The sequence below is a fragment of the Cellulosimicrobium sp. GQ32 genome (assembly GCF_059758455.1).
Genome location: NZ_JCAXEP010000001.1, coordinates 806,286 through 860,642 on the forward strand (window position 1 = coordinate 806,286; position 54,357 = coordinate 860,642).

Genomic DNA, 54,357 nt, shown 5'->3' on the forward strand with positions numbered 1-54,357 from the left:
GACGCCGCCCCCGTGGACGGGGCCGTCGCCCGCCTCGCGCACGGCGACTTCACCTGGGTCGTCGTGACGAGCGTCAACGCGATCGACGAGCTCGTCGCGAGCGCCGCCCGCCAGGGTGTCGCCCTGGGCGACGCCGCCCGCCAGGCCCGCTGGGCCGCCGTCGGGCCCGCGACCCGCCGCGCCCTGGAGGCCGTCGGCATCCAGGTCGACCTCGAGCCGACCGAGAACTCGGCCCGCGGCCTCGTCGCCGCCTTCGCGGCCCTCGCCTCGACCGACCACACCTCTACCTCGCCGGACCAGGCCTCTATCTCGCGAGGTAGAGGGCTGGTACTCCTGCCGCAGGGGGACCTCGCCGCGTCGACGATGCACGACGGCCTGCACGACCTCGGGTACGTCCCGCACGTCGTCACCGTCTACCGCACCGTCACGCACGCCCTCGCGCCGGAGGTCGTCGCGGCCTGGCGCGCGGGCGAGGTGGACGCCGTCGTGCTGACCTCGGGGAGCGTCGCGCGCGAGGTGGCACGGCAGCTCGGCCCGCGCGACGACGTCGTGGGCGTCGCGATCGGCGACCCGACCGCCCGGGCCGCGCGCGACGTCGGGCTGCGGCTCGATGCCGTCGCGGAGCGCCCGACCGACGCCGCGCTGGCCGCCGCGCTCGTCGGCGCGCTCGCCGCCACCACCCGCACCACCGCCGGCTCCGCCGCCCTGCCCGACGACCCGGCCGCTCCCCCGGCCGCCGGCACGACCGGCGTCGACCCGACCTCTGAAGGAGACCCCTCGTGACCCACCAGCTCCCCGTCGGGCACCACCGACCGCGCCGCCTGCGCACGAGCCCGCGCGTGCGCAGGCTCGTCACCGAGACGCGCGTGCACGCGTCGGACCTCGTGCTCCCCCTGTTCGTCAAGGAGGGCCTCGACGCGCCGCGCCCCATCTCGTCGATGCCGGGCGTCGTGCAGCACACCGAGGCGACGCTCGCGGACGCCGTGCGCGACGCGGCGCGCGCGGGCGTCGGCGGCGTCATGCTGTTCGGCATCCCCGCCGAGCGCGACGCGACCGGCACGCAGGCGGACGCCGAGGACGGCATCCTGCAGCGCGGCATCCGGGTCGCGGTCGAGGCGGCGCGCGAGCACGCCGGTGGCGGGCCGGTCGTCATGGCCGACACGTGCCTCGACGAGTTCACCGACCACGGGCACTGCGGCGTGCTGACGACCGGGCGCGACGGGTCCGTCGTCGTCGACAACGACGCGACGCTCGACCGCTACGCGTCGATGGCCGTCGCGCAGGCCCGCGCGGGCGCGGACGTCGTCGCGCCGTCCGGGATGATGGACGGCCAGGTCGGCGTGATCCGGGAGGCGCTGGACGCGGCGGGGTTCGACGACGTGGGCATCCTCGCCTACTCCGCGAAGTACGCGAGCGCGTTCTACGGGCCCTTCCGCGAGGCCGTGGACTCGGCGCTCCAGGGCGACCGCCGCACGTACCAGATGGACGCGGGCAACGCGCGCGAGGGCCTGCGCGAGGCGGACCTCGACCTCGCCGAGGGCGCCGACATGGTGATGGTCAAGCCCGCGGGGTCGTACCTGGACGTGCTCGCCGCGGTCGCGGAGATGTCGCCGGTGCCCGTCGCGGCGTACCAGGTGTCGGGCGAGTACGCGATGATCGAGGCCGCCGCCGCGAACGGCTGGATCGACCGGCGCGCCGCCGTCACGGAGTCGGTGCTCGGCATCAAGCGCGCCGGCGCGGACGTGATCCTCACCTACTGGGCGACGGAGCTCGCGGGCTGGCTGGACGAGAACGACGGAAGGACGCGGGCATGACGGACACCGGAGGCTTCGGGACGGCGGAGGCCGTGCAGGCGGAGAATGCGGCGCTGTTCGGCGCGACGGGCGCGGGCGGGGCGGACAACCACGCCGCGTTCGTGCGCGCGCAGGGCGTGCTGCCGGGCGGCGTGAGCTCGCCGGTCCGCGCGTACGGGTCCGTCGGCGGCGACCCGCGGTTCCTGGCCTCGGCCCGGGGCCCGTACGTCACCGACGTCGCGGGGCGCGAGTACGTGGACCTCGTGTGCTCGTGGGGCCCGGCGCTGCTCGGTCACGCGCACCCGGACGTCGTGGGGGCGGTCCAGGAGGCCGCAGCCCGGGGGCTGTCGTTCGGAGCGCCGACGCTCGGCGAGGTCGAGCTCGCGGAGGAGATCCGCCGTCGGGTCCCCGCCGCGGAGCGCGTACGCCTCGTGTCGACGGGCACGGAGGCGACCATGACCGCGATCCGGCTCGCGCGCGGCGTGACCGGGCGCGACGTCGTCGTGAAGTTCGCCGGCTGCTACCACGGGCACGTCGACGCGCTGCTCGCGGAGGCGGGCTCCGGCGTCGCGACGCTCGCCCTGCCGGGCTCGGCGGGCGTCACCGAGGCGACGGCGGCCGAGACGCTCGTGCTCCCGTACAACGACCTCGCCGCGGTGGAGGCGGCGTTCGCGGAGCGCGGCTCCGAGATCGCGGCCGTCATCACGGAGGCGTCGCCCGCCAACATGGGGGTGGTCCCGCCCGCGGAGGGCTTCAACGAGGGCCTGCGCCGCATCACGGCCGCGCACGGCGCGCTGCTCGTCCTCGACGAGGTGCTCACGGGCTTCCGGGTCGGGCCGAGCGGCTGGTGGGGCCTCGAGAACGCCGTCCTGCGCGGCCAGGGCGCGGACGGCTACACGCCCGACCTGTTCACGTTCGGCAAGGTCGTGGGCGGCGGGATGCCCGTCGCCGCCGTGGGTGGCCCGGCGACCGTCATGGACCAGCTCGCGCCGCTCGGGCCCGTCTACCAGGCGGGCACGCTGTCGGGGAACCCGGTCGCGGTCGCGGCGGGCCTCGCGACGCTGCGCCTCGCCGACGACGCGGTGTACGCGCGCGTGGACGAGGTCGCGGGCGTGCTGTCGTCGGCCGTCGGCTCCGCGCTCGACGCGGCGGGCGTCCCGCACCGCGTGCAGCGGGCGGGCTCGCTCTTCTCGGTGTTCTTCGGCGACCTCGCCGCGAGCGCCGGGGTGCGCGACTACGCGCAGGCCCAGGCGCAGGAGACGTTCCGGTACCGGGCGTTCTTCCACGCGATGCTCGACGCGGGCGTGAACCTCCCGCCCTCGGTGTTCGAGGCGTGGTTCGTCTCCGCGGCCCACGACGACGCCGCGGTGACCCGCATCCTCGACACCCTCCCCGCCGCCGCCCGCGCCGCCGCGGAGGCCACCCCGGCCTAACCCGCGGCCCGGCCCCGCCCCCGGCCCCGGCCCCGGAGGGCGCCGAACACGACGTTGGTGTCGTTATCCGCCGGACAACGACACCAACGTCGTGTTCGACAGCACGAAATCGCGTGCGTCAGTAGGTCGCGGCCTTGCCCGCCTGCCTGCCGAGCGAGCGGATCTGGACGCCGAACGCGATGAGCATGACGCCCCAGAGGATCGCGAAGATCGCGAGGATCCAGACGATCGACACGAGGCCGGCGTTGACGTTGAACAGCACGAGCAGACCGAAGACGAGGCCCAGGAGGCCGGCGAAGACGCCCCAGCCCCAGCCGCTGCCCGGGACCTTGCGCAGGTCGAGGCTCGCGACGGTCTGGAACAGGCCGTAGACGACGGCCCAGAAACCGACGATCCACGTGAGCACGATCGCGGTCTTGCCCGGCCACACCAGCAGCACGATGCCGACGGCGAGGCTGAGGACGCCCATGGTCACGAGGAACGCGGTGCCGCTGCCCGTGCCGCGGCGCCGGATGCCCTCGATGATCTCGACGATGCCGTCGACGACCGCGAAGATGCCGATCACCCAGATGATCACGGCTGCGGTCTTGTCCGGCCACGCGAGCGCGATGATGCCGAAGAGGATGGCGAGCACCCCGCGGAGCACTGGCCAGTACCAGACCTGCTTCGCGGTGCTGGAGAAGGCGGTGAGGATCGGGTCCTGCGTCGTCATGGTCACTCCCCGTGCTAGGTGACGGGCCGGCTCACCGGCGGCCTGGGGCCTGTGTCGCCTCCCGCTTCGCCTCCATGGAACACCCGGAAATCCCGCGTGTCGCGGCGAAGCGCGCGTTTCGCCCGCTCGTGCCGAACGGTCACGCCCGCGCGGGGCGGGGCGCGAGGGCCGGCGCGGGTGCGCGCCGCCGTCGTCCCGACCAGACCACGAGGGCGGCGAGCGCCAGCACCGCCATGAACGCGAGGACGGGTCCGGCGAAGAACGGGCCGATCCGCTTGTCGGCCACGACGGCGAAGGTCGGCGCGTAGGCGACGTCCGCCGCGGCCTGCTCGAAGGCGAAGTCGGAGACGATCTCCGTCCCCGGGTCGGTGAAGACCTGCTCGTGCGACGTGACGAAGCTGCCGGCGGCGAGGAGCGCGGCGAGCTCGTCCGAGCTCACCGACGCCGGGTCGACGCGCCCCGCGAACCGCACCGTGGGCTCCTGCGCGGCGGCGGTCGCGTCGGTGCGGTCGACCCGGTGGTCGGCCAGCACGTACGTGCGCGTGCTCTGGGTGTCGTCGGCGACGGCGGACATGCGCATGGGGTAGACGAGCGAGCCGCTCGCGAACGAGACGCGCAGGGGCTGCAGCGTCCCGTCGAACGCGGCCGCCTCCTCCGGTGCGAGCCGGGCGGCGACGAACGACCAGCCCTCGCTCACGTAGGGCGCGAGCGCGGTCCGGATCGACTCGGGAAGCTGGAAGCCTCGCTCCGTGAGCCACGCCCCGAGCTCGCCCGGGTCCGTCGCCGCGAGCGTCGTGACGTCGAGCGGGCCGAGCCGGACCTCGTCGAGCACCGCGACGCCCCCGGCGCCCGCCCCGTCGGCGCCCGCGGCGCCGAACCCCAGCTCGGGCCACCACCGGTAGTCGGAGACGACGGCGCGGGGCTGCGTGAGGTCGTCGAGCTCGCGGAACACCTGCGGGTCGGCGAGCGCGACCTCGGCCGGCGCGGGGGTCGGCAGCAGCAGCCCGACCTCCGGCGCGTTCGACAGCGCGTCGAGCTCCAGCAGCATCGTCTCCGTCGTGCCGTCCCACTGGAGCACCGCCGTCTCCTGCGAGACCGACGTGTCGTACGCGGGTCCGTCGACGAGCCCGCCGCACGCGCACGCGACGGCGGGCGGTGCCGCGACCACCGCCCCGCCCGCCAGCGCGAGCGCGACGACCGTCGCGCGGACCGCCCGTCCTGCCCCGGTTCCCCTGCCCATGCTTGGGAGGCTAGGGGCGCGCCAGCGGCCTCGCGCGCCGAGTTCCGAATCGTGATGGGGCCGTGACAGCACCGTGACCGGGGCTGCTCCGACCGGGCCGCGGGCCGCCGTCGGGCGGCGCCGCGCAGCCCGTCAGGCGACCGCCGCGCTCACGCCGAGGTGCACCAGGACGCCGAGCACGACGGCCCAGGCCGTCACTGCGACGACCCCCCACGCGAAGACGCGGGCGCGGGGCGCGCCGAACCCGACCATCGCTGCTGCGGTGACGTGGCTCGGCAGCAGCAGGGGCCCGAGGAGGCTCACGCCCGGCACGCCGTACCGGTCGAACACCTGGCGCATCCGCTGTCGCTTGGGCGACTGCTGCGCGGCACGTCCGCGCGTGACGCCCGAGCGTGCAGCCCCGATGAGCCAGACGACCAGAGCGAGGGCGATCGCGTTGCCCACCACGGCGGCGAGGATCGCGACGACGGGGTTCACCCCGGCGACGACCCCCAGGATCGCCGCCCCCTCGGCCTCGACGTACGGGATCGCGCCCGCGAGGAGGACTCCGACCCAGCGCAGCAGCGGCGGAAGGCCCTGGGTGAGCTCCTGGAGCCCGGTGACGATGTCGGTCATGGCACGCCTCTCGTAGTGGGTGCCTCCAGCCTCTCGGCGCCGCGGGGCCGGCGACAGTGCGTCCGCTCATCGCGGGAGATGGACCCGTCACCACGCGGCCGTGACAGGTGTCACGACCGCCGTCGTCGGGCGAGGACGAGCGGCGTACCCTTGGGGGGTATCCATCGGTTACCCTGGTGGGGTATGAGGCGACGATCGAACCGCCGTCGCGGCACCGCGCCTGGACGAGGAGGAGAGCATGACCGACACCACCGAGGCCCCGGCCGTCGAGCACGAGCACGCGGCCCACACCGGTCCGCACGGCTACGCGTCCGACAAGGAGGCGTACCTCAAGCGCATGCGCCGCATCGAGGGCCAGGTGCGCGGAATCGCCCGCATGATCGACGAGGACGTCTACTGCATCGACATCCTCACGCAGGTCTCCGCCGTCACGAAGGCGCTCCAGGCCGTGAGCATCGGCCTCGTCGAGGACCACCTCGGCCACTGCGTCGTCGACGCGGCCCGCCAGTCCGAGCAGGAGGGCGCGGCCAAGGTCAAGGAGGCCGCCGACGCCATCGCCCGCCTCGTCCGCAGCTGACCCACCCCACCACCGAGGAGCACCATGAGCACCGTCACCACCCTGGGCGTCACCGGCATGACCTGCGGCAACTGCGTCGCGCACGTCACCAAGGACCTCGAGGCCGTCGCCGGCGTCGAGAACGTGAGCGTCGAGCTGCGCGTGGGCGGCGCGTCCGAGGTCACGGTCTTCTCCGACGACCCGCTCGACGAGGCCGCGCTGCGCGAGGCCGTGGACGAGGCGGGCTACGAGGTCGCCTCGCTCGAGGTCCAGGAGGACGCGCTGGCCGCCCAGTACGCCGAGCAGGCCGCCGAGAAGCAGGAGGCGCACTCGTGCGCGTGCGGCTGCGGCACCGCGCCGAGCACGTCCACGGGCGACGCCGCCGCTCCGGCGACGAAGACCTACGACCTCCAGGTACCTCCCCGCGCCTGACCGGTCGCCCCCGGCGCCCGCTCCCCCGGACCGCCGTGGTGACCTCCCCCCGAGCACCCGTCGAGGAGTCACCCGCATGACCGCCCAGCCCACGCCCGCCCCGACGACCGCCACCCCGCCGGGCGACGTCGACGGCCGACCGTTCGCCGAGGTCGACCTCGCGATCGAGGGCATGACCTGCGCGTCGTGCGTCGCGCGCGTCGAGAAGCGGCTGAACCGCGTCGACGGCGTCACCGCCACCGTCAACCTCCCGCTCGAGAGCGCGCACGTCGTCCTCACGTCCGACGTCACCGACGCGGACCTCGTCGCCGCGGTCGAGAAGGCCGGCTACACCGCCCGCGTCACCACCCGCCACGACCACGCCCCCACCGACCAGGGTTCTCCCTCGCGGGACCACGGCTCTACCTCGCGGGACCACGGCTCTACCTCGCGGGACCACGGCTCTACCTCGCAGGACCACGGCTCTACCTCGCGGGACCACGGCTCTACCTCGGCCGACCGAGGCGAGACGGCCGCAGGACTGACCGAGCAGCCGTCGACCCCGCAGGCCACGCGCGAGGGTGAGACGGTCGCCGGACCCGACCCGGGTCCGCGCGACCGAGGCGCCGTGCTGATGCAGCGCCTGCGCGTCGCGGCGGTGCTGACGGTCCCGGTGGTCGCGGTCTCGATGATCCCCGCGCTCCAGTTCACGGGCTGGCAGTGGGTCGTCGCGGCGCTCGCGCTGCCGGTCGTCACGTGGGGCGCGTGGCCGTTCCACACGGCGGCGTTCCGCGCGGCGCGGCACGGGGCGTCGACGATGGACACGCTGGTCTCGCTCGGCGTGGTCGCGGCGACGCTGTGGTCGCTGTGGGCGCTGCTGCTCGGCGGCGCGGGCGAGCTCGGGATGCGGATGCAGCCGACGCTGATCCCGTCCCGCGACGTGATGGGCCCGCCGGAGCTGTACTTCGAGGTCGCGGCCGTCGTCACGACGTTCCTGCTCGCCGGCCGGTACGCGGAGCACCGGTCGAAGCGGCGCGCGGGCGACGCGCTGCGGTCGCTGCTCGAGCTGGGCGCGAAGGACGCGGAGCGGGTCGTGCTCGGGCCGGACGGCTCGCCCCGCACAGGCCCCGACGGCGCGCGGGTGACCGAGCGCGTCCCGGTCGCGGACCTCGCGGTGGGCGACGTCTTCGTCGTGCGGCCGGGCCAGAAGGTCGCGACGGACGGCGTGGTGCTGGAGGGGTCGAGCGCGGTCGACACGTCGCTGCTCACGGGCGAGCCGGTGCCGGTGGACGTCGGCCCGGGCGACGACGTGACGGGAGCGACGGTCAACGCGGCGGGCGCGCTGCTGGTGCGTGCGACGCGCGTGGGCGAGGAGACGACGCTCGCGCAGATCGGGCGGCTCGTCACGCAGGCGCAGACGGGCAAGGCGCCGGTGCAGCGGCTCGCGGACCGGATCTCGGCGGTGTTCGTGCCGGTCGTGCTCGCGCTCGCGATCGCGACGCTCGTGGGCTGGCTCCTCGCCGGGGCGGGCACGCAGCTCGCGTTCACGGCCGCCGTCGCGGTGCTCATCATCGCGTGCCCGTGCGCCCTGGGTCTGGCGACGCCGACGGCCCTGCTCGTCGGCACGGGCCGCGGCGCGCAGCTCGGCGTGCTCATCAAGGGCCCGGAGATCCTGGAGTCGACGCGGCGCGTGGACACGGTCGTGCTCGACAAGACCGGCACGGTCACCCGGGGCGCGATGGCGCTCGAGGCGGTCGTGACGCCGTCGGGCAGCGTGCCGCTCGACGCGCTGACCGCGGACGGTCGCGCCCCGGCGCGACGAGACGCTGACACGTCGCGCCAGGACGACGCGCGCGACGCCCTGCGGCACGCCGGTGCGGTCGAGGCGCTCAGCGAGCACCCGATCGCCCGGGCGATCACGACGGCCGCCCGCGACGTGGCCGCAGTCCCGTCGCCCGGCGGCGGGGACGTCCCGGTGGGGGCCGACGGCGTCGCGATCGGCTCGCTCCAGGCGTTCGACTTCCGCAGCGCCCCGGGCGGCGGGGTCGAGGCGGTCGTCCGCACCGCGCACTCCGGCCTCTCGCTCGGCGAGGGCGGGGGCCTCACCGCGCGGCGCGTGCTCGTCGGGCAGCCGTCGTGGCTCGCGCGCGAGGGTGTCGCGAGCGTCCCCGCGCTCGACGACGCGTTCGCCGCCGCCGAGGCGACGGGGGCGAGCACCGTCGTCGTCGCGTGGGACGGCCGGGCGCGCGCGGTGCTCGTGCTGCGCGACCCCGTGAAGCCGACGTCGGCCGAGGCCGTCGCCGAGCTGAAGGGCCTCGGCCTGCGGCCCTACCTGCTCACGGGCGACGGCGAGGGCGCGGCCCGCGAGGCGGCGCGCGCCGTCGGGATCGCGGAGTCGCACGTGGTCGCGCGCGTGCTCCCCGACCAGAAGGTCGACGTCGTCGCCCGGCTCCAGCGCGACGGGCGCGTCGTCGCGATGGTCGGGGACGGCGTGAACGACGCGGCCGCGCTCGCGACGGCGGACCTCGGGCTCGCGATGGGGACCGGGACGGACGTCGCGATCGAGGCGAGCGACCTCACGCTCGTGCGCGGCGACCTGCGCAGCGCCGCGACGGCGATCCGGCTCTCGCGCCGGACCCTGCGCGTCATCCAGCAGAACCTGTTCTGGGCGTTCGCGTACAACGTCGCGGCGATCCCGCTCGCGGCGGCGGGCCTGCTCAACCCGATGATCGCCGGTGCGGCGATGGCCGCGAGCTCGGTCCTCGTCGTCGGCAACTCGCTCCGCCTGCGCCGCGCCACCTGACGCCACGACCCGCCCCACACGCACGACCCCACCCGCCGCCGAACACGACATGAGGGTCGCTATCCCGGGGATAACGACCTTCATGTCGTGTTCGGCGCCTTGCGAGGGCGGCGCCTCGCGGGGGTTGGCTCAGCGGAAGCGGCGGCCCTCGTCGCGGCGGTAGGCGCCGACCGCCAGGGCGGCGAAGACGACCGTCCAGCCCAGGAGGACGAACCAGGCGCCCCCGTACGCCGGCTCGCCCGTGAGCGCCTGGACGAGCAGGTCGCGGCCGGCGCGGGTCGGCGTGGCCATCGAGATCGCGTCCAGCCAGTCCGGGAAGAGGAACGGCGGGAGGAACAGGCCGCCGGCGAAAGCGAGCGGGAAGAGGATCACCTGCACCACCGGCAGCGCGGCCTTCGCGGACAGCGAGTACCCGATCGCCATGCCCAGCAGCACGAACGGCACGGACACGAGCAGCACCGTCCCGACGCCCGCGAGGAGCTGGCCCCACGTGACGCTCGCGTCGGTGAACAACCAGCCGATGAGGATGAGCGGCACGAGGCCGAACAGCGAGAAGATCCCGCCGTTGAGCACGCGCGCCGCCATGCGCGGCGCCGGGCCGGCGGGCAGCGAGCGCACGAACGGGTCGAACGGGAGCTGCCGGTCCTCCGCGACACCGAGCCCGTAGGTGAACAGGCTCGCCGAGCAGATCGCGAACAGGCCGAGCGAGGCGACGGCCGTGGTCGCGGCCACGGGGTTCTGCGCGACCTCCTTCTGCGGCACGACGAAGAAGAACATCGCGAGCGCGGGGAACAGCAGGTTGCCCAGCACGGCGACGGGCACGCGCACCGTCTCGAGGAACTGGTACTTGAGGTGCAGCCAGGTGAGGCGCAGCGGCCCGGGGAGGGCGGTGGCGCGGCCGCCGGGGGTCGTCGTGGTGGTCATCGGGCCCGTGCCTCCGTCGTCGGTACCGCGTCGCGCGCGACCATCTGCTCGAACGCCTCCTCGAGGCTCGCGCCCCGGATCTCGAGGTCGTGGAAGTCGACGCCCGAGGTGACGAGCTCGCGCACGAGCGCGTCGGCGTCGGGCGTGTAGAGTTCCTGGCGGCCGTCGCCGAGGCGGTCGGACCGCACGACGCCTGGCCGGTCGGCGAGGTCCGAGGGCGAACCGACCACGACCCGCCGCAGCGACACGCGGCGCAGGATCGCGTCGAGCGAGTCGTCGGCCTTGACCACGCCCTGGTCGATGACGACGACGCGCTGCGCGAGCGCCTGCACCTCCTCCAGGTAGTGGCTCGTCAGCAGCACGGTGCCGCCGTCCGCGTGGTAGGCGCGGATCGCGTCCCACAACGCCTGGCGGGCGCTCACGTCGAGCCCGGTCGTCGGCTCGTCGAGCAGGACGACGCGGGGCCGGCCCACGAGCGACAGCGCCACGGCGAGGCGGCGCTTCTGGCCGCCGGACATCGCGCCCGTCTGGCGGCCCGCGAGCTCGGTGAGGCCGAACTGGTCCAGCAGCGCCGCCGTCGGGACCGGGTCCGGGTAGTGGCCGGCGACGAAGTCGACGACCTCGCGCACCTTGAGCGTGGCGGGCAGGCCCGTCTCCTGAGGCGTGAGGCCGAGCCCGGCGCGGCTGCGCGCGTCGCGCGGGTCGCCGCCCAGCAGGCGGACCGTCCCGGCGTCGGGCCGGCGCTGCCCGCTGACCAGGGACAGCAGCGTCGACTTCCCGGCGCCGTTGGGGCCGAGCAGGCCGACGAGCTCGCCCGGCCCCACGGTCAGGGACACGTCGTCGAGCGCGACGACCGTACCGAAGCGGCGCGTCACGTGGTCGACGGCGACGACCGGTCGGGCGTGGTCGGTGCCCGACGGCGCGGGGCCAGGTCGGGCGGTCGGGACGTGCCCGACGTGCGGGGCGTGCTCGGTGCTCATCCTGCGGCTCCCTTCAGGAGGGTGTTCAGGGCGGTCGTGTAGTCCTCGAAGGCGACACGACCGCGGGCGGTGAGAGCGAGGTAGGTGGCCGGGGTGCGGCCCTCGTGGGTCTTGGTGACGGACACGTAGCCGGCGTCCTCGAGCTTGCGCAGGTGGGTGGAGAGGTTCCCGGCGGTCATGTCGAGGAGCTTCTTGAGCTTGGGGAAGGACAGCTCGTCCCCGGTCGGGAGGGTGGCGAGCGTCGCGACGACGCGCAGCCGCGCCGGGGCGTGGATGACGGGGTCGAGCTCGGTGTCAGGCATCGGCCGCGCCCTCCGTCGACGCCTCGACGGGCGCGGCTCGGGTGCCGAGGCGCCGCCGTCGGACGCGCAGGACGTGCTCGATCGCGGCCATGACGAGGAACCCGCCGCCGCCCGCGAGCGCCATGACGAGGTACGTGAGCGGGAGCCCCGCGAACGTCGCGACGGCGGCCGTGAGCAGGATCCACACCCCGAGCACGAACAGACCCCGGTCGCCGAACGCCGCCGCTCCACCGAGGTACAGCAGGCCCACGACGACGCACGCGAACGCGTTGCTCGCGAGGGACATGACCTCCTCCGACGCTCCCGCGCGGGCGAGCCCGCCGAGCACGAACCCGTAGCAGACGAAGCCGAGCATCCACGACCAGCCGTACATGGCCCCGGTGCGGGCGCTGACGCCACGCGTCCCCGCGGTGCGCGTGACGCTGTGGACGATCGTGAACGCGACGGCGGCCGCGATGAGGCTGAAGAAGACCCAGAACGCCCACGGCTCGGGCTGTGCACCCACGACCTGACCCGCACGGGTCGTGAGGCGCACGGTCGCGGTCCCGTCGACGACGCGGACCGCGCTCGCCCACAGGCACAGGTACCCGACGAGCCAGGCGACGCCCCACGCGAGGAACAGCAGCCGCGAGTCCGGTTCGGTAGCGCGGCGCGCGCGGTCCTGCTGCTCGCGGATGAGACGGAGCGTCTCGGCGACGTCGAGCGCCGGCTCGTCCGGCTCGGCGGTCCCGTCGCGGGCGACGTCGCCGTGGTCCGTCGTCATGGTGTCCTCTCGGGGGATCGGGAGACTACTTTGTGCTGCAAACCTGTTTGTAGCCTCGCACGCCTGGCGCCGGACGCGCAACCCCCTGCCTCGCCCCTCCCCACCCGTCGAGCACGACGTGCGGGTCGCCGTCCGGCCCATGACGGCCCTCGCGTCCCGTTCGACAGCGTGCAGGGTCGTGCTCGGCGACGGGGGCCGGGCCAGGGGTCGCTCGACAGGGCATTAATGTGATATCACTTTGCTATACACGACATGCGCGGCCGCCGGCCGCAGGAAAGGACAGGCCCCGTGACCGAGAGCGCAGCACCCCCGCAGGAGTCCGTCGGCGGCGAGCCGACCGGCCGTCCCGTCGGCCACGACGGCACGCGCGTCGACGTCACGGAGCAGCCCGCCTGGTCGCTCGGCGCGGGCGGGGGCGGCCTGGTGATCCTGCTCGTCCTCGTGCTCCTCGGCGGGTCGATCCCGCTGTTCGCGACCGCCACCCCGGCCGGTGCCGTGCTCGGCGTGGTCGCGATCCTGCTCGGCCTCCTCCTGCTCACGATGGTCAAGGTCATCAACCCCGGGCAGACGCTCGTCGTGCAGTTCTTCGGCCGGTACCTCGGGACCATCCGGCGCACCGGGCTCGTCGCGACCGTGCCGTTTTCCAGCCGCAAGCGCGTGTCGGTCCGCGTGCGCAACTTCGAGACCAGCGAGCTCAAGGTCAACGACGCCGACGGCAACCCGATCAACATCGCCGCGATCGTCGTCTGGCAGGTCGCGGACACCGCCAAGGCGAGCTTTGCCGTCGAGGACTACACCGACTTCGTCCGCGTCCAGGCGGAGTCGGCGCTGCGCCACGTCGCGATGTCGCACCCCTACGACGACGCCGAGGCCGGCGAGCAGTCGCTGCGCGGCGCGACCGAGGTCGTGTCGGCGGAGATCGCGGCCGAGGTCGCGGCGCGCGTCGTCGTGGCGGGCGTCGAGGTCATCGAGGCCCGCATCTCCAACCTCGCCTACGCGCCCGAGATCGCCCAGGCGATGCTCCAGCGTCAGCAGGCCGGCGCGATCATCGCGGCGCGGTCGCGCATCGTCGAGGGCGCGGTGTCCATGGTCGAGGACGCGCTCTCGCGCCTGGAGGCCGAGGACATCGTCACGCTCGACGACGAGCGCCGCGCGACCATGGTCTCCAACCTCCTCGTCGTGCTGTGCGGCGACAGCCGCGTGACGCCCGTCGTCAACACGGGGTCGCTCTACCAGTGACCCGCCGTAGCCCGGACACGCCCGGCGACGGCGAGCAGCCGTCGTCGGGCTCCGGCGTACCCACCCACGACCCGCGCCTCGCGCCGGAGGGTGACGCGCCCAGGGCGGGCGAGCAGCCGACGTCCGGCACGGGCCGGGCGCAGCGCCCGCAGCGCAAGTCCGTGCTGCTGCGCCTCGACCCCGCCGTCCACGACGCGCTCGCACGCTGGGCCGGGGACGACCTCCGCAGCGTCAACGCGCAGATCGAGATGCTGCTGCGCCGCGCGCTCGACGACGCCGGCCGCCTCCCCCGCGACGTCCGCCCGCCCCGCGGCCCGGGCCGCCCGCGCGGCTCCTGACCCGCCGCCGGCCCCCGCCGAGCACGACATGAAGGACGTCAAGGGCTGGAAAGCGACCTTCACGTCGTGCTCGACCGCTCGCCAGGTCGTGCTCGGCGGACAGCGGGCGTCCAGGTCGCGTCGAGGCTGCTCCCCGCGACCGGTGCTATAACCGGACGGTGCCCGACCTGACCACCTCCGCCTCCGCGACCGCGCCCGCGCCCGCGCGCCCCGACCCTGCGACGCGACGCCGCATCGGCGCGGAGATCTGGATCGTCCTCGGCCTGAGCCTCGGGAAGTCGGCGGTCTACGCGATCATCAACATCGTCGCGCGGCTCACCGCCGGGACCCCGCTCGGGGAGCAGTCCGCGAGTCTCAACGTCAGCCAGTCGGCCCGGCCGTACCTCGATCTCACCTACCAGCTCGTCGGCATCTTCTTCGCGGTGCTGCCCGTCGCGCTCGCGCTGTACCTGCTCAGCGCGCGCGGGCGCTCGGCCGTCCGGGCGATCGGGCTCGACGGCTCGCGGCCGCTCAAGGACGTCGGGTGGGGGTTCGCGCTCGCCGCCGCGATCGGCATCCCCGGGCTCGGGTTCTATGCGCTCGGCCGCCTGCTCGGCATCACGGTGGAGGTGCAGGCGTCGGCGCTCAACGCCGCGTGGTGGACCGTGCCCGTGCTGGTCCTCGCCGCCCTCCAGAACGGCCTGCTCGAGGAGGTCATCGCCGTCGGCTACCTGTTCGAGCGCACGCGCGACCTGGGGTGGGGGCGCGTGAAGTTCGTCGTGTGGAGCTCGCTGCTGCGCGGCTCGTACCACCTTTACCAGGGGTTCGGCCCGTTCGTGGGGAACGTCGTCATGGGCGTCGTGTTCTCGTGGTTCTACACGTCCCGCTGGGGCCGGCACCGCGTCATGCCGCTCGTCATCGCGCACACTCTGCTCGACGTCGTCGCGTTCGTCGGGTACGCGCTCCTCCCCCTGGAGTGGAAGCACTCGCTCGGCCTCGCCTGACGGCCGCGCTGGCGTGCCGAGCGCGGTCAGGCGATCCCGAACGCGCCCGTCTCGAGGTCGACCAGGTGGGTCTCGCGGTTGCCGTAGTCGACGCCCCAAGTGGGTGTGGACAGCTCGAGGTAGTGCGGCGTGAAGCCGCCCGGGAGCGAGTCGACCATCGCCTCCGACGTCCCGCCGAGGTGGTCGTCCGCCCAGGGGCGCTCCCCCTCCGGGAGCCCGGTCCAGTCCTCGTCCCACGGCGACAGCCAGCCGTCCTCCTCCCGGCCCGGGGCGAGGCCCGCGTTCGGGTCCTCGACCCGCGGGACGAGGTAGGCCCACCGGGTGACCGTCATGTCCTCGCCGCGGCGCGTGCCGAGCGGCGGGTCCCACGCGTTCTGCCCCTCGTCCGTCGCGACGTGCTCGCCCGGACGGCGGGTGTCGGGCGGGGCGGCGGTGGGGCCGGCCGAGAGCTCCTGCTCGGTCAGCCACACCAGGGCGAAGCTCTGGCCGATGATGTCGCTGAGCACGAGCGCCTGCGGGTGCTCCCGGGCCGCGCGCAGGTCCACGACGAACGGGTCGTCCGGGTCGGTCGCGTCGTGCTCGGCGGCGAACTGGCCCTCGCCGAGGAAGTACGCCACGCCCGGGAACCCCGGGCCCCGGCGCTGGTACTCGACCGGCAGCCGCAGCGTGACCGCGTGCCGCATCGGCAGCCCCGTGCTCGGGCTCCGCGGCCACGTCCGTGGCTCGATCCCCGGGCCGCCGTCGCCGATCCACCCCCAGGCCGCCTCGCCCCAGGGCGCGACGGGCGGGGGCAGCAGGTCCGCCGTCCCGACCGGTGACCCGTCCACCGCGTCCTGCGGGGTCAGGCCGAACAGGATGTCGTACGCAGTGACCACCGGTGCTCCTCGTTCTCGACGGACGGCGGTCACATGCTAGGGGCAGCCACCCCCGTGCCCGACCCGGCCGCGACCCGACCGCGGCCCAGCCGCGCCAGGGTCGCGCCCGGGTCAGGCGCCGCGCAGAGCGCGGAGCAGCTCGCGGCGCTCCGCCTGGAGCACCGGGTCGGGGACGGGCAGTGACGCGAGGAGCCGCTGGGTGTACTCCTCGCGCGGGTTCCCCAGCACCTCGGCGCCCGTGCCCTCCTCGACCAGCCGGCCGCGGTACAGCACCGCGATGCGGTCGGAGAGCAGGTCGACGACCGCGAGGTCGTGCGACACGAACAGGCTCGCGAAGCCCAGCTCGCGCTGGAGCTCGGCGAACAGCTCGAGGACGCGCGCCTGCACGGAGACGTCGAGCGCCGACGTCGGCTCGTCGGCCACGAGCAGCTCCGGGTCGAGCGCGAGCGCCCGCGCGAGCGACGCGCGCTGGCGCTGCCCGCCGGAGAGCTCGTGCGGGAACCGGTCGCCGTACGAGCGCGGGAGCTGCACGGCCTCCAGGAGCTCGTCGACGCGCCCGCGCGCCGCCTGGGGCGACTCCGCGCGCCCGTGCACGACGAGCGGCTCCGCCACGCAGTCCGCGATCGTGAGGAGCGGGTTGAAGCTCGTCGCCGGGTCCTGGAACACGAAGCCGATGCGTGGCCGCACGGGACGCAGGTCGCGCTCCTTGACGCCGTTCATCTCGACGCCGAGCACACGCAGCGAGCCGCCCGTCACCGCGGTGAGACCCGCCACGGCGCGCGCGAAGGTCGTCTTGCCGGAGCCCGACTCTCCCACGAGGCCGAGGACCTCCCCGGGCCGGATGCTGAGCGAGACGTCGTCGACGGCGGTGAAGCCCGGGCGGCGCAGCCGGCCGGGGTAGGTGACTGTCAGTCCCTGCGCCGCCACCACGGGCTCCGCGTCCTCCCAGTCCGCGGCGCGGGCCGACGCGCGGGCCTCGGCCCGCGCGGTCCCCTCGCCGACGCGCGGCACGGAGTCGAGCAGCGCCTTCGTGTACTCCGCCCGGGGCGCCGCGAAGAGCTCGCGCGCGGGCGCCTGCTCGACGACCTTCCCCTGGTACATGACGGCGACGCGGTCGGCGAGGTCGGCGACGACGCCCATGTTGTGGGTGATGAGCACGATCGCGGTGCCGAACTCGTCGCGGCACCGGCGCAGGAGGTCGAGGATCTCGGCCTGGACGGTCACGTCGAGCGCGGTCGTGGGCTCGTCCGCGACGATGAGCCCCGGGTCGAGCACGAGCGCCATGGCGATGACGACGCGCTGCTTCTGCCCGCCCGAGAACTGGTGCGGGTAGTGGTCGACCCGCGTCTCCGGGTCCGGGATGCCGACGCGTCGCAGCACGTCGACGGCGCGCTTGCGCGCCTCGCGCCGGGACAGCTTGGCGTGCGCGCGGATGCCCTCCATGATCTGCCAGCCGACCGTGTACACGGGGTTGAGCGCGGCGGACGGCTCCTGGAAGACCATCGCGACGTCGGTCCCGCGAACCTGGCGCAGGCGCTCCCCGCCCAGCGCGACGACGTCGTGGTCGGCCGTCCCGGCCTTGTTCGTCAGCACGACGGCGCCGCGCGCCGTCGCGGTCGACGGCAGCAGGCCGAGGATCGTCTTGGCGGTGACCGTCTTGCCGGAGCCGGACTCGCCGACGACGGCCAGCACCTCTCCGGGCGCAACCTCCAGGTCGACACCGTCGACGGCGCGCACCGCCCCGGCGTCGGTCGCGAACGACACCGCGAGGTCGCGGATCGTCACGATGGGGCGCGCGGCGTCGCCGCCCTCGCGGCGGGTCGTCTCCGTCACGGCGCTCATCGCCGGTCCTCCGTCTCGTCGTGGGGTGCGTCCGCGGGGCCACCCGCAGGTCCGCCTGCGGAGCCGTCGTCCGGCGTGCCGCCGGGCCGCCCGTCGAGACCGACGGCGTCGGGGTCGGGGCGGCCGGGGACGGCGGCGAGCTCGTCGGAGCGCGAGCCCGCGCCCTCGATCGCGTCGAGCCCGCCGGGGCCGGCGGTAAGCGTGCCGCCCGGCACGACCGACGTCTCCGCGACGTCGCCCGACACCTCGGCGCTCGCGCGGCGCGAGCGCAGCCGCGGGTCGGCGAGGTCGTTGAGGCTCTCGCCGACGAGCGTGATGCCGAGCACCACGAGCACGATCGCGAGGCCCGGGAAGAGCGCGGTCCACCAGATGCCGCTCGTCACGTCCGAGACGGCCTTGTTGAGGTCGTAGCCCCACTCGGCGGCCGCCGTCGGCTCGATGCCGAACCCGAGGAACCCGAGCCCGGCGAGCGTGAGGATCGCCTCGGACGCGTTGAGCGTGACGATGAGCGGGAGCGTGCGGGTCGAGTTCCGCAGGACGTGGCGGAACATGATCCGCCGGTGCGGCGTGCCGAGCACGCGCGCCGAGTCGACGAACGCCTCGCCCTTGATCCGCACGACCTCCGCGCGCGTGACGCGGAAGTACTGCGGCACGAACACCACGGTGATGGACAGCGCCGCGGCGAGGATGCCGCCCCACATGCTCGACTGGCCGCCCGAGATGACGATCGCCATGAGGATCGCGAGGAGCAGGGACGGGAACGCGTAGATCGCGTCGCAGACCACGACGAGCAGGCGGTCGGCCCAGCCGCCGAAGTACCCGGACACGAGCCCGAGCAGCACCCCGACGACGATCGAGGCGAGGATCGCGACGACGATGACGAGGAGCGCCGTCTGGGCCCCCCAGATGACGCGCGACAGCACGTCGTACCCGCCCACGGTCGTGCCGAGCAGGTGCTCGGCCGACGGCGGCTGCTGCGCGCCGAACGGCCCGTCCGCGGAGCGGAGCTGGCTGTAGCCGTAGGGCGCCAGCACGGGCGCGAGCGCCGCGGTGAGCAGGAAGAGGCCCGAGATGACGAGGCCGGCGACGAGCATGCCGCGCTGCAGCCCCACGCTCTGCCGGAGCTGGTGCACGACGGGCAGCCGCTTCCACCACGCGACGCGGCCGCGCTCGGGGACGACGGCGGGGACGGGGCCCCCGGTGCCCGGACCGGCCGGGACGACGGTCTCCGCGACCATGTCAGTACCTCACCCTCGGGTCGATGAGCGCCGCGATGATGTCGACGAGGAAGTTCGTCACCGCGACGATCACGGCCATGAGCACGACGATCCCCTGCACGGCGACGAAGTCGCGCGCCTGCAGGTACTCGGCGAGCTGGAAGCCGAGCCCCTTCCACTCGAACGTCGTCTCGGTGAGCACGGCACCCGCGAGGAGCATGGCGACCTGCAGCCCGATGACGGTGATGATCGGGATGAGCGCGGGGCGCCACGCGTGGGCCCGCACGAGCCGGGACTCCCGGACGCCGCGCGACCGCGCCGCGACGACGTAGTCGGTGGAGAGCGTCCCGATGACGTTGGTGCGCACGAGCCGCAGGAACACGCCCGCCGTGAGCAGCCCGAGCGCGAGCGCCGGGAGGACCGCGTGCTGGAGCACGTCGCCCACGATCGCGGGGTCGCCCGTCCGGATCGCGTCGATCAGGTAGAAGCCGGTCGGGTCGTCGAGGAACTGCAGCTCGATCTCCGCGTCGGTGGACGCGCGCCCGGACACGGGCAGCCACCCGAGCCACACCGAGAAGACGAGCTTGAGCATGAGCCCGGCGAAGAAGACGGGGGTCGCGTAGGCGAGGATCGCGGAGACGCGCAGCATCGCGTCGGGCACGCGGTCGCGCAGGTAGCCCGCGAGCATGCCCAGCGGGATCCCGACGACGAACGCGACGAGCAGCGCATAGACCGCGAGCTCGAGCGTCGCGGTGCCGTACGTCACGAGCACTTCGGTGACCGGCCGGTTGTCGCTGATCGTCGTCCCGAAGTCGCCGCGCACGATGCCGCCGAGGTACTCGAGGTACTGCACGACCACCGGACGGTCGTACCCGGCCTCGTGGATGCGCTCGGCGAGCTGGTCCGGCGTGAGCCGACCGCCGAGCGCGGCGGTGATCGGGTCACCCGTGGACCGCATGACCACGAAGACCGTGGTCACGAGGATGAAGACCGTCGGGATGATGAGCAGCGCGCGGACCAGGATGTAGCTCCCGAGCCCGCCGCCGCGGCGACGGGTCGTGCGCGAGGTGCGCGTCAGCCCCTCGCGGCCGGGGCCGCCGGCGGCGTCCTCGCCGACCGCGGCGTCGGTGGTGGTGGTCGTCATGTCGTCTCTTCCTCAGGTGCCCGGGGCCGCGGCGTGGTCGCCGTCCCGGACGAGCGGTGCCCGGCCCTCCCCGCGGGTCGCGCGAGGAGGGCCGGGCGAGCGGGTCAGCCCTTGGACAGCGCCGCGTAGCGGAACTTGAAGGACGGGTCGAGCGTGTCCTCGGCCCCCTCCACGTCCGTGCCGACGACCGCGACCTGCGCACCCTGGAGGTACGGGAGGGTCGACAGGTCCGCCGCGACCTTGTTCTGGATCTCCTCGATGAGCGCGGTGCGCTCGTCGGCGTCGGGCGTCGCCGCCTGCTGGAGGATGAGGTCGTTGACCTCCTGGTTGGCGTAGTGGTTCACCAGGAAGTTCTCCGTGAGGAAGAACGGCGTGAGGTAGTTGTCCGCGTCGGAGTAGTCCGGGAACCAGCCGAGCTGGTAGGCCGGGTAGACGTCGGACGTGCGCTCCTCGGCGTACGTGACCCACTCGGTGGTCTGCAGGTTGACCGTGAAGAGGCCGTCCTTCTCGAGCTGGTCCTTGATGAGCGCGTACTCGTCGGCCGACGACGGACCGTAGTGGTCGTTCGAGTACTGCAGGTTGAGCGTCACGGGCGTCTCGACGCCGGCGTCAGCGAGGAGCTGCTCGGCCTTCGCGGCGTCGGGCTTGCCCGCGCCGTCGCCGTACATCTCCTTGAGCGGCTCGACGGCGCCGGTCAGGCCCGCGGGGACGTAGGAGTACAGCGGGGTGTAGGTGCCCTTGTAGACCTGCTCGGAGAGCTCGTCCCGGTCGATGAGCGACGCGGCGGCCTGGCGCACGGCCAGCGCCTTGGCCGGGTCCGCCTCGGGCGTCTTGGCCCCGAACGGCTGGGTGTCGAAGTTGAACGTGATGTACCGGATCTCGCCGCCGGGCCCGTCGACGACCTTGACGTCGTCGTTGCCGCGCAGGTCCTCGATGTCCGTCGCGGACAGGCTGCGCCACGCGACGTCGATCTTGCCCTGCTGGATCTCGAGCTTCATGTTCGACGCCTCGGCGAAGTACTTCACCGCGACCTTGTCGGTCTTCGCCGGGCCGAGCAGACCCTGGTAGCCGTCGTACGCCTCGTAGGAGACGAGCTCGTTGAACTTGTAGCCCGTGATCGTGTACTGGCCGGCGAACGCCTTGCCGTCGACGATGTCCTGGTCCGAGGTGAGCGCGTCGGCCGCGAAGACGTCCTCGTCGACGATCGGGCCCGCCGGGCTGGAGAGGATCTGCGGGAAGAGCTGGTCGTTCTCGCTCTTGAGGTGGAAGACGACCGTGGTGTCGTCGGGCGTCTCGACGCTGTCGAGGTTGTAGAGCAGCGACGCCGGGCCGTTGGGGTCGTTGATCGCGACCTGGCGGTCGAAGGTGAACTTCACGTCGGACGACGTGAGGTCGTTGCCGTTGGCCCACTTGAGGCCCGGCTTGAGCTTGACCGTGTACTCGGTCGGCGAGGTGAACTCGGCCGACTCCGCGATGTCGGGCTCGACGTCGGGGCTGCCGTACGGGGTGTTCAGGAGGAACGGGAAGACCTGGTTCATCACGGCGAACGAGCCGTTGTCGTACGAGCCGGCCGGGTCGAGCACCGTGACCTTGTCGGTGGTGCCGATGACGAGCGAACCGCTCGAGGAACCGCCGCCGTCGCCGTCGCCCTCGCTGCCGTTCGAGCCCCCGCCGCACGCGGTCAGGGTCAGCGTCACCGCCGTGATGCCGGCGGCCGCGGCGAGGAGCCGCTTCTTGGACACCGCTGTCATGTGTCTACCTCTTTCTCGGGTTTCTCGGGGTGCGAGACACCGGTGGCGCGACCTTGCACGCACCAGGACCCCGACCTGTCGGCGGAGTGCCGTGATTTCTAGCACAGCGCCGTGTCGCACAGGTGTCAGGATCGGCAGAAACCCGGACAGAACGCCAGCGTTGTTACCCGGTCGTAACCCTGAGCCCCGGGCAACGATCGTGACGTGAGACACACTCACGGCGCCTGGGCAGCAGGTGTAGAGTCCGCCCTTTTTCGGGTCGACCGGCCCTGGCGGTCGGCGCTCCCGGGGTGCACCGACTGCCGTGGTCAGCGCGGCGTCGCGGTGGGGTCAGAGACGCTCGCGACCCTCCACCTCGTCCGCACCCGGACCGCCTGGGGACGGCGCGTCCGCGGAGGGACCGGGCGAGGCCGGGCCGGGCGCGGGCTCGACAGGCTCAGCCGGGTCGGGCACGGCCGGGGAACCTGCGGACGCAGCACCGACGGCCGACGGCGGCGCGACACCCGGGTGGGCGGCGGGCGCGCCGAGCACGGACCCGCCCGTCACGACGACGCCCGCCGCGACGGCCTGCGCGCGCAGGTCCGCGAGCTCGCGCGCGACGGCGCGGACGGCGAAGCCCGACACGACGTGGATCGCCCCGGTCACGAACGCGTAGAGCGCGAACACGACGGCGACGAGCCGCAGCACGTCGAAGGAGTCGAGCGGCCGCGTGACGAGCAGGACCCCGAACAGCACCGAGACGATCCCGACGGCGAGCATCCACGCCCACCCCAGGTCGCGGTTGCGGACGAGCGCCGCCGCCCCGGCGATCGTCGTGATGCCGAGCACGAGCACCCACACGGCGAGCACGTAGTAGAGCGCGGTCGCGGTGAGGTCCGGCCACAGCGCCACGACGACGCCGAACACGACGTTGACCCCCGCCTGCGCGAGCCACCACGCCGACCCCACCTGCTTGCGGTGCACGAATCCCTGCACGGCGACCAGCACGCCGTCCGCCACGAGGAACGCGCCGAGCACGACCCGCAGCGTCCCGAGCTCCTCCAGCGGCTCGATCATGAGGAGGAGGCCGAGGACGACGAGGAGGGTCCCCCGGACCACGGGCAGCCACCACACCTTGCGGAACGGGTTGCGCTCCTGGCCGTTCGCGTCGGGCGTCGCCGGGCCGTCCGGATCGTCGGGGCCGTGCGCGGGGCCGCGCTCCGTCGTCGTGCCACGTGCCATGCCGACCTCCCGGGTCCGTCGCTCGTCCCATGCTAGGGAGGCCTTGCTCACACCCGCCCGCCGAGCAGACGTCGCGAGCCGCCCAGCATGCGGGCGAACGGGGCGAATCACCCGGAAGAATCGGCCAAATACCGCGCCTGCTCAGGACCCCCGACCTAGACTCGCTCGCATGGCCTCCCCCGCCCCCGAGCCGACCGAGCGCGACGCTCCCCACGTCGGCGCGGTCGTCGAGGTCGGCTCGCTCGCCCGTCCCGGGCAGGTGGACCCCCGCCCCCAGACCGGCGCGCTCGAGGCCCTTCTCGGACGTCGAGGTCACGACGACGCGGGGACGGTCCGCGTCGTCGACACGGCCGAGCAGCGCGTCCGGCACCCCATCGACCTCGTCAACCTCGTGCTGTGCGCGGTGGGTGTCGTCGTCGTCCTGCTCATGTCGGTGTACGCGCACGGCACGACGGCCGGGGTCGCGGAGGACGTCCGCAACTTCTCCGACCTGCTCGCGCGCATCCTGTTCGTCCCCGTGCAGGTGCTCGAGGGCCTCATCACGCTGTTCGTCCCGATCGCGGTCCTCACCGAGCTGGGCGTCCGCCGGCTCGGGCGCCAGGTCGTCGAGTCGATCGTCGCTGCCGCGCTCGGCCTGCTCCTCGGCGTGCTCGTCGTGCTCGCGCTGCGCACGTGGGGCTCGGACGAGCTCATCCGCGGGCTCTCGGTCTTCACGCAGGGCGAGTGGCGCCTCACGGTCCCGGGCTACGTCGCCGCGATCGGCGGCCTCCTCACCGCGGCGGGCACGCGAACGCGGCGCCGGACCGTGAAGTGGTCGTGGAACCTGCTGTTCATCGCGATCGGCGTCGTGCTCATCACCGGCCAGGTCTCGCTCCCCGGCATCCTCATCACGCTGCTGCTCGGGCGCATCGCCGGGCTCACCGTGCGCTACGTCTCGGGCGTCCGCAGCGAGCGGGCCTACGGGCCCGACCTCGTGTCCGGGGTGCGGCGCGCCGGGTTCTCCCCCACGGCCCTGGTCCGCGTCCGGGACGTCACCGACGACGAGGAGCTCGCCGAGGCCGCCGAGGACCCCATCACGGAGGTGGACGCCGAGGGCCGCATCACCGCCGAGGTGCACGTCGGCGTCCTGCGCGCCCCTGGGGCCGCGGAGGCCGCCGGCACCGTCCTCACCGCGGACGCCGCACTCGCCGCACAGCACCTCGGGGCGGCGCCCCCTGCCGACGAGAGCGCGCCGCGGGGCGGGACGAACGACCACGCCCCCGCGGCGGACGCGCAGGACGCGCCGTCCGACCCCGCCGCCATCGCCCTGGCCCGCGCCGGCGACAACCGCGTCTACGCGATGCTCGCGGAGGACGGTGTGCGCAGGGACGTCGTCGTGCTCGACGGCGACCGGCAGGTCGTCGGCTTCCTCACCCGGTTCTGGCGGTCGTTGCGCCTGCGCGGCAGCGAAGGCCGCGCGGCCATCTCGCTGCGCGCCGCGGCCGAGCGCACGGCGCTGCTGTCCTACGCCGCGCGCGCGGCCGGCGTCCGCACACCTCGCCTGCTCGGCGTCGCCGAGTCGGACGACTCGATGGTGCTCGTCCAGGAGCACGCGACCGGCGCCGTCTCGCTGCGCGACCTCACCGTCGAGGACCTCACCGACTCGGTGCTCAACGAGGCGTGGCGCCAGCTCCGGCTCGCCCACTCGGCGGGGATCGCGCACCGCGCCCTGACGTCCGACGTCATGCTGGTCTCCCGCGAGCCTGCGACGGGCGCACCGCAGGTCTGGCTCACCGGGTGGGAGCAGGGCGACATCGCGTCGTCCGAGCTCGCTCGTCGCATGGACCTCGCCCAGATGGTCGCGCTCCTCGCGCTGCGCGTCGGGGCGCGACGCGCCGTCCAGTCGGCGGTGAGCATCCTGCCCGACGACGACATCGCCGCCATCGGCCCGCTGCTCCAGTCCGTCGCGCTGCCCCCCAGCACGCGCGAGGAGATCCGGCAGAACAAGGAGCTGCTCAAGGAGCTGCGCGCGGCGCTCGTGGAGCGGCTGCCGGAGGCGGACGTCGAGCCGCAGCGCATCACGCGGTTCGGCGCGCGCACGGTGCTCACGATCGCGCTCGTGATCGCCGCGGTGACGGCCCTGGTCACCTCGTTCAACTTCGAGCAGATCGCCGAGGCGGTGACCGAGGCGAACCCGTGGTGGGCGGTGCTGTCGTTCGTGCTCGGCATCCTCACGTGGGTCGGCGCCGCGCTCACGCTCACGGCGTTCTCGCCGAAGCGGCTGCCGTTCTGGCGGGTCAATCTGACCCAGGCGGCCGGCTCCTACGTCGCGCTCGCCGCGCCCGCCGGCATCGGCCCGGCGGCGCTCAACCTGCGCCTCCTGACCCGACGTGGCATCTCGACGCCGATGGCCGTCGCGACCGTCGCGCTCGTCCAGGTGTCGCAGTTCGTCGTGACGATCCTCATCCTGGTGGTCCTGTCGATCTTCACCGGGGAGGGCGGTCTCGTCCAGCTCCCGTCGACGACGGTCCTCCTCGCGATCGGCGGCGTCGCGCTGGCCGTCCTCGCGACGCTGCTCGTGCCGGCCGTGCGAGCCTGGGCGCTCGCCAAGATCCGGCCGACGATCCAGCAGGTGTGGCCCCGCCTGTCGGAGATGCTGGGCCAGCCCGGGCGCCTCGCCATCGGGTTCGCCGGCAACATCGTCATGACGCTCGGCTACGTGCTCGCGTTCGACGCGGCGCTCGCCGCGTTCGGGCAGGAGCTCGACCTGGTCGACGTCGCCGTGATCTACCTGGTGGGCAACGCCGCCGGGGCGGCCGTCCCGACGCCGGGCGGCCTCGGGACGATCGAGCTCGCCCTCACCGCCGGCCTGACGGCAGCCGGAGTCCCGGTCGCGCTCGCCACGTCCGCCACGCTCCTCTTCCGCGTCGCGACCTACTGGGCGCGCATCCCCATCGGGTGGGTCGCGATGCGGTACCTGCAGAAGAAGGGCGACCTGTAGCCGCCCGTCGGACCGCCCAGGGTCAGCCCTGCGGGGTCTCGGCGACCTTGACGTCCACGTGGTACGTGGTCCCGTCGACGTCGGACAGCGTGACGGTCGTGTCGTAGACGTTCCCGGATGCCGGGTCGGTGAGCTCGCACTCGACGACCTCGCCGTTGACGAGGTCGACGTTCTCCTCGCCGCAGTCGACGTCCGCCTCGCCGATCTCGGCGAGCGCCGACCGAGCCGAGGCTCGCCCGCCCGGGGACGTTGGACCCGGGACGGCGCGGGCGGCCCCCGATAGGCTCACCGCGCACCCGCCGTCGTCTCCGGTCGCGCGGGCGCCCACGATGCTCGACGAGGTGAGGAGCCCGCACGTGAGGATCGGTGTCCCCCGCGAGGTGAGGGACGGGGAGCGGCTCGTCGCCGCGACCCCGCGCACGGTCGAGCGCCTGCGGGCGCTCGGGTACGAGGTGGTCGTCGAGCACGACGCCGGGGCGGGGGCCACGTTCTCCGACGCCGCGTACGAAGCGGCCGGGGCGGACGTGGTGGACGCCGCGACCGCGTGGGGCGCCGACGTCGTCACGGCGGTGAACGCGCCCACGGACGCCCAGGTGGCGCTCCTGCGCCCGGGCGCGACGCTCGTCGCGATGCTCGGTCCCGCGAACGACCCCGACCTCGTACAGCGCCTCGCCGACCACGGCGTCACCGCGCTCGCGCTCGACGCCGTGCCCCGCATCTCTCGCGCGCAGGCCCTCGACGTGCTGAGCACGCTGTCCAACGTCGCGGGGTACCGCGCGGTCGTCGAGGCGGCAGCCGAGTACGGCGGCATGTTCGCCGGGCAGGTCACGGCCGCGGGCAAGACGCCGCCCGCGAAGGTCTTCGTCATCGGCGGCGGGGTCGCGGGCCTCGCCGCGGTCGGCGCGGCGGCGAGCCTGGGCGCGCAGGTGCGCGCGTTCGACGTGCGTTCCGAGGCGGCCGAGCAGATCGAGTCCATGGGCGGCACGGCCGTGCGCGAGCCCGCGGCGCAGCAGGGCATGTCCGCCGACGGCTACGCGAAGCCGCTCACGCCCGAGCAGGAGGCCGCGGCCCTCGCGGTGTACGCGCGCGAGGCCGCCGAGGCCGACGTCGTCGTCACGACGGCGCTCGTGCGCGGCCGCGCGCCGCGCACGCTCACGGCCGAGGCCGTGGCGGGGATGCGCCCGGGGAGCGTCGTCGTCGACCTCGCCGCCTCGGGCGGCGGGAACTGCGCTCTCACGGTGCCGGGCGAGCGCGTCGTGACGGAGGACGGCGTCGTGGTCGTCGGCTGGACCGACCTCGCCGGGCGCCTGCCCCAGCACACGTCGCAGCTCCTCGGGACGAACGTCGTGCACCTGCTGGAGCTGCTCACGCCCGGCAAGGACGGCGGGCTCGCGCTCGACCTCGACGACCCCGTGCAGCGCGGCATGACCGTCGCGCGCGACGGCGAGGTGCTGTGGCCGCCGCCGCCCGTCGCGGTGAGCGCGGCCCCGGCCCCGGGGTCGACCGCGCCACCACCCGACCCCGCGCTGGAGGCCGCGGTACGCGAGCGGGCCGCCGCGGAGGCGGCGTCGGCCGCGAGCCTGCGCCGGCGTCGCCGGACCGTGGGCGCCGCGCTCGCCGCGGTGCTCGTGACGCTCGCGCTGTCGTTCGCGCCGCCGTCGCTCGTCGGGCACGTCACGGTGTTCACGCTCGCGGTGATCGTCGGGTACTACGTGATCTCGAACGTCACCCACTCGCTGCACACGCCGCTCATGGCCCAGACCAACGCGATCTCCGGCATCATCCTCGTCGGCGCGCTCCTGCAGATCGGCTCCGACGACTGGGTCGTCACGACGCTCGCGCTGCTCGCCGCGACGGTCGCGAGCATCAACATCTTCGGTGGGTTCCTCGTGGCGAACCGCATGATCCGCATGTTCCGCAAGGACGCCCCGGCGCGCGCGCAGGGGGTGGCCCGATGACCGCGACGTCCGTCGCCCAGGCGGTCTACGTCCTCGCCGCCGTCCTCTTCGTGCTCAGCCTCGCGGGGCTCTCGAAGCAGGAGTCCGCGCGCCGCGGCAACCTGCTCGGCATGGTCGGCATGGTCCTCGCGCTCGCCGCGACGATCGTCCTCGCGCTCGGCACGAGCGCCCGGCCCGTGCTCGTCACCGCGCTGCTCATCGCGCTCGTGCTGCTCGTGGGCGCGGCGGTCGGGACGTGGCGTGCCCGCCGCGTCGAGATGACGCAGATGCCCGAGCTCATCGCGATCCTGCACAGCTTCGTCGGGGCCGCGGCCGTGCTCGTGGGCTTCAACTCGTATCTCACGGCCCACGCCGCCGGGGCCGACGACGTCGCGCACCTCGTCGAGGTCTCCCTCGGCGTGCTCGTGGGCGCGGTGACCTTCACGGGGTCGGTCGTCGCGTTCCTCAAGCTGTCCGGCCGCACGCGCTCGGCGCCGCTCCAGCTCCCGGGCCGCAACCTGCTCAACCTCGCGGCGCTCGTCGTGAGCCTCGGGCTCGTGGTGTGGTTCGTCGTCGCGCCGTCGATCTGGCCCCTCCTCCTGCTCACGGTCGTGTCGCTCGCGCTGGGCTGGCACCTCGTCGCGTCGATCGGCGGCGGCGACATGCCCGTCGTCGTCTCGATGCTCAACTCGTACTCCGGCTGGGCGGCGGCCGCGGCGGGATTCATGCTCGGGAACGACCTGCTCATCGTCACGGGAGCGCTCGTCGGGTCCTCCGGTGCGATCCTCAGCTACATCATGTGCCAGGCCATGAACCGGTCGTTCGTGTCCGTCATCCTCGGCGGGTTCGGGGCCGACGAGGGCGCGGCCCCCGCCGGGGGCGGCGAGGGTCCGCAGGGCGAGCACCGGGAGGTGAGCGCCGACGAGGTCGCGGCCCTCCTGCGCGACGCCCGCAGCGTCGTCATCACGCCGGGCTACGGCATGGCGGTCGCCAAGGCGCAGTACCCCGTCGCAGAGCTCGTCGAGCTCCTGCGCGACCGCGGCGCCGAGGTCCGCTTCGGGGTGCACCCGGTCGCGGGCCGCCTCCCCGGGCACATGAACGTCCTGCTCGCCGAGGCGCGCGTCCCGTACGACATCGTGCTGGAGATGGACGAGATCAACGACGACCTGGCGGGCACGGACGTCGTGCTCGTCATCGGCGCGAACGACACCGTCAACCCGGCCGCGCTCGACGACCCCGGCTCCCCCATCGCGGGCATGCCCGTGCTGCACGTGTGGGAGGCCGGGCAGGTCGTGGTCTTCAAGCGCTCGATGGCGGCCGGCTACGCCGGGGTGCAGAACCCGCTGTTCTTCCGCGAGAACACGGGCATGCTCTTCGGGGACGCGAAGCAGCGGGTCGAGGACATCGTGGCGGCGCTGCGCGTCGGCTGACCCGCCCGGCGCTCGACCCGCGGCTCACGCGCCGCCCTGCCGCTCCGCCGCGCCTACAGCGCGCGCTCGAGCGCGCCCGTCAGCGCGACGGGCGTGATCTCGAGCCGGTCGAAGCGCCATCCGGCGGCCGTGCGGCGCGCACCGTAGCGGTGGACCGCCGCGGCGATGGCCTCGGTCGTGTCGTCGACGACGAAGACCGCGACGTCGTGCGCGCGCACGGTCGCGGTGTCGCCGTCGATCTCGACGACGAGGTTCGCCTTGTGGTGCAGGGTGCGGGCATAGCGATCGTGCCCGGCGCGCACGAGCGCGACCAGGTCGGCGACGCCGTGGGCCTCGCCGCGCAGCGACGTCACGGTGACGTCCGCGGTGAAGAGCCGGTCCGTCTCCTCGTAGCGCCCCTCGTCGATCCACAGGCTGTGGCGCGCGACGAGGTCGGCGAGCTCGGCCCGGTCGGCGAGCTCGCGCACGAGCGTCTCGGTCGTGGTCATGGACCCTCCTTATTCGTGAGAGCGACTAACGTTCGCCCTTCTCACGAAATCTAGACCGTTAGGCGGACTAACGCAAGGGTAGGATCGGGCCGTGGACACCGAGGACGACCTCCGCTTCGATCTCGGCGACGGGACGCCGACGCGGCTCACAGGACAGCTCTCCCGCCTCGTCGGCATGACCGCGGCGCAGACCCGCCGCGTCGCCGGTGACGCCCTGCGGGCCGTGGGCGCGCACAAGGATCATTTCGTCGTGCTCGCCGCCCTCGCCGAGCGCGGCCCCGCGAGCCAGTCGGCCCTGTCCGACCGCACGCGCGTCTACCGCAGCGACCTCGTCGCGGTCCTCAACGAGCTGGCGGCCGGCGGCTGGGTGGACAGATCCCCCGACCCGGCCGACAAGCGCCGCAACGTCGTGTCGATCACGCCCGCGGGCGAGGCCCGCCTCGAGGAGCTGGACGCGATCCTCGCGGAGGCGAACGACCAGATCATGGCACCGCTCTCGCCGGACGAGCGCACGCTGCTGTTCGCCCTCCTCGGCCGCGTCAACGCGCACCTCGCCGCCGGGGCCGACGGCTCCTGAGGAGCGGACTCAGCCGAGCACACGCTCGCGGGCGTGGCCGAACGTGAGCGACGGGAGCGTCTCGAGCGCACCGTGCGCCGCGACGTAGTCCTTGAGGTCTCCTCGGAAGACGACGCGCCCCGGCAGGTCGAGCAGCGTCTGCGGGCGCACCTGCCAGCGCTCGACGCCGAGGTCGCAGACCCCGGCGCCGTGCAGCACGTGGTAGACGAACTCGGAGCAGAAGAACCGGTCCTCCGCCTCGTGGCCGCGGCCGAACCGGGCGCCGACGAGACCGCGCACGTTGTAGGAGAACGCGTGCGAGTCGAGCAGGAACTCGGTGATCCGCACGCGGATCGCCTCGTGCTGCTCGGGCGTCACGGGGACCTCGAGCACGACCCCGGGCACCACGTCCATGCCGCGGTACAGGCCGTCGTCGAACCGCTCGCGCCGGAAGCACCCGACGAACGGGTTCCCGGCCCGGCGGCGCCCGAAGCTGAACATGAGGTCGAGCCCCGGGTCGAGCGCCAGGGAGGAGTGCGTGAACTCGTCGCGGGTCGCCAGCGCGATGGTCCGGGAGAGGACCGTACGGCTGCGGGACAGGACGACGTAGACGTTCACGCGAGTGACCATACGATGCCCGGGCCCGCAAGCGGAACGGGCTGTGCGCGTCTTTTGTCCGGTCAGCCCGCGGAGAGCGCCCCGACGACCTGCTCGGCGAGCTGCGGGGGGAACTGCGCAGCGGCGTCGCGCACGTCGAACCCCAGGTCCTCGGCGAGCGCGAACGCCCTGCCCGCGCGGGCCGGGTCGGGCAGGGACCCGTCCCCGGTGAGCATCATGACGCCCGCGGTGAACGCCGCGCGGCCGTTGCCCCGGTCGCCCGCCGCGAGGTAGAGCTCCAGGGCGCGTGCGGAGTCCCGCGGACGACCGCGACCCGTCGCGTGCTCGGCCGCGAGGTTGTAGAGCGCGCGGGGGTGGCCCGCGTCGGCGGCCTGCTCGAGGAGCGCGCGCGAGCGCGCCTCGTCCACCGGCGCACCCTGGCCGGTCGCGGTGAGGACGGACAGCTCGAAGAGCGCGTCGGCGTTCCCCCGCCGCGCCGCCTCCTCGTGGTCGGCGACGGCCGCCACGGCGTCCTGGCCGAACCCGTAGCCGTTGTAGCGCATCCACCCGCGCAGCACGTGCGCCTCGCCGTCGGGGTCGTCCTCCGCGAGCCGGTCGACCCGCTCGGCAGCCTCCGCGGCGAGCGGCAGGCGGCGGAAGTACGCCTCGCGCACCCAGGACGTCGCCGCCTCGCGCGACACCGCGTCGGCCCCGCCCGCGTCGGCCCGGCGGTACGTGTCGACGAGCACCTGCTCCGCGTCGCCCGGCAGCAGGCCGATCACGTGCTCGTTGCGGACGAACGCGTCGCGCAGCCCGTGCGCGGCGGCCAGCGCCCGCTCGCGGCTCACGGCGCGGTCGTCGAGCGCGTCGCGCGCCGCCTCGTAGGCGATGCTGCCGCGCGGGCGGGGCGTGCCTGACGTCGGAGCTCCCACCCCGGGCGCGCTCGCCGAGGCCTCGCCCGCCTCCGCCGCCTCCGCCGCCTTCTCCGCGTCCCGCGCGTCGGCGTCCCAGACCAGCTCGCCGTCCGGGTTCCAGATCTGGTTCGTCCGGTTCTTCGCCCACACCGCCCGGAAGCCCTCGGGGAGCGAGAGGTACCGCACGAGGTGCGGCGCCCGACGGTACAGCTCGTGCGCGGGCACCGGGAGCAGCCCGCCGCGGGGCTGCGCGGCGATCGACTTCACGACCCACCCCGACGCGCCGTCGCCCGCCGGGCGGGTGCGCTCGACGTACATCTCCGGCGCGTCGTACACGTCGTTGTAGACGAGCACGGTCTCCGTGAAGCGCGTGCTCTTCGAGCCGACCTTGCAGAACGCGACCATCTCGCGCTGCTGCCGGTAGGTGTCGAGCATCGGGTCCACGTCCCACGTGAGCGTCGAGATGCCGTCCTTCGTGAGGTCCGTGACGGCGACGCGCAGGTCGTCGCCCGACTCCGCCAGCACGACCCACCAGAACCCGTGCCAGACCTGGTAGCCCGTGACGACCTTCTCCGCGGGGAGGGTCGCGACCCAGTCGAGGAACGACTGCGCGGTCGGGGCGAGGAACGGCGTCGTCTCCGTCCACACGCGGCGACCCGTCGCCGACCGGGCGTCGAGCACGACCCGTGCGGGCGCGGTCGTCGGCCTGCCGTCCGCCCACCAGCGCACCGCGTCCGCGGCGGGCGGCGGCCAGGCGGTGCGCCCGTTGGCGATCGGGTCGAGCGCGAGCACGTCCTCGCCGTCGAAGAAGGCGACGTACCAGTGGCCCGGGCCGTGCGCGCGGTCGACGCCGACGACGACGAACGCGCCCTTGCCCCGGGCGCGCAGCCGCTCGGCGATCTCGTCCGGCGTGGTCTGCTCGAAGCCGCTGCCGACGAGCTCGGCGAGCTCCGCCTCGCTCGGGCCGGTGGGCGTCGCGGGCAGCGCCTGGCCGCCGCGCAGGATCGCGACCATCGAGGCCACCGCGGACGCGGCGTGGTTGACAGGGAGGGTCGCGGCGTTCGCGTCGTTGCGGTGACCGGCGTGGAACGCCTCGACCATCTGGGCCTGCGTGAAGCACGACTCCCGCACGTACGCCGACCCGTCGAACCCGACGATCGCCTGCGCACCGCCGCGACCCGGGGTCCACACGTGGAAGCCGCCCGGGACCACCTTGTTGTGGCGCGCGACCGTCGCGACGTCGACGCCGAGCAGGGTCGCGGCCCGGTCGGCGAGGTGCGGGAAGCCCTCGGTCCAGTGCTGGTGCTGCGGGTCCTGGGCGTTCGCGTCGGTCACGGGGAGAGGCTATGCGGCATCCCCGACGCGCCGCACCGACCTGGCATGGGGACCGGTCCCCATCGTGCGACCGGTCAGGTGCCCGCCCGGCGCAGGACCGCCTCCGCGTGCCGCAGCACGGGGCCGTCGACCATGCGGCCGTCGTGCGCGAAGACCGCGTCCGGTCCGCCGGGGTTGGCGGCCGCCGCGTCGAGCAGGGCGCGCGCGGCCGCCACCTGCTCCGGCGTGGGCGCGTACGCGGCGCGGATCACGGGCACGTGACTCGGGTGGATGCACGCGGTCGCGGCGAACCCCGACGCGGCCGCGTCCTCGGCCTCGGCCCGGAGCCCCTCGAGGTCGCCGACGTCCACGTGCACCGCGTCGATCGCGGCCTTTCCCGCCGCCCCGGCGGCGAGCAGCACCGCGGACCGCGCGTGCCGGGCGACGTCGCGGTACGACCCGTCCGGGCGTCGGCTCGCCGTGCCGCCGAGCGACGCGACGAGGTCCTCCGCGCCCCACATGAGCGCGACGACCTCGGGCCGCCGGGCGAGCTCCGGCGCCGCGAGCACGCCGGCCGCCGTCTCGCAGAGCGCGAGGACGCGCACGCCCGGCAGGGTGGTCGCGAGCGCCGCGAGCGAGCCGAGCAGCTCCGGGCCCGACTTCGCGACCATGACCGTCCGCAGGCGGGTGTCCGCGAGCGCCGCCACGTCGAGCGCGTGCTCGGGCGTCCCGACGGCGTTGACCCGCACCACCGTCCGCGCCGGGTCGAGCGTCGCGGACGCCTCGACGACGGCGCGCCGGGCGGCGTCCTTCGCCGTCGCGGCGACCGCGTCCTCGAGGTCGAGGATGACGGCGTCGGCGCGGTCGGCGGCCTTGGCGAACCGGTCCGGCCGGTCACCGGGGCAGAACAGCAGCGCCGGCCCGAACCCGAACCCGGCGACGTCGCTCACCATGCGCTCTCCTCGTCGCCACGCTTGAGGACGGGCTCGTGGTGCGGGTCCTCCCCGTCGGCGCCGAACCCGGGCCTGGTGGGTACGTCGGACTCGACCTGCCCGGCAACCCCGGGTTCGGCAGGTGCGGGGTGACCCACCACGCCGGGGTCGACCGCGGGCTGGGGCGACGGGTCGCCGTCGGGCCCTGCCCCGGACGCCGCCTCGTGGGCGGCGCGGGTCCAGAAGAGCGCGGTGCGGACGGCGCGCGCGACGAGGACGCCGTCCTGGTTGACGCCGCGGTGCTCGAGCGTCACGACGCCCTGACCCGGGCGCGACGCCGACAGGCGCTTCTCGACGACCTCCGTCTCCGCGTAGAGCGTGTCGCCGTGGAACAGCGGTTCGGGGAACTCGACCTCGCGGAACCCGAGGTTCGCGACGATCGTGCCCTGCGTCACCTGCCCGACCGACAGCCCCACCAGCGTGGACAGCGTCATCATCGAGTTGACGAGCCGCTGCCCGAACGGCTGGGTCGCGGCCCACGCGGCGTCGAGGTGCAGCGCCTGGTGGTTCATCGTGAGCGTGGAGAAGACGACGTCGTCCGCCTCCGTGAGCGTGCGGCCGGGCCGGTGGCGGTACACCACACCCGTCTCGAGCTCGTCGTAGTACAGGCCCCGCTGGACCACCTCGCGCATGCTGCTCCTCCCTCGTCCTGGGGACGCCCCGTACCGGCGGCGCCCGCCGACCACGACCCCACCCGCAGTCGAGCACGACATGAAGGACGGAAAACGCCCGATGACGTCCTTCATGTCGTGTTCGGCGCGGGGCCTGTCACGCTTCCAAGCCCAGGCTCCTCGCGATGATCATCAGCTGCACCTCGGTCGTGCCCTCGCCGACCTCGAGGACCTTGGCGTCGCGGTAGTGCCGTGCGACGGGGTTCTCGTTGAGGAAGCCGTAGCCGCCGAAGATCTGCGACGCGTCGCGCGCGTTCGCCATCGCGGCCTCACCGCCCACGAGCTTCGCGACCGACGCCTCCGCCTTGAACGGCTTGCCCGCGACGAGCTTGTGCGCGGCATCGAGCCATGCGAGCCGGGCCGTGTGGACGCGGGCCTGCATGCGCGCGAGCGTGAACGCGACGTGCTGGTTCTCTCCGATCGACCGCCCGAACACGACCCGTTCCTTCGCGTACCGCAGCGCCTCCTCGAGGCAGCCCTGCGCGGCGCCGGTCGCGAGCGCGGCGAAGGCGATGCGCCCCTCGTCGAGCGCGCGCAGGAAGTTCGCGTAGCCGCGGCCGCGCTCGCCGAGCAGGTTCCCGGCGGGCACGCGGACATCGGTCAGCGTGAGGGGGTGCGTGTCGGACGTGTGCCACCCGACCTTGTCGTACGACGGCCCCACCTCGAGCCCGGGTGTCCCTGCAGGGACGATGATGCTCGACAGCTCCTTGCGCACCTCGCCGTCCGGGCTGACGTGCTCGCCCGTGACGGCGGTGATCGTCACGAGGCTCGTGATCGGTGTTCCCGAGTTGGTGATGAACTGCTTGGAGCCGTCGATCACCCACTCGTCGTCGTCGAGCCGCGCGGTGGTGCGCGTGCCGCCCGCGTCGGAGCCGGCGTCGGCCTCCGTGAGCCCGAACGCCGCGAGCACCCTGCCGGCGAGCAGGTCCGGCAGCCAGCGCTCCTGCTGCTCGCGCGACCCGTGCCGGTAGATCGGCACGATCCCCAGCCCGACCCCGGCCTCGAGCGTCACCGCGATGGACTGGTCGACGCGCGCGAGCGCCTCCACGGCGAGGCACAGCGACACGTAGTCCTTGCCCTGCCCACCGATCTCGCGCGGGAACGGCAGGCCGAACAGCCCCAGCTCCCCCATCTGCGCGATGATCTCCATCGGCAGGCGGCGTTCCGTGTCGTAGCGGTAGGCGGCGGGCGCGACGACGCTGTCCGCGAAGTCGCGCACCACCTGGCTGAGCTTGCGCTGCTCGTCGTCGAGCAGGACGTCGGCCTCGATCATGATGCTCCCTGGGTGTCGGGTTGCGGGACCGGGGCGGCGGGTTGTGCCGCGCCGGAGTCGTGGGGGTGGACGACGGCGACCACCTGGTCCCGGCGCACGAGGTCGCCGGGGCGCACGCGCACGTCGGCGACACCGTCATGCGGGGCGAGGAGCGGGTGCTCCATCTTCATGGCCTCGACCGTGACGAGGACGTCCCCGGCGGTGACGGGATCGCCGTCCGCGACCGCGGTCACGACCGTGCCGGGCATCGCGGCGCGCACCTCGGGGTCCGCCGTTCCGGGCGCGTCCCCCCTGGCCCGACGCCGCTCGTCCCGCGCCCGAGCGGCGCGCTGCTCCCGGTCCGGGGCGGCCAGGGCGACGGTCCGCCCGTCGCGCCACACCCACACCGTCGCGGGCTCACCGCCAGCGGACGGTACGTCGAGCGCGAGCCGCACCCGCTCCCGGACGCCGTCCACGGTGAGCCACCACGCGCCGTCGGCCCCGTGGTCGCGCTCGAGCGCCGCCCGCACCAGGTGCGATGGTGCACCCGCGGACTCCCACGCGTCGTCGTGCCGTGCAGGGACATGCACGACGACGTCCCCCGCCACCCCGGAGACCCGCACCTCGTGCGCTCCCCCGGCGGCACCGACGAGCACGACCCGCCGCGCGGCAGCGGGACCGTTGAGCCGCCACCCGTCGCGCACCCGCCACGGGTCGTCGTCACCGGCTCCCCCCGCCCCGCCGACCCCGGTGTCGTCGCGCGAACCGTCAGCGAACCTGTCGACGACCCCAGGTTCGGCAGCACCCGAGATGGCGACGAACAACGCCGCAGCCACGAGATCGACCCGCGCGACGCCGTCGGCCGAGGAGCCGACCTCCGAGGTGACCGGACGAGGGATATGCGCGCCGTCGTGGCCGGAAGGCGAGCCGACCTCCGAGGTGACCGGACGAGGGATATGCGCACCGTCGTGGCCGGAAGGCGAACCGACCTCCGAGGTGAGGGGGCGGGGGGTATACGCACCCTCGTGCTCGGCGGTCGAGCCGACCTCCGAGGTGAGGGGGCGGGGGGTGTGCGCGCCGTCGTGGCTGGGTCTGGCGGGAGCGCCCGAGGAACGAGGGCGCGGATGGTAGACGGCGCGCGCACCCCCCGGCCCCTCGCCGGACCCGGCCACAGACCCCGAACCTGACCCAGACCCAGACCCCGACGCCACGAGCCGGTCGATCAGCCCCGTGTCGAGCCGCCCCGCCCGCACGTCACCGTCCGCCAGCAGAGACCGCAGGAACGCCGTGTTCGTCTCGACCCCCAGCACGACCGTCCGCGCGAGCAGCCCGTCGAGCCGGTCCACGGCAACCTCGCGCGTCGATCCCCACGCGACGGCCTTCGCGAGCATGGGGTCGTAGTGCCCACCCACCACGGCGCCGGCGGAGATCCCGGAGTCGAGGCGCAGCGGCGCGGCGTCGGGCCCGGAGGGGACCCCGCCGTCGTCGTGAACGAGGACGTTCCCGGTCGCGGGAAGGAACCCGCGCTCGGGCGACTCGGCGTAGAGACGCGCCTCGACGGCGTGGCCGCGGAGCACGACGTCGTCCTGCGCGATCCCGAGCGGCGCGCCGGACGCGACGCGGAGCTGGAGCTCGACCAGGTCGAGGCCGGTGATCATCTCGGTGACGGGGTGCTCGACCTGGAGGCGCGTGTTCATCTCGATGAAGAAGAACTCGTCGGGGCTCCCGGCGGGGACGAGGAACTCGACCGTCCCGGCGCCGACGTAGCCGACCGACCGCGCGACCTCGCACGCGGCCTCGCCCATCCGGGCGCGCTGGGCGGGAGTGAGGAGCGGTGACGGCGCTTCCTCGACGACCTTCTGGTGCCGGCGCTGGAGCGAGCACTCGCGCTCGCCGAGGTGGACCACGGTCCCGTGCGTGTCGGCCAGCACCTGCACCTCGATGTGGCGCGGCGCCTCGACGAGCCGCTCGAGCAGGAGCGTGTCGTCGCCGAACGACGACGCGGCGACCCGGCGCGCGGACGCGAGCGCGCCCGGCAGGTCGGCCTCGGCGCGCACGACGACCATGCCCTTGCCCCCGCCCCCGGCGGACGGCTTGACGAGCAGCGGGTAACCGACGGCGCCCGCGGCGGCGACCAGGTCGTCGTCGGACATCCCGGGCTCACCCGCTCCCGGCACGACCGGCACGCCCCGCGCTCCGACGATGCGCTTGGCCGCGAGCTTGTCAGCCATCGCCTCGAGCGCATCCACCCCCGGCCCGACGAACGCGATCCCGGCGCGCTCGCACGCGCGGGCGAGCGCCGGGTTCTCGGAGAGGAAGCCGTAGCCCGGGTGGACCGCCTCGGCGCCGGTCGCGACGGCCGCCGCCACGACGGCGTCGACGTCCAGGTAGCTCTGGGCGGCGGGCGCGGGACCGAGCCGGACCGCGACGTCGGCCTCGCGCACGTGGCGTGCACCGGCGTCGGCGTCGGAGTAGACGGCGACGGACCGCACGCCGAGGCGTCGCAGCGTCCCGATCACGCGGCACGCGATCTCGCCGCGGTTGGCGACGAGGACCGTGCGGAAGCAGGTCGCGTCGTGGGGGGTGTCGGAGGTCATCGGCTCACATCCGGAAGAGGCCGAACCGGTCACCGGTCCAGGTCTCGGCGAGGGGCGTGCGCGCGCACACGCCGAGGGCGAGGCCGAGCACGCGGCGCGTGTCGGCGGGGTCGATCACGCCGTCGTCCCACAGGCGCGCGGTCGCGTAGTAGGGGCTGCCGTGCTCGTCGTAGTCGGCGCGGATGCCGGCGGAGAACGCGGCCTCCTCGTCGGGGTCCCACCTCTCGCCGCGCGCGGCGAGCTGGTCGCGCTTGACGGTCGAGAGCACGGACGCGGCCTGCGGACCGCCCATGACGGAGATGCGGCTCGCGGGCCACGACCACAGGAACCGCGGCGAGTACGCGCGCCCGCACATCGAGTAGTTGCCCGCGCCGAACGACCCGCCGACGATCACGGTGAGCTTGGGGACGCGCGTCGTCGCGACGGCCGTGACCATCTTGGCGCCGTCCTTCGCGATCCCGCCGGCCTCGGCGTCGGTGCCGACCATGAACCCGGAGATGTTCTGGAGGAACAGCAGCGGGATCCCCCGCTGGTCGCACAGCTCGATGAAGTGCGCCCCCTTGAGCGCCGACGCCCCGAACAGCACGCCCTGGTTCGCGAGGATGCCCACCGGATGCCCGTGGATCCGCGCGAACCCGGTGACGAGCGTGTCGCCGTACTCGCGCTTGAACTCGGCGAACCGGCTGCCGTCGACGACCCGCGCGATGATCTCGCGCGGGTCGTACGGAGCTTGTACATCGGTCGGGACGGCGCTGTACAAACCTTCGCCGGACCGGCCTGCCGTTTCCTGCCCAGGCGCGCGGGCGTCGTCGTGCCCGACGGCGGGCGGCAGGCTCGCCGCGACGTCCCACACGGGTGCGGGGTCGGGCGGGAGCGTCGCGACGATGCGGCGCACGGTGTCGAGCGCGTCCTCGTCGTCGTCGGCCAGGTGGTCGACGACGCCGCTGCGGCGCGCGTGCAGCTCGCCGCCGCCGAGCTCCTCGGCCGTGACGACCTCCCCGATCGCCGCCTTCACGAGCGGCGGCCCGCCGAGGAAGATCGTGCCCTGCCCGCGCACGATGACCGTCTCGTCGCTCATCGCGGGCACGTAGGCGCCGCCCGCCGTGCACGACCCGAGCACCGCGGAGATCTGCGGGATCCCCGCCGCCGAGAGGCGCGCCTGGTGGTAGAAGATCCGGCCGAAGTGGTCGCGGTCCGGGAACACCTCGGCCTGCCGCGGCAGGAACGCGCCGCCCGAGTCGACGAGGTAGACGCACGGCAGGCGGTTCTCGAGCGCGATCTCCTGCGCCCGCAGGTGCTTCTTCACCGTGAGCGGGTGGTACGTGCCGCCCTTCACGGTCGCGTCGTTGCACACGACCATGACCTGCCGCCCGCTCACCACCCCGATCCCGGCGACGACCCCCGCGGCCGGCCACGCGCCGTCGTCCACGCCGTACCCGGCGAGCGGCGCGATCTCCAGGAACGGGCTGCCCTCGTCGAGCAGGCGGTCGACGCGGTCGCGGGGCAGCAGCTTGCCGCGCGCGACGTGCCGGTCGCGCGCCGACGCCGGCCCCCCGCGCGCGACGTCCGCCGTGCGCTCGCGCAGCTCGTCGGCGAGCGCCCGCTGCGCGGCGTCGTTCGCCCGGGCCGCGTCCGACCCGGGCTGGACGGCGCTCGTCAGGGCGGTCATCCGGTCACCCCTCCCTGCCGAACCCGGGCCTGCGCGTCACGTCCGGGTTCGGGTGACGCGGAACCCCCGGTTCGACCGGACGGCGGACCGCCGCGGGTGGCCAGAACGCCGCGGGTGGCGGAGCCGCCCGCGAGGAGCGCGAGCGCCGGGTCCTCGAGCAGCGCGCCGAGGTCCGCGAGGAAGCGCGCGCCCTGCTCGCCGTCGACCACGCGGTGGTCGAACGACAGGCTCAGGGTGACGACGTCGCGCAGCGCGACCTCGCCGTCGTGCTCCCAGGGCCGACGACGCACCGCCCCCAGGCCGAGGATCGCCGCCTCGCCCGGCACGAGGATCGGCGTCCCCGCGTCGACGCCGAACACCCCGACGTTGGTGATGGAGATCGTCCCGCCGGTGAGGCGCTCGGGCGTCGTCCGGCCGTCGCGCGCCGTGACCGTGAGGTCGGTGAGCGCGGCCGCGAGGTCGGGCAGGTCGAGGTCCTGCGCGTCGGGCACGTGCGGCACGACCAGCCCCCGGTCCGTCGCGACCGCGATGCCCAGGTGCACGCGGCGGTGCCGCACGATCTCCGCGGAGCCGTCCGGGAGGTCGTGCCACGCGCTGTTGAGCGCAGGGTGACGTGGCAGCGCGAGGCACAGCGCACGGGCCGCGAGCGCCAGCACGGTGATCCGCGCGCCGCGCGCGAGGCGGTGCGTGCGCAGCCGCTCCAGGAGCTCGACGCTGCGCGTCACGTCGACCGTGAGGAACACCGTCGCGTGCGGCGCGGTGAACGCGCTCGACACCATCGCCGCCGCGGTGTGCTTGCGCACCCCGCGCACCGGCACGACCTCGGGCTCGAGCCGGGCCCGCGCGTCGATGCCCGCGCTGCCGCCGCCGGTCGGCGAGGAGGGGGACGTGGCCCCCGGATCGGTGCCCGTGAAGGCCGTGTCTCGTGTCTCGGCCGTGGGAGTCACCGGAGCGGCCGTCGTCCCGACCGGATCGGGGTGGGCGCCGTGCGCGTCGCGCGGCTGCCGGACGACGTCGCGGTGGCAGCTCACCGCCGCGAGGACGTCCTCGCGCGTGATGAGGCCGTCCGCGCCCGAACCTTCCACGCGGTCGATGCGCACGCCGAGCTTCTTCGCGAGCGCCCGCACCGGCGGGGTCGACCGCGGCCGCTCGCCACGGACGGTGCGACCACGAGCGCCGGTCGACGTCGCCGCGTCGAACCCGGTGTTGCTGGTCGTGGGCTCGCTGCCGAGCTCGGGGTTTGCGGCCACTGCGGGCGCGTCGTGGCGCGGAACCCCAGGTTCGGCACCGCCTGCGGACCGGCGGGGCCGACGCGTGGGGCGTCCGACGCGGTCCGGGCGAGCACCGTACCCGACGAGGTTCGGCTCGGGCTCGTCCGCGACACCGGGCTCTCCGGGGACCCGCTCGTCGCCGAGCCCGGGGTTCGACGCAACCGTGGGCTCCGGCTGCCCCGCGACCCCGGGTTCGGCGCTCGGCGGGGCGGGGGTGTCGTCGTCGATCTCGAACGTCACCAAGGGGTCGCCGACCGTGACGGTCTGGCCCTCCTCCGCGTGCAGCGACGCGATGACGCCGGCGTACGGGGACGGGAGGTCGACGAGGGCCTTGGCGGTCTCGACCTCGGCGATGACCTGGTTGAGCTCGACGTGGTCGCCCGCGTGGACGTGCCAGCTCACGATGTCGGACTCGGTGAGGCCCTCCCCGAGGTCGGGGAGGCGGAACTCGCGCATCGTCATCATCGGGCCACCGCCTCGGCGGTGCGGACCGTCCCGGCGTGGCTGCCGACCACGCCGGGCGAACCGGCGTCGGGCACCACGCGCGGCACGAACGGCTCGACCCGCCCCAGCACTCGGTCGACGCCGTCGAGGATGCGGTCGAGGTCCGGCAGGTAGTGGCCCTCGAGCTTGGCGGGCGGGTACGGCATGCCGTGGCCCGTGACGCGCACGGGCGCGGCCTCGAGGTACTCGAAGCAGCGGTCGGTCACGGTCGCGGCGATCTCCGCGCCGAGCCCGGCCTGCCGCGGCGCCTCGTGCGTCACGACGACGCGCCCCGTCTTGCGGACCGACGCCGCGACGGTGTCGTGGTCGATCGGCGAGAGCGACCGCAGGTCGATCACCTCGACGGACACACCGTCGTCGGACGCGGCGACGGCAGCGTCGAGCGCGGTCCCGACGAGGCCGCCCCACGTGACGAGGGTGACGTCGTGGCCCTCGCGCACGACGCGGGCCCGGTCCATCGGCAGCGGGTCGACGGGATCGAGGTCGACCTCACCCTTGAGGTGGTACCGGCGCTTGGGCTCGAAGAAGATCACGGGGTCGTCGCACGCGACCGCCTGGCGCAGCACGGTGTACGCGTCCTGGGGGTTCGCGACCGACACCACGCGCAGCCCGGCCGTGTGCGCGAACAGCGCCTCGGGCGACTCGGAGTGGTGCTCGGCCGCACCGATCCCGCCGCCGACGGGGATGCGGATCGTGATGGGCAGGCGCACCTTCCCGCCGGTGCGCGCGTGCATCTTGGCGAGCTGCGACAGGATCTGGTCGAACGCGACGAACACGAAGCCGTCGAACTGGATCTCGCACACCGGCCGGTACCCGCGGTACGCGAGCCCGACGGCCGTCCCGATGATCCCGGACTCCGCGAGCGGGGTGTCGAGCACGCGCCGCGGCCCGAACTCCGCCTGGAGCCCGTCCGTCACGCGGTAGACGCCGCCGAGGCGGCCGACGTCCTCGCCCATGACGACCACGCGGTCGTCGTCGGTCATCGCGCGGTGCAGGCCGGCGCCGAGCGCCTTCGCGACGGTGAGGGTGCTCATCGCGCCACCCCCGTCGCGGTCGTCCCGGTGCCCGACGCCGCCCGGTCGCCCGTGGCGCGCGGCCCACCGGCGCCGTCGTCCCCGGCCGTGGCGTCGTCGTCGCCGAACCCGGCGAGGTAGTGCGCGTACTCCGCGCGCTCGCGCTCGAGCGCGTGGTGCGGCTCGGCGTAGACGTGGTCGAAGAGCGAGAGCGGCGGCGGGTCGGTGAGCGCGACGCACCCGGCGCGCAGCTCGGCCGCCGCGGCGTCGGCGACGCCCCGCACCCGGGCCGCCTCCGCGTCGTCGAGCACTCCGACGGAGCGCAGGTACGCCTCGAACCGCGCGAGCGGGTCGCGCCCGGTCCACTCCTCGACCTCGGCCGCGTCGCGGTACCGCTTGGGGTCGTCGGCCGTGGTGTGCGGGCCCATGCGGTAGGTGACGGCCTCGATGAGCGTCGGGCCGCCGTCGTGGCGTGCGCGGTCGAGCGCCGCGCGCGTCACGGCGAGCACGGCGAGCACGTCGTTGCCGTCCACCCTAACGCCGGGCAGGCCGAACCCGCGGGCGCGCTCGGCGAGCGGGACGCGCGACTGGAGCGCGACCGGCTCGGAGATGGCCCACTGGTTGTTCTGGCAGAAGAAGACGACCGGCGAGCGGTACGTGGACGCGAAGACGAACGCCTCGTTCACGTCGCCCTGGCTCATCGCGCCGTCGCCGAAGTACGCGACGCCCACCGGCAGCCCGGCGGACGCGTCGACCCGGCCGGCGTCGACGTCGTTCTGCACGCCCATCGCCCAGCCCGTCGCGTGGAGCGTCTGCGCACCGATGATGACCTGCGGCGACGCCATCCCGATCGCGTACGGGTCCCACCCGGAGACCGCGACGCCGCGCCACACGCGCACGAGGTCCACGAGCTCGGCGCCCCGCACGCGCGCGACCGCGTGCTCGCGGTAGGAGGAGAAGACGAAGTCGTCGTCGCGCAGCGCGCGCGCCGAGCCGACCTGGGCGGCCTCCTGGCCGAGCAGCGGGGGCCACAGCGCGAGCTCGCCCTGACGCTGGAGGGCCGTCGCCTCGGCGTCGATGCGCCGCGCCACGACCATGTCCTCGAGGAGTCGCAGGAGCGTCGCCCGGGCGGTCTCGCGCGCGGCGTCGTCGTGCGCCGCGGGGTCGAGGTCGGCGAGCCACCGGTCGAGCTCGGGGTCCGCGAGGCGTGTGCCGTCCTCGGTCAGCACGCGCAGGGTCGGCGTCGACGCGCCGTCCCCCGGATCCTGCCGCGGCAGGTCCGCGCGCACGTCGGCACGCCCGTCCTTGCGCACGTCGTGCGCCACGTTCTTCCGGTCTGCTCGTGCGTCGCGCGGGGTTGCCGCCCGGTGACCGTTCTGCGCCTTCGGCGGGGTCGCCGCCGTCGGTCCGGTCCGCACCGCAGGTTCGCTGGGCATCGTCGCCACCTCACCTCGGGGAGCCGGTCCTCTCCGTCGAGGACCGAGGTAGGGCGAACGTAACCCCTGCCGCGCACATGGCTCCACCGACGTCCGACACGCTGTGCACTGTGACCGCCGTCACTCGGTTAGGGTGAGCACCATGCACAGCGCCGACGCTGTCGACCTCGACCTCCTGCTCGCCCTCGCCGACGACCCGCGGGCGACGATCGTCGCGCTCGCCGACCGCCTCCGGCTCTCGCGCAACACCGTGGCGGCGCGCCTCGCCCGGCTCGAGGCCGAGGGCGCGTTCCTCGAGCTCGACCGGCGCATCGACCCGCACGTGCTCGGGCACCCGCTCACGGCGTTCGTCGAGGTCCAGGTACGCCAGAAGGAGCTCGCCCGGATCGTCGACGACGTGGCGCGCATCCCCGAGGTCGTGCAGGCGTTCGGGCGCAGCGGGACGGCCGACCTGCGCGTCACCGTCGCGTGCCGCGACACCGACCACCTGTTCCGCATCGACGCCGCGATCCTCGCGATCGACGGCGTCGAGCGCACGGAGACCTCGCTGTCGATGGGCGAGCTCATCCCCTACCGCCTGCGCCCCCTCATCGAGCAGCAGCGCCGCAGCGTCTGACGCGGCGCCCCGCGTCGAGGAACGACTCGGTTCGCCGCCGGGCACGACCGTCGCCCCGCTGTCGAGCCGACGACGACGGCCGGGCCGTGCGGACCCTGGGCGTGGGCGGTGTCAGCGCAGGTCGCGCACGTAGGCCGCGGCGCCGTCGTACGCGGCGATCCGGCGCTCGTAGTACGTCGCGATGATGAGCAGCAGCCCGCCCGCCGCGGCGAGCGTGAGCATCCAGGGCCCCGCGGAGATGCGCGTGCCCAGCTGGGACACGAACACGACGAGGATCTCGACCGGCAGCACCGCGACGCCCAGCAGGAACGGCGCCGCGAGGTGCGTGCGCGTCCCGACGAGCACCGCGGCCAGCGCGAGCACGATGACCAGGACGGCGCGCCACGTGCGCGCGTCGGTGTACGTCGCGAGGACCGACGGGCCCAGCAGCGCGAGGAGGCCCGGGGCGAGCGTCCGCCACGACCCGACGAACCCGACGGGCCACCCGGCGACGGTCGGCGCCGTGCGCACCGGGGCTGCGCCCGGGGCCGGGGTGGTGTGGCCGCGACCCGGGCCGCCCGGACCGGCCACGGCACCGGGGTCGCCGCCCACCGCGCCGGGCACCGTCGCCGTGCCGGCCGCGAGCGCGAGGTACCCGGCGACGAGCAGGCCCGCGCCGAGCGGGAGCGAGAAGACCTCGACGCGCAGCTCGCGCGGCCACCACGCGCCGATCGCGGCGACGAGCGCGAGCGACCACGTGAACCAGGCGGGCGGGAGGTCGAGCCGGCCGCGGACCGCGCGCCGCACCCCGACCACGAGGAGCGCGAGCAGGGCCACCTCGACGATCCACACCGACGCGATGACGCCCCACACCGGCCGGACGTTGGCGACGGTCCCGATCACCACGAGGGCGGCGGCGGGCGCCACGGCCCAGCGCCGCGCGACGGCGGCGCCCCTGCCCCGCGGAGCCAGCCCGGCCCCGACGAGGCCCGCCCCGAGCGCGACCCCGCCCGCGGCGAGCGCCCAGGCGAACCCGAGCGCGAACACCGCGCCGCCGCCGTACGCGTGCGCCACGTGGAGCGACTCGACGGTCCCGCCGGTCGCGGCGAGCACCCCGGCGCCCGCGAGCCGCAGGGCCGCGGCGCGGCGCCACGCGCCCTCTCCCGCCCCGCGACCCAGCACGACCGCGGCGAGGACGGCCACGGCCCCGGCCGCGACGAGGAGCGGCGCGCGCACGTCGCCGGCCCCGGGTGCCGCGCCCAGGGCGAGCACGGCTGGCACGACGAGCAGCACCAGGCCGGCGCTCGCGAGCTCCCACCAGCGGCGCGACCGCCGGGCGAGCAGCGCCCCCGTGACGAGGGCGGCGAGCGCGGGCGGCGCGGTGTACGCCTCGACGAGGCCGACGTCCGCGGCGGCGAGCGCCGTCCACAGCGCGGCGGTCCCCAGGGCGGCGGCGAGCCACCACTCCGCGCGCCGGTCCCGGTCCCGCGCAGCGAGCCCCGCGCCGACGGCGAGCAGGAGCAGCACCGCGACCGCGACCGTGGGCCCGGCGGCAGGGCGCCCGAACGCGAGCCCGACGGCGATCGCCCCCGTGAGCGCGGCGCTCGCCTCCACGGCGACGCGCCCGGCGGCCAGGTGGATCCGGGCCGTGACCGGGCGGGCCGCGGCGAGCGCGGTCGCTACGAGGAGCGCGACGATCGGCAGCACGACGGGCGACCCGCTGCCCGGCAGGACGAGGGCGCCCGCGCTCACCACGGCGACGGCCGCCGTCGGCAGGACGAGCGCGGCGGCGAGGACGCGCAGCGCGGTGACCGACCCGGGGCGCCGCGAGCCGACGAGCACGACCTCCAGCGCGAGCATCGCGACGCACGCGGCGACGGACCACCAGCTGCGCTCGTCGACGACCGTGAGGACGCCGAGCCCGAACGGTACGGCGGTCACGCCGAGCACGGCCCACCACGAGTCCCGGTCGACGCGCGGGACGAGCGTCACCGCGAGCGCGGCGAGCGAGGCGACCCCGGAGACCACGCACAGGACGGCGACCGTTCCGGCCCCGCTCCACGCGAGGGTGACGCCCAGCACGAGGAGCGCGTACCCGTAGGCGGTGCCGACGAGCGGGGCGTGCAGGCCCCGGGGCACGGTGGCACGGGCCGCGAGCAGGAGCCCGCCGACAATCACCGCCCCGGCCGTCGCGGTCGGGCGCGTGACCCAGGACCCTGCCACGAGGAGCAGGACGGAGACGATCGTGCCGGCGACGGCGGCCGCGTACCAGACGCGCGCCTCGGCCCGTCCGACGGGGACGACGCCGTGCCGGACCGCCGCGCGCGGGCCCGGGAGCCGCCGGGCGGCCGGGCGCAGGGCACGACCGAGAGCGCGCCGGACCGCCCGGACGAGCGCGCCCGGCGCGGCGCCGCCCCCGGGCGCACCGGTCGCGACGGGGCGGGCGGTCGCGACGACGAGCAGCGCGGCGAGCAGCGCGAGCAGCGCGAGGGAGGTGACGCCCGCGAGCCGCGGGTCCAGCACGAGCGCGACGACGAGCGCGAGCAGCACCCACGGGCCGAGCGCGCGCCCGGTCCGCACGACCGGCGCGGCGCCCAGCCGGCGCGCCCCGGCGAGGCGCGGGAAGGTCACGGGGACCGCCGTGCGCAGCGAGAGCCGGGCGGCGACGAGGAGGACGACCAGCGCGGACAGCAGGCCGACGAGCGTCCCGTCGAGCAGCGCCGCACCGGGGGTGCCGCCGCGGACGCCCTCGCCCCACAGCCCGGCGGACAGGACGCCGACGCCGAGCGGCACGTCGTCGAGCGTCGCGGCGGTCCCGGCGGTGCCGGTCACGAGGACCTCGGCCGCGCGCACCCCCGCGACGGCCAGCGCGGGCCCCGCCCCGACGAGGGCGACGAGCGCGCCGCCGAGGAGCGCGTCCGACCGCCCGGCGGCCGGGACCGGCGAGCCGAGCGCCCCGGACACCACGCGCGGCGAGGTCAGCACGAGGACGAGGAGCCACGTGACGGCGGCGAGCGCGGGGACCAGGCCCAGCCATGCGACGTCGCCCCCGGTCCCGAGCAGCGCCCCCGCGAGGACGGCCGACGCACCGCCGACCGCGTACCAGCGCCGCTCGCGGGTTGCCACGCGCAGGAGCGTCGCCGCGAGCGCCGCGCCGAGCGCGACGAGGGCGGCTCCGGAGCCGGTCGGGAGGCCCGGTGGGGCGGCGACTGTGAGCCCGACGACCACGGCGAGGGGCACCGCGACCGTCCGCACGACGCCGAGCAGCGCCTGCTCGCCCCGCAGGGTGCTGCCCACCCGCGTGCCGGAGCGCGCCGCGACGGGCGCGGCGAGGGCCGTGAGGCACGCCGTCGCGAGGAGGGCGACCGCCCAGCCCCAGGGCGCCCCTGCGGCGGGCGCCGCGACGAGCGGGACGAGCGGCCCGAGGACGACGGCGCTCGTCACCCAGGCGCGGACCCGCGCCCGGTCCCCGACCACGCCGAGGCCCGCGACGACCGCGGCCAGCAGCGACGCGCGCGCCGCCGCGGCGCCGACGGCGCCGAGTCCCCACGCGCTGAGCGCGAGCTCGACGTCCACGACCGCGAGCACGACGGCGAGCGCCGCGACCGCCTCGGCGGACGAGCGCAGGCCGCGCGACCGCAGGAGCACTGCGGCCCCGACGGTGAGCACCGTGACGACCCCGGTCACGAGGGCGCGCAGGGCGAGGTCGTCGGCGAAGGTGAAGAAGACGAAGACCACCGTCGCGACGGCGAGGAGCCCCGCCCCCGCCCCGGCGAGGACCGGCTGGAGGCCTACGGAGCGCGACGGTGCCGCGCCCGGCACGACGACGCCGCGCGACCCCGCGGGGCCGGGCGGGACCTGGCCCGCCGTCCCGGCCGTCGCGGGCGACCCGGGCGCCGAGGGACGGGCGGGCGCCGGACGACGTGGCCCGAGCGCGGGCGCGGGCACCGGCGCGACGGCGGGCGGGCGCGGGCCCGCCTGACCGCGGCCGGTCGCGTCGAGCGGGCGCATCGCCCGCGGAGGGCCGGCGGGGACCGCGCGCGCGCCGGGCGGCACCGCGGCGGCCGTGCGGGCCGCCCACGCGGCGGCCGCGGGCTGGCTCGCACGCAGGGCGTCGAGCGCGACCTGGCGGCGCGAGAGCGCGTCGGCCGCGTCGCTCGACGCGGCGGCGACCTCGAACGCGAGCGGGCCGGTGAGGTCGAGCAGGCACCGGTCGCAACGGGACGACCGCAGCGTCGCGGCGCACGCCGGGCAGGAACGCGTCTCGGGCAGCCGCGCCAGCGCGACGTCGACCCACGGTTCTCTCATGACGGACATCCTGGCGAACCTGTGAGGCTCCTGGGGACGCGTCCACAGGGGGTCGCGTGTCGGTCCGGTGAAGGGTCCCGGCGGGCGCGGTCCCGGGGCGTCGTCCGGCCGTCAGCCGCCGAGGCCGGCGACGAGGGCGCGGGTGAGCGGCGCGTCCACGCCCGCGCGGTCGGCGGCCCGGACGATCGCACCGCCGATGGCGTCCACCTCGAGCGGCCGCCCGGCCTCGGCGTCGCGCAGCATCGACGACTTGGCCTCGGGCGCGAAGCGGTCGTAGAAGGCGAGCGTGCGCGTGGGGTCCGACGGCGCCCCGCTCGCCGCCGCGACCGCCGCGACCTCGCGCACGAGCGCCTCGAGCTCGGCGCGGTGCGTGGTCCGCACCTCGCCGATCGGGGCGCGGTGCGTCGTCGTGAGCAGGGCGAACGGTGCGAGGAAGCCGAGCTTGGCCCACATCAGCGCCGTCTCGTCGGGGTGGACCGTGGTCGAGATGCCGGCCCCGTCCAGGAGCGCGCGCACGGCCTCCACCCGCTCGGGCGGGACGCCGCCGGGTGCGAGGTCGACGTCGGTGAACGCGCTCGTGTGCTCGATCTCGCCCGGCGCGACGCGCGTCGACTCGACGCGGATCGTCGCGGGGAGCACGCGCTCGGCCCCGTACCGCGCGCGCAGCACGTCGAGGTGGTCGAGCCCGTTGAGGAACGGGACGACGACGCCGTCGCCGAGCACCTCGGGCGGGACGCGGTCGAGCGCCTCGTCGAGCGCCGTCTGCTTGACCGCCACGAGGACGACGTCGACCGGCCCGTCGAGCCGCGTGGCCGCCCGCGCGAGGACGTGGACCTCGCCCACCTGGCGGCTGCGCACGTGCACCCCGTGCTCGGTCAGGGCCGCCGCCGTGGCCTCCCCCGCGAGGAACGTCACGTCGGCCCCGGACCGCGCGAGCAGCGCGCCGACCAGCCCGCCGACCCCTCCCGGCCCCAGCACCGCCGCCCTTCGGCGGCTCCGGCCGCTCGTCGTCTCCGTCACCGTCGTCCTCCCGTCGTCCAGGTCGTCCCGCCCGGACGGGCGGGGACGCCCCGTCGTCACGCCGCGGGGACCTCGACCCTACCCACGGGGACGGACGCCACCGACGCGGTGCCGGGCACGGTGAGCGCTGCGATGGCCGTCGTGACGGGGATCGCGAGGACGAGGCCGATCGAGCCGACGAGCGTGCGCACGACCTCCTCCGCGATCTCGCCCGAGGTGAGGCTCGCGGCAAGGCCCTGGTCGGACAGGTAGACCGCCATGAGCAGCGGCAGCGCCGCGCCGACGTAGGCGAACGCGATCGTGTAGACGGTCGAGGCGATGTGGTCGCGCCCGATGCGCATCGCGCGAGCGAAGAGCTCGCGCCGGGTCGCGAGGGGCGCGACCGCCCGCAGCTCCCACACCGCCGACGCCTGGGTGATGGTCACGTCGTTGAGCACGCCCATGCCCGCGAGGACGATGCCGCACAGCACGACGCCCTGGATGTCGAGCGAGGGCGCGTACTGCGGGATCCACAGGGACTCCTCCGAGGTGAGCCCCGTGATGTTCGACGCGCCCGATCCCCACCACCCGAGCACCGCCGTGATGGCGAGCCCGACGAGCGTGCCGAGGAGCGCCGTCGACGTGCGAGCGGTGAACCCGTGCGCGACGTACAGCACGACGAACATGACGAGCGACGACGTCACGAGCGCGACGCCCAGCGCGTTCTGCCCCGTGAGCAGCGCGGGCAGCGTGAACCACGTGATGACGACGAACGCGCCCGCGAGCCCGGCGAGCGCGGCCAGGCCACGCCAGCGCGCGACGGCGAGCACCACCACGGCGTACGCGATCGCGAGGACCCCGATGGGCAGCCCGCGCTCGAAGTCCATGAACACGTACGGGCTCACGCCCGCCCCGACGGCTTCGGCGAGGTAGAGGACGCGGAGCCGGTCGCCCTCGTCGAACCCGTAGGCGACGTACTCGGGCGGCGCGCTGACCGTGATCGCGTCGCCGCCCACGTCCTCGCCGCCCGCGCGGGACCCCGCGTCGAGGCGGGCGGGGACCTCGCCCGTCTCCGGGTCGATCGGGCCGGTGACGGTGGCGCGCAGGACGGTGCTGCCCTCGGCCGCGACGGGGATGCGGTCCGGCACGTCGGCAGACGCGGGCCACAACGCGACCAGCCCGGCGAGCGTCGCGAGCAGCGCCGGGACGAGGAGCGCCGCGAGCGTGAGGCGCACGCGTCGCGTCGCCGGCGCCGCCGGCCCGTGCGCGTGGCCGTGCGGGTCGGCGCGCGACCGACCGGGCTGCTCGCGGCGCTCCCGGCGCCCCGGGACGGGGCCGGACGTCAGGTCGGGGCTCGGCTCGCTCACCCCAGGATGCTGCCACGGCGGGCCGACGGCGCGTGGTGGCACGCGCCGTCGGGCACTACGGGGTGAGGCGGTGGAGGTCCCGGGGGAAGAGCGCGACCTCACGGACGTTGGGCGCCTCCACGAGGCGGGCGACCCAGCGCTCGAGGCCGATGGCGAAGCCGCCGTGCGGGGGCATCCCGTGGGCGAACGCCTCGAGGTAGGTCGCGTACGGCTCGGCCGTCTCGCCCCGCGCCGCCAGCGCGGCGACGTAGTCCTCGTAGCGGTGCAGCCGCTGCCCGCCCGTCACCAGCTCCAGGCCGCGGAAGAGCAGGTCGAAGCTGTTGCTCCAGCGGGGGTCGTCAGGTTGCGGGTGCGTGTAGAAGGGCCGCTTCCGCATCGGGTAGCCCTCGACCGCGAGGAAGTCCGAGCCGTGGGTCGACCTCGCCCACGCGCCGAGGGCCCGCTCGTGCTCGGGGGCGAGGTCCGGCTCGTCCTCCGCCGCACCCACGAGGGCGAGCGCGTCACGGAAGTGGATCACGGGGATCTCGGACGGCACGACCGGCAGCGCCGGCCCGAGCCGCTCGACGGCGTCGCCCGCCCCGGCCCGGAGCGCCTCGACCATGCCGGCGAGCACGTCGCGCAGCACCGCCAGGACGTCCCGGTGGTCGCGCACGAAGCCGAGCTCGACGTCCAGGGAGACGTACTCCGCGAGGTGGCGTGCCGTGTCGTGGGGCTCCGCCCGGAAGACCGGCCCGACCTCGTACACGCGCTCGAACACGCCGACCAGCTGCTGCTTGAAGAACTGCGGGCTCTGGGCGAGGTAGGCGGTGCGACCGAAGTAGTCGACGGGGAACACGCTCGCGCCGGACTCCGTGGCGGACGCGACGAGCTTGGGGGTCTGGACCTCGGTGAAGCCTGCGGCGTCGAGCGTGGCACGGAACCCGCGCAGGCTCGCGGCGGCGAGCTCCCAGCGGGCCCGCCGGGCCGGGTGCCGCCACGTCACGGCCGCGTGGTCCAGGAGCGTGGGCAGCGCGACGTCGAGCTCGGGGCGCCACAGCTCGACCGGCGGGCGCGTCGCGGGCGCGCCGAGCAGCGTGATCGTCGGCGCGGTGATCTCGACGCCGCCGGGTGCCTGCGCGTTCGCCGTGGCCGTCCCCGTGACCTGGACGGCGGTCTCCTCCGGCGGCAGTCCCTCCGCGGGCACCTCGTGCGGACGCAGGACGACCTGGGCGAGTCCGGTGCGGTCGCGCAGGACCAGGAAGGACACGGTCGCCAGCTCGCGACGGCGGTGCACGTGCCCGCTCAAGGTCACCACGTGCCCGGGCGGTGCGGCGGCGACGTCGGCGGCCAGGGTGCGAGCGGGGGCGGACGGGGCGGGTGGTCTCATGACTCCTCCAGGGAAGGGCAGGCCCTGGAGGTGCGGGCGGGGGCTAGGTCGCGGTGCCACCACACCTTCGTCGACGTCTCGTCGACCTCTCGTCGGTACGCCGTCACGCGCGGGGAGCCGCCGCCGGTGTCGCCACCGGCCGAGGGTCGTCACGCCTCGCAGCCTCCGCGAACGACGATACCGACCGACCCGCGCGCCGACCACCGCATTGCGGTGGCCGGCGACCGGGTGTCACTCGGGCAGCGTCACGTAGCCGCGGCGCACGCCCGCGACGAGCCGGCGCGGGAGGGTGACCTCGCGCCCGTCGACGACGACGGTCACGAGCTCGGGCACCTGCGCCTTCCACTGCGAGCGGCGGGCGCGGGTGTTGGAGCGGGAGAGCTTGCGCTTGGGCACGGCCATGGGAGGTCCTTCCGGTGGGTGGTGCGCCCAGCCTAGCGGCACGTGAGAACGGTTCTCAAGACGATCGGGGAGGCGGCTCCGGACGGCGGTAGCATCCCGAGGGCCGTCCGCCCGTCCGGCGGCGACACAGCGGTCACACCCGTCCCAGCACGCCACCGAACGCAACGAGGAGCCACCATGGCCACGGTCGACTACTTCCTGTCCGGCGACCCCGAGGTCGCCAAGCAGCACCTGCACGCCGCGCTCCAGGAGCAGGGCTTCACCGTCACGACGCGCCCCACGGGCCAGTGGGCAGCCGAGCGCGGGAGCAAGCAGAAGACGTTCTGGCTCGGCGCGTTCGCCGGCAAGGCGCAGCACCTCGTGTTCACGGTCGACTTCATGCTCCACGGCGACCAGCTCGTGGCCCGCATCGACCGTCCGACGGGGCACGGCGCGATGGCCGGCGCCGTCGGCGTCGCGCGCTCGAACAAGGCGTTCGGCGAGGTCGACCAGGCGATCGGCACGCGCCTCACGCAGCACGGCATCCTCGCGAACGTCGTCCACGCCTGACCACCCCC

The 54,357-nt window shown here is 74.9% G+C and carries 44 protein-coding genes and 1 pseudogene (1 of these 45 cut by a window edge); 15 read left to right on the forward strand and 30 right to left on the reverse strand.

All coding sequences use genetic code 11. The annotated features are described in order from the left end of the window. The 3 genes in view from AC6CH9_RS03425 to hemL are tightly spaced (each overlapping or abutting the next) and all read left to right on the forward strand, a layout consistent with a single transcriptional unit that may run on beyond the window. Positions 1 to 783 carry the 3' portion of a uroporphyrinogen-III synthase gene (locus AC6CH9_RS03425; protein ID WP_498153656.1) on the forward strand. Its footprint begins 258 nt before the window's first position, so 783 of the gene's 1,041 nt are visible here — the last part of the coding sequence; its start codon lies beyond the left edge, outside the window; its stop codon occupies positions 781 to 783. Next, the gene (gene hemB, locus AC6CH9_RS03430) at positions 780 to 1,814 is read left to right on the forward strand and encodes a porphobilinogen synthase (RefSeq protein ID WP_498153657.1); all 1,035 of its coding nucleotides are present in this window, start codon (positions 780 to 782) and stop codon (positions 1,812 to 1,814) included. Before AC6CH9_RS03425 ends, hemB begins: the two co-directional genes overlap by 4 nt. Next, complete coding sequence (gene hemL / locus AC6CH9_RS03435) at positions 1,811 to 3,226, forward strand: glutamate-1-semialdehyde 2,1-aminomutase (protein ID WP_498153658.1); 1,416 nt, start codon at positions 1,811 to 1,813, stop codon at positions 3,224 to 3,226. The genes hemB and hemL overlap by 4 nt, the downstream gene beginning before the upstream one ends. Before the next feature lie 118 nt (positions 3,227 to 3,344). Here the strand turns inward: hemL and AC6CH9_RS03440 are convergent, their stop codons facing one another. The 3 genes from AC6CH9_RS03440 to AC6CH9_RS03450 all read right to left on the reverse strand — a co-directional run bounded on the left by AC6CH9_RS03440 (position 3,345) and on the right by AC6CH9_RS03450 (position 5,793). After that, positions 3,345 to 3,938, reverse strand: a complete 594-nt coding sequence (locus tag AC6CH9_RS03440) for an HdeD family acid-resistance protein (RefSeq protein WP_047231987.1) — start codon at positions 3,936 to 3,938, stop codon at positions 3,345 to 3,347. 139 nt (positions 3,939 to 4,077) lie between these two features. Then, entirely contained in the window at positions 4,078 to 5,178 is a 1,101-nt protein-coding gene (locus AC6CH9_RS03445) for a DUF2330 domain-containing protein (protein WP_498153659.1), read from the reverse strand. Between the two features lie 132 nt (positions 5,179 to 5,310). Next, positions 5,311 to 5,793, reverse strand: coding sequence for a hypothetical protein (locus tag AC6CH9_RS03450; protein ID WP_498153660.1), 483 nt, complete (start codon positions 5,791 to 5,793; stop codon positions 5,311 to 5,313). A 238-nt stretch (positions 5,794 to 6,031) separates the two neighbouring features. On the opposite strand from AC6CH9_RS03450, the gene AC6CH9_RS03455 reads away from it, so the two are divergent. The 3 genes from AC6CH9_RS03455 (at position 6,032) to AC6CH9_RS03465 (ending at position 9,563) form a co-directional block, all read left to right on the forward strand. Further along, entirely contained in the window at positions 6,032 to 6,370 is a 339-nt protein-coding gene (locus tag AC6CH9_RS03455) for a metal-sensitive transcriptional regulator (RefSeq protein ID WP_141389926.1), read from the forward strand. Positions 6,371 to 6,394: 24 nt separating this feature from the next. Next, a complete protein-coding gene (locus tag AC6CH9_RS03460) occupies positions 6,395 to 6,781 on the forward strand; it encodes a heavy-metal-associated domain-containing protein (RefSeq protein WP_498153661.1) in 387 nt (128 codons plus the stop codon). Positions 6,782 to 6,857: 76 nt separating this feature from the next. After that, the gene (locus AC6CH9_RS03465; protein WP_498153662.1) at positions 6,858 to 9,563 is read left to right on the forward strand and encodes a heavy metal translocating P-type ATPase; all 2,706 of its coding nucleotides are present in this window, start codon (positions 6,858 to 6,860) and stop codon (positions 9,561 to 9,563) included. A gap of 129 nt (positions 9,564 to 9,692) precedes the next feature. On the opposite strand, the gene AC6CH9_RS03470 is transcribed toward AC6CH9_RS03465, so the two are convergent. The 4 genes from AC6CH9_RS03470 to AC6CH9_RS03485 are packed head-to-tail and all read right to left on the reverse strand — an operon-like array spanning position 9,693 to position 12,532. After that, positions 9,693 to 10,487: an ABC transporter permease gene (locus AC6CH9_RS03470; protein WP_498153663.1), complete on the reverse strand. Its 795-nt coding sequence runs from the start codon at positions 10,485 to 10,487 to the stop codon at positions 9,693 to 9,695. After that, complete coding sequence (locus AC6CH9_RS03475; RefSeq protein ID WP_498153664.1) at positions 10,484 to 11,467, reverse strand: ABC transporter ATP-binding protein; 984 nt, start codon at positions 11,465 to 11,467, stop codon at positions 10,484 to 10,486. The genes AC6CH9_RS03470 and AC6CH9_RS03475 overlap by 4 nt, the downstream gene beginning before the upstream one ends. Further along, positions 11,464 to 11,769 (reverse strand): transcriptional regulator, encoded by a 306-nt coding sequence (locus tag AC6CH9_RS03480; RefSeq protein ID WP_498153665.1) that lies wholly within the window; start codon positions 11,767 to 11,769, stop codon positions 11,464 to 11,466. The genes AC6CH9_RS03475 and AC6CH9_RS03480 overlap by 4 nt, the downstream gene beginning before the upstream one ends. Next, positions 11,762 to 12,532, reverse strand: coding sequence for a hypothetical protein (locus tag AC6CH9_RS03485; protein WP_498153666.1), 771 nt, complete (start codon positions 12,530 to 12,532; stop codon positions 11,762 to 11,764). Before AC6CH9_RS03485 ends, AC6CH9_RS03480 begins: the two co-directional genes overlap by 8 nt. Positions 12,533 to 12,820: 288 nt before the next feature. On the opposite strand from AC6CH9_RS03485, the gene AC6CH9_RS03490 reads away from it, so the two are divergent. From AC6CH9_RS03490 to AC6CH9_RS03500, 3 genes are all read left to right on the forward strand, one after another. Beyond that, positions 12,821 to 13,771: an SPFH domain-containing protein gene (locus AC6CH9_RS03490; RefSeq protein WP_498153667.1), complete on the forward strand. Its 951-nt coding sequence runs from the start codon at positions 12,821 to 12,823 to the stop codon at positions 13,769 to 13,771. Continuing rightward, on the forward strand, positions 13,768 to 14,109 hold the full coding sequence (locus tag AC6CH9_RS03495; protein WP_498153668.1) for a type II toxin-antitoxin system antitoxin: 342 nt from the start codon (positions 13,768 to 13,770) through the stop codon (positions 14,107 to 14,109). The genes AC6CH9_RS03490 and AC6CH9_RS03495 overlap by 4 nt, the downstream gene beginning before the upstream one ends. Positions 14,110 to 14,267: 158 nt before the next feature. After that, positions 14,268 to 15,092 carry a CPBP family intramembrane glutamic endopeptidase gene (locus AC6CH9_RS03500; protein ID WP_498153669.1) on the forward strand — a complete coding sequence of 275 codons (825 nt, stop codon included), beginning with the start codon at positions 14,268 to 14,270 and terminating at the stop codon, positions 15,090 to 15,092. Positions 15,093 to 15,118: 26 nt separating this feature from the next. Here AC6CH9_RS03500 and AC6CH9_RS03505 read toward each other — a convergent pair whose 3' ends face one another. From AC6CH9_RS03505 to AC6CH9_RS03530, 6 genes are all read right to left on the reverse strand, one after another. Beyond that, positions 15,119 to 15,967, reverse strand: coding sequence for a hypothetical protein (locus AC6CH9_RS03505; RefSeq protein ID WP_498153670.1), 849 nt, complete (start codon positions 15,965 to 15,967; stop codon positions 15,119 to 15,121). Between the two features lie 111 nt (positions 15,968 to 16,078). Then, positions 16,079 to 17,809, reverse strand: coding sequence for a dipeptide ABC transporter ATP-binding protein (locus AC6CH9_RS03510; protein WP_498153671.1), 1,731 nt, complete (start codon positions 17,807 to 17,809; stop codon positions 16,079 to 16,081). Beyond that, a complete protein-coding gene (locus tag AC6CH9_RS03515; protein WP_498153709.1) occupies positions 17,806 to 18,903 on the reverse strand; it encodes an ABC transporter permease in 1,098 nt (365 codons plus the stop codon). The genes AC6CH9_RS03510 and AC6CH9_RS03515 overlap by 4 nt, the downstream gene beginning before the upstream one ends. 145 nt (positions 18,904 to 19,048) lie before the next feature. Then, a complete protein-coding gene (locus tag AC6CH9_RS03520; protein WP_498153672.1) occupies positions 19,049 to 20,170 on the reverse strand; it encodes an ABC transporter permease in 1,122 nt (373 codons plus the stop codon). Positions 20,171 to 20,274: 104 nt separating this feature from the next. After that, a complete protein-coding gene (locus AC6CH9_RS03525; RefSeq protein ID WP_498153673.1) occupies positions 20,275 to 21,921 on the reverse strand; it encodes an ABC transporter substrate-binding protein in 1,647 nt (548 codons plus the stop codon). Positions 21,922 to 22,251: 330 nt separating this feature from the next. Next, a complete protein-coding gene (locus AC6CH9_RS03530) occupies positions 22,252 to 23,142 on the reverse strand; it encodes an HdeD family acid-resistance protein (protein ID WP_498153674.1) in 891 nt (296 codons plus the stop codon). Positions 23,143 to 23,311: 169 nt separating this feature from the next. Between AC6CH9_RS03530 and AC6CH9_RS03535 the strand changes: the two genes are divergently transcribed. Further along, positions 23,312 to 26,122: a flippase-like domain-containing protein gene (locus AC6CH9_RS03535; protein WP_498153675.1), complete on the forward strand. Its 2,811-nt coding sequence runs from the start codon at positions 23,312 to 23,314 to the stop codon at positions 26,120 to 26,122. 22 nt (positions 26,123 to 26,144) lie between these two features. Here AC6CH9_RS03535 and AC6CH9_RS03540 read toward each other — a convergent pair whose 3' ends face one another. Continuing rightward, a complete protein-coding gene (locus AC6CH9_RS03540) occupies positions 26,145 to 26,411 on the reverse strand; it encodes a hypothetical protein (RefSeq protein ID WP_498153676.1) in 267 nt (88 codons plus the stop codon). A 67-nt stretch (positions 26,412 to 26,478) separates the two neighbouring features. On the opposite strand from AC6CH9_RS03540, the gene AC6CH9_RS03545 reads away from it, so the two are divergent. Together AC6CH9_RS03545 and pntB are read left to right on the forward strand one after the other, a co-directional pair. Beyond that, complete coding sequence (locus tag AC6CH9_RS03545; protein ID WP_498153677.1) at positions 26,479 to 28,080, forward strand: Re/Si-specific NAD(P)(+) transhydrogenase subunit alpha; 1,602 nt, start codon at positions 26,479 to 26,481, stop codon at positions 28,078 to 28,080. After that, entirely contained in the window at positions 28,077 to 29,489 is a 1,413-nt protein-coding gene (pntB, locus tag AC6CH9_RS03550) for a Re/Si-specific NAD(P)(+) transhydrogenase subunit beta (RefSeq protein WP_498153678.1), read from the forward strand. The genes AC6CH9_RS03545 and pntB overlap by 4 nt, the downstream gene beginning before the upstream one ends. A 53-nt stretch (positions 29,490 to 29,542) precedes the next feature. Here pntB and AC6CH9_RS03555 read toward each other — a convergent pair whose 3' ends face one another. After that, complete coding sequence (locus tag AC6CH9_RS03555) at positions 29,543 to 29,977, reverse strand: nuclear transport factor 2 family protein (RefSeq protein WP_498153679.1); 435 nt, start codon at positions 29,975 to 29,977, stop codon at positions 29,543 to 29,545. Positions 29,978 to 30,068: 91 nt separating this feature from the next. Here AC6CH9_RS03555 and AC6CH9_RS03560 point away from each other — a divergent pair, with 91 nt between their 5' ends. Next, positions 30,069 to 30,554, forward strand: a complete 486-nt coding sequence (locus AC6CH9_RS03560) for a MarR family winged helix-turn-helix transcriptional regulator (RefSeq protein ID WP_498153680.1) — start codon at positions 30,069 to 30,071, stop codon at positions 30,552 to 30,554. A gap of 9 nt (positions 30,555 to 30,563) precedes the next feature. On the opposite strand, the gene AC6CH9_RS03565 is transcribed toward AC6CH9_RS03560, so the two are convergent. The 10 genes and pseudogenes from AC6CH9_RS03565 to AC6CH9_RS03610 form a co-directional block, all read right to left on the reverse strand. Further along, entirely contained in the window at positions 30,564 to 31,151 is a 588-nt protein-coding gene (locus tag AC6CH9_RS03565; protein ID WP_052877454.1) for a hypothetical protein, read from the reverse strand. Between the two features lie 62 nt (positions 31,152 to 31,213). Then, on the reverse strand, positions 31,214 to 33,379 hold the full coding sequence (locus AC6CH9_RS03570; RefSeq protein ID WP_498153681.1) for a tetratricopeptide repeat protein: 2,166 nt from the start codon (positions 33,377 to 33,379) through the stop codon (positions 31,214 to 31,216). 74 nt (positions 33,380 to 33,453) lie between these two features. Beyond that, the gene (locus tag AC6CH9_RS03575) at positions 33,454 to 34,311 is read right to left on the reverse strand and encodes an HpcH/HpaI aldolase/citrate lyase family protein (RefSeq protein ID WP_498153682.1); all 858 of its coding nucleotides are present in this window, start codon (positions 34,309 to 34,311) and stop codon (positions 33,454 to 33,456) included. Between the two features lie 188 nt (positions 34,312 to 34,499). Next, positions 34,500 to 34,982: pseudogene (locus AC6CH9_RS03580) on the reverse strand (MaoC family dehydratase); the annotation flags it as partial. A gap of 136 nt (positions 34,983 to 35,118) precedes the next feature. Continuing rightward, positions 35,119 to 36,294 carry an acyl-CoA dehydrogenase family protein gene (locus AC6CH9_RS03585; RefSeq protein ID WP_498153683.1) on the reverse strand — a complete coding sequence of 392 codons (1,176 nt, stop codon included), beginning with the start codon at positions 36,292 to 36,294 and terminating at the stop codon, positions 35,119 to 35,121. Next, the gene (locus tag AC6CH9_RS03590; protein ID WP_498153684.1) at positions 36,291 to 38,870 is read right to left on the reverse strand and encodes an acetyl/propionyl/methylcrotonyl-CoA carboxylase subunit alpha; all 2,580 of its coding nucleotides are present in this window, start codon (positions 38,868 to 38,870) and stop codon (positions 36,291 to 36,293) included. Before AC6CH9_RS03590 ends, AC6CH9_RS03585 begins: the two co-directional genes overlap by 4 nt. Before the next feature lie 4 nt (positions 38,871 to 38,874). After that, complete coding sequence (locus AC6CH9_RS03595) at positions 38,875 to 40,539, reverse strand: carboxyl transferase domain-containing protein (RefSeq protein ID WP_498153685.1); 1,665 nt, start codon at positions 40,537 to 40,539, stop codon at positions 38,875 to 38,877. Next, positions 40,536 to 42,275 carry a dihydrolipoamide acetyltransferase family protein gene (locus AC6CH9_RS03600; RefSeq protein ID WP_498153686.1) on the reverse strand — a complete coding sequence of 580 codons (1,740 nt, stop codon included), beginning with the start codon at positions 42,273 to 42,275 and terminating at the stop codon, positions 40,536 to 40,538. The genes AC6CH9_RS03595 and AC6CH9_RS03600 overlap by 4 nt, the downstream gene beginning before the upstream one ends. Continuing rightward, positions 42,272 to 43,348: an alpha-ketoacid dehydrogenase subunit beta gene (locus AC6CH9_RS03605; protein ID WP_498153687.1), complete on the reverse strand. Its 1,077-nt coding sequence runs from the start codon at positions 43,346 to 43,348 to the stop codon at positions 42,272 to 42,274. Before AC6CH9_RS03605 ends, AC6CH9_RS03600 begins: the two co-directional genes overlap by 4 nt. Next, complete coding sequence (locus AC6CH9_RS03610; protein ID WP_498153688.1) at positions 43,345 to 44,763, reverse strand: thiamine pyrophosphate-dependent dehydrogenase E1 component subunit alpha; 1,419 nt, start codon at positions 44,761 to 44,763, stop codon at positions 43,345 to 43,347. The genes AC6CH9_RS03605 and AC6CH9_RS03610 overlap by 4 nt, the downstream gene beginning before the upstream one ends. A 142-nt stretch (positions 44,764 to 44,905) precedes the next feature. Between AC6CH9_RS03610 and AC6CH9_RS03615 the strand changes: the two genes are divergently transcribed. Continuing rightward, complete coding sequence (locus tag AC6CH9_RS03615) at positions 44,906 to 45,379, forward strand: Lrp/AsnC family transcriptional regulator (protein ID WP_498153689.1); 474 nt, start codon at positions 44,906 to 44,908, stop codon at positions 45,377 to 45,379. Positions 45,380 to 45,490: 111 nt separating this feature from the next. On the opposite strand, the gene AC6CH9_RS03620 is transcribed toward AC6CH9_RS03615, so the two are convergent. The 5 genes from AC6CH9_RS03620 to rpmF form a co-directional block, all read right to left on the reverse strand. Then, positions 45,491 to 49,666, reverse strand: coding sequence for an SCO7613 C-terminal domain-containing membrane protein (locus AC6CH9_RS03620; protein WP_498153690.1), 4,176 nt, complete (start codon positions 49,664 to 49,666; stop codon positions 45,491 to 45,493). A gap of 111 nt (positions 49,667 to 49,777) precedes the next feature. Then, positions 49,778 to 50,686, reverse strand: coding sequence for a ketopantoate reductase family protein (locus tag AC6CH9_RS03625; protein ID WP_498153691.1), 909 nt, complete (start codon positions 50,684 to 50,686; stop codon positions 49,778 to 49,780). Positions 50,687 to 50,742: 56 nt separating this feature from the next. Further along, positions 50,743 to 52,032, reverse strand: coding sequence for a YibE/F family protein (locus AC6CH9_RS03630; protein ID WP_498153692.1), 1,290 nt, complete (start codon positions 52,030 to 52,032; stop codon positions 50,743 to 50,745). A gap of 55 nt (positions 52,033 to 52,087) precedes the next feature. Continuing rightward, positions 52,088 to 53,398, reverse strand: coding sequence for an aspartate--tRNA(Asn) ligase (aspS, locus tag AC6CH9_RS03635; RefSeq protein ID WP_498153693.1), 1,311 nt, complete (start codon positions 53,396 to 53,398; stop codon positions 52,088 to 52,090). Positions 53,399 to 53,629: 231 nt separating this feature from the next. Then, positions 53,630 to 53,800 carry a 50S ribosomal protein L32 gene (gene rpmF, locus AC6CH9_RS03640; RefSeq protein ID WP_154797174.1) on the reverse strand — a complete coding sequence of 57 codons (171 nt, stop codon included), beginning with the start codon at positions 53,798 to 53,800 and terminating at the stop codon, positions 53,630 to 53,632. Between the two features lie 177 nt (positions 53,801 to 53,977). Here rpmF and AC6CH9_RS03645 point away from each other — a divergent pair, with 177 nt between their 5' ends. After that, the gene (locus tag AC6CH9_RS03645; protein WP_074804764.1) at positions 53,978 to 54,349 is read left to right on the forward strand and encodes a hypothetical protein; all 372 of its coding nucleotides are present in this window, start codon (positions 53,978 to 53,980) and stop codon (positions 54,347 to 54,349) included. Positions 54,350 to 54,357 lie beyond the last annotated feature (8 nt).

Bases quoted from the DNA above. Each gene is read 5' to 3' on its own strand.
- AC6CH9_RS03465 (WP_498153662.1), top strand. From the start codon at position 6,858: ATGACCGCCCAGCCCACGCCCGCCCCGACGACCGCCACCCCGCCGGGC.
- AC6CH9_RS03590 (WP_498153684.1), bottom strand. From the start codon at position 38,870: ATGACCTCCGACACCCCCCACGACGCGACCTGCTTCCGCACGGTCCTC.
- AC6CH9_RS03440 (WP_047231987.1), bottom strand. From the start codon at position 3,938: ATGACGACGCAGGACCCGATCCTCACCGCCTTCTCCAGCACCGCGAAG.
- AC6CH9_RS03520 (WP_498153672.1), bottom strand. From the start codon at position 20,170: ATGACGACCACCACCACCGACGCCGCGGTCGGCGAGGACGCCGCCGGC.
- pntB (WP_498153678.1), top strand. From the start codon at position 28,077: ATGACCGCGACGTCCGTCGCCCAGGCGGTCTACGTCCTCGCCGCCGTC.
- AC6CH9_RS03525 (WP_498153673.1), bottom strand. From the start codon at position 21,921: ATGACAGCGGTGTCCAAGAAGCGGCTCCTCGCCGCGGCCGCCGGCATC.
- AC6CH9_RS03595 (WP_498153685.1), bottom strand. From the start codon at position 40,539: ATGACCGCCCTGACGAGCGCCGTCCAGCCCGGGTCGGACGCGGCCCGG.
- AC6CH9_RS03480 (WP_498153665.1), bottom strand. From the start codon at position 11,769: ATGCCTGACACCGAGCTCGACCCCGTCATCCACGCCCCGGCGCGGCTG.
- AC6CH9_RS03515 (WP_498153709.1), bottom strand. From the start codon at position 18,903: ATGCTCGTCGCCGGCCTCGTCATCTCGGGCCTCTTCCTGCTCACCGCG.
- AC6CH9_RS03455 (WP_141389926.1), top strand. From the start codon at position 6,032: ATGACCGACACCACCGAGGCCCCGGCCGTCGAGCACGAGCACGCGGCC.
- AC6CH9_RS03555 (WP_498153679.1), bottom strand. From the start codon at position 29,977: ATGACCACGACCGAGACGCTCGTGCGCGAGCTCGCCGACCGGGCCGAG.
- AC6CH9_RS03460 (WP_498153661.1), top strand. From the start codon at position 6,395: ATGAGCACCGTCACCACCCTGGGCGTCACCGGCATGACCTGCGGCAAC.
- AC6CH9_RS03450 (WP_498153660.1), bottom strand. From the start codon at position 5,793: ATGACCGACATCGTCACCGGGCTCCAGGAGCTCACCCAGGGCCTTCCG.
- AC6CH9_RS03600 (WP_498153686.1), bottom strand. From the start codon at position 42,275: ATGATGACGATGCGCGAGTTCCGCCTCCCCGACCTCGGGGAGGGCCTC.
- AC6CH9_RS03620 (WP_498153690.1), bottom strand. From the start codon at position 49,666: ATGAGAGAACCGTGGGTCGACGTCGCGCTGGCGCGGCTGCCCGAGACG.
- hemL (WP_498153658.1), top strand. From the start codon at position 1,811: ATGACGGACACCGGAGGCTTCGGGACGGCGGAGGCCGTGCAGGCGGAG.
- aspS (WP_498153693.1), bottom strand. From the start codon at position 53,398: ATGAGACCACCCGCCCCGTCCGCCCCCGCTCGCACCCTGGCCGCCGAC.
- AC6CH9_RS03445 (WP_498153659.1), bottom strand. From the start codon at position 5,178: ATGGGCAGGGGAACCGGGGCAGGACGGGCGGTCCGCGCGACGGTCGTC.
- AC6CH9_RS03610 (WP_498153688.1), bottom strand. From the start codon at position 44,763: ATGCCCAGCGAACCTGCGGTGCGGACCGGACCGACGGCGGCGACCCCG.
- AC6CH9_RS03530 (WP_498153674.1), bottom strand. From the start codon at position 23,142: ATGGCACGTGGCACGACGACGGAGCGCGGCCCCGCGCACGGCCCCGAC.
- AC6CH9_RS03575 (WP_498153682.1), bottom strand. From the start codon at position 34,311: ATGGTGAGCGACGTCGCCGGGTTCGGGTTCGGGCCGGCGCTGCTGTTC.
- AC6CH9_RS03470 (WP_498153663.1), bottom strand. From the start codon at position 10,487: ATGACCACCACGACGACCCCCGGCGGCCGCGCCACCGCCCTCCCCGGG.
- AC6CH9_RS03535 (WP_498153675.1), top strand. From the start codon at position 23,312: ATGGCCTCCCCCGCCCCCGAGCCGACCGAGCGCGACGCTCCCCACGTC.
- AC6CH9_RS03585 (WP_498153683.1), bottom strand. From the start codon at position 36,294: ATGATCGAGGCCGACGTCCTGCTCGACGACGAGCAGCGCAAGCTCAGC.
- AC6CH9_RS03615 (WP_498153689.1), top strand. From the start codon at position 44,906: ATGCACAGCGCCGACGCTGTCGACCTCGACCTCCTGCTCGCCCTCGCC.
- rpmF (WP_154797174.1), bottom strand. From the start codon at position 53,800: ATGGCCGTGCCCAAGCGCAAGCTCTCCCGCTCCAACACCCGCGCCCGC.
- AC6CH9_RS03475 (WP_498153664.1), bottom strand. From the start codon at position 11,467: ATGAGCACCGAGCACGCCCCGCACGTCGGGCACGTCCCGACCGCCCGA.
- AC6CH9_RS03605 (WP_498153687.1), bottom strand. From the start codon at position 43,348: ATGAGCACCCTCACCGTCGCGAAGGCGCTCGGCGCCGGCCTGCACCGC.
- AC6CH9_RS03645 (WP_074804764.1), top strand. From the start codon at position 53,978: ATGGCCACGGTCGACTACTTCCTGTCCGGCGACCCCGAGGTCGCCAAG.
- AC6CH9_RS03485 (WP_498153666.1), bottom strand. From the start codon at position 12,532: ATGACGACGGACCACGGCGACGTCGCCCGCGACGGGACCGCCGAGCCG.
- AC6CH9_RS03510 (WP_498153671.1), bottom strand. From the start codon at position 17,809: ATGAGCGCCGTGACGGAGACGACCCGCCGCGAGGGCGGCGACGCCGCG.